47 protein-coding genes (1 of these 47 cut by a window edge) are annotated in these 48,732 nt (G+C 72.0%); 20 read left to right on the top strand and 27 right to left on the bottom strand.

Going from position 1 to position 48,732, the window contains the following annotated elements; translation table 11 throughout:
- Positions 1 to 905 precede the first annotated feature (905 nt).
- The 3 genes from AC5L30_RS23830 to groES all read right to left on the bottom strand — a co-directional run bounded on the left by AC5L30_RS23830 (position 906) and on the right by groES (position 4,876).
- Positions 906 to 2,495 (bottom strand): molybdopterin-dependent oxidoreductase, encoded by a 1,590-nt coding sequence (locus tag AC5L30_RS23830; RefSeq protein ID WP_494869870.1) that lies wholly within the window; start codon positions 2,493 to 2,495, stop codon positions 906 to 908.
- A gap of 355 nt (positions 2,496 to 2,850) precedes the next feature.
- Positions 2,851 to 4,491, bottom strand: a complete 1,641-nt coding sequence (groL, locus tag AC5L30_RS23825; RefSeq protein ID WP_494869865.1) for a chaperonin GroEL — start codon at positions 4,489 to 4,491, stop codon at positions 2,851 to 2,853.
- A 70-nt stretch (positions 4,492 to 4,561) separates the two neighbouring features.
- Positions 4,562 to 4,876: a co-chaperone GroES gene (gene groES / locus AC5L30_RS23820; RefSeq protein WP_030330046.1), complete on the bottom strand. Its 315-nt coding sequence runs from the start codon at positions 4,874 to 4,876 to the stop codon at positions 4,562 to 4,564.
- A 259-nt stretch (positions 4,877 to 5,135) separates the two neighbouring features.
- On the opposite strand from groES, the gene AC5L30_RS23815 reads away from it, so the two are divergent.
- The 8 genes from AC5L30_RS23815 to AC5L30_RS23780 all read left to right on the top strand — a co-directional run bounded on the left by AC5L30_RS23815 (position 5,136) and on the right by AC5L30_RS23780 (position 12,680).
- Positions 5,136 to 6,332, top strand: a complete 1,197-nt coding sequence (locus AC5L30_RS23815) for a THUMP-like domain-containing protein (protein ID WP_494869864.1) — start codon at positions 5,136 to 5,138, stop codon at positions 6,330 to 6,332.
- A 25-nt stretch (positions 6,333 to 6,357) separates the two neighbouring features.
- Complete coding sequence (ybaK, locus tag AC5L30_RS23810; RefSeq protein WP_494869863.1) at positions 6,358 to 6,837, top strand: Cys-tRNA(Pro) deacylase; 480 nt, start codon at positions 6,358 to 6,360, stop codon at positions 6,835 to 6,837.
- Between the two features lie 179 nt (positions 6,838 to 7,016).
- On the top strand, positions 7,017 to 8,102 hold the full coding sequence (locus AC5L30_RS23805) for a sugar ABC transporter substrate-binding protein (RefSeq protein WP_494869862.1): 1,086 nt from the start codon (positions 7,017 to 7,019) through the stop codon (positions 8,100 to 8,102).
- A 114-nt stretch (positions 8,103 to 8,216) separates the two neighbouring features.
- The gene (locus AC5L30_RS23800; protein WP_196919761.1) at positions 8,217 to 9,035 is read left to right on the top strand and encodes an ATP-binding cassette domain-containing protein; all 819 of its coding nucleotides are present in this window, start codon (positions 8,217 to 8,219) and stop codon (positions 9,033 to 9,035) included.
- Positions 9,032 to 10,294 (top strand): sugar ABC transporter permease, encoded by a 1,263-nt coding sequence (locus tag AC5L30_RS23795; protein ID WP_494869861.1) that lies wholly within the window; start codon positions 9,032 to 9,034, stop codon positions 10,292 to 10,294. The genes AC5L30_RS23800 and AC5L30_RS23795 overlap by 4 nt, the downstream gene beginning before the upstream one ends.
- 22 nt (positions 10,295 to 10,316) lie before the next feature.
- Positions 10,317 to 11,498 (top strand): ROK family protein, encoded by a 1,182-nt coding sequence (locus tag AC5L30_RS23790; RefSeq protein WP_430497987.1) that lies wholly within the window; start codon positions 10,317 to 10,319, stop codon positions 11,496 to 11,498.
- A gap of 19 nt (positions 11,499 to 11,517) precedes the next feature.
- The gene (locus AC5L30_RS23785; RefSeq protein WP_494869860.1) at positions 11,518 to 11,814 is read left to right on the top strand and encodes a DUF1707 SHOCT-like domain-containing protein; all 297 of its coding nucleotides are present in this window, start codon (positions 11,518 to 11,520) and stop codon (positions 11,812 to 11,814) included.
- Between the two features lie 125 nt (positions 11,815 to 11,939).
- Entirely contained in the window at positions 11,940 to 12,680 is a 741-nt protein-coding gene (locus AC5L30_RS23780; protein ID WP_494869859.1) for a DUF4142 domain-containing protein, read from the top strand.
- Between the two features lie 33 nt (positions 12,681 to 12,713).
- On the opposite strand, the gene AC5L30_RS23775 is transcribed toward AC5L30_RS23780, so the two are convergent.
- From AC5L30_RS23775 to tsaB, 4 genes are read right to left on the bottom strand one after another with little or no spacing between them, the layout of a single operon-like run.
- Positions 12,714 to 12,968, bottom strand: coding sequence for a hypothetical protein (locus AC5L30_RS23775; protein WP_053660576.1), 255 nt, complete (start codon positions 12,966 to 12,968; stop codon positions 12,714 to 12,716).
- Positions 12,969 to 12,982: 14 nt separating this feature from the next.
- The gene (tsaD, locus tag AC5L30_RS23770; RefSeq protein ID WP_030330026.1) at positions 12,983 to 14,029 is read right to left on the bottom strand and encodes a tRNA (adenosine(37)-N6)-threonylcarbamoyltransferase complex transferase subunit TsaD; all 1,047 of its coding nucleotides are present in this window, start codon (positions 14,027 to 14,029) and stop codon (positions 12,983 to 12,985) included.
- A complete protein-coding gene (gene rimI / locus AC5L30_RS23765; RefSeq protein ID WP_494869858.1) occupies positions 14,022 to 14,504 on the bottom strand; it encodes a ribosomal protein S18-alanine N-acetyltransferase in 483 nt (160 codons plus the stop codon). The genes tsaD and rimI overlap by 8 nt, the downstream gene beginning before the upstream one ends.
- A complete protein-coding gene (gene tsaB, locus AC5L30_RS23760; protein WP_494869857.1) occupies positions 14,501 to 15,178 on the bottom strand; it encodes a tRNA (adenosine(37)-N6)-threonylcarbamoyltransferase complex dimerization subunit type 1 TsaB in 678 nt (225 codons plus the stop codon). The genes rimI and tsaB overlap by 4 nt, the downstream gene beginning before the upstream one ends.
- 340 nt (positions 15,179 to 15,518) lie before the next feature.
- Between tsaB and AC5L30_RS23755 the strand changes: the two genes are divergently transcribed.
- Positions 15,519 to 16,223, top strand: coding sequence for a helix-turn-helix domain-containing protein (locus AC5L30_RS23755; RefSeq protein ID WP_494869856.1), 705 nt, complete (start codon positions 15,519 to 15,521; stop codon positions 16,221 to 16,223).
- An 80-nt stretch (positions 16,224 to 16,303) separates the two neighbouring features.
- Here the strand turns inward: AC5L30_RS23755 and ung are convergent, their stop codons facing one another.
- From ung to AC5L30_RS23725, 6 genes are all read right to left on the bottom strand, one after another.
- Positions 16,304 to 17,005, bottom strand: coding sequence for a uracil-DNA glycosylase (gene ung, locus AC5L30_RS23750; RefSeq protein WP_494869855.1), 702 nt, complete (start codon positions 17,003 to 17,005; stop codon positions 16,304 to 16,306).
- A gap of 65 nt (positions 17,006 to 17,070) precedes the next feature.
- The gene (gene tsaE / locus AC5L30_RS23745; protein ID WP_494869854.1) at positions 17,071 to 17,553 is read right to left on the bottom strand and encodes a tRNA (adenosine(37)-N6)-threonylcarbamoyltransferase complex ATPase subunit type 1 TsaE; all 483 of its coding nucleotides are present in this window, start codon (positions 17,551 to 17,553) and stop codon (positions 17,071 to 17,073) included.
- On the bottom strand, positions 17,550 to 18,653 hold the full coding sequence (locus tag AC5L30_RS23740) for an alpha/beta fold hydrolase (RefSeq protein WP_494869853.1): 1,104 nt from the start codon (positions 18,651 to 18,653) through the stop codon (positions 17,550 to 17,552). Before AC5L30_RS23740 ends, tsaE begins: the two co-directional genes overlap by 4 nt.
- Positions 18,650 to 19,768: an alanine racemase gene (gene alr / locus AC5L30_RS23735; protein WP_494869852.1), complete on the bottom strand. Its 1,119-nt coding sequence runs from the start codon at positions 19,766 to 19,768 to the stop codon at positions 18,650 to 18,652. The genes AC5L30_RS23740 and alr overlap by 4 nt, the downstream gene beginning before the upstream one ends.
- Positions 19,769 to 19,858: 90 nt before the next feature.
- Entirely contained in the window at positions 19,859 to 21,328 is a 1,470-nt protein-coding gene (locus AC5L30_RS23730; protein ID WP_494869851.1) for an NAD(P)H-hydrate dehydratase, read from the bottom strand.
- Positions 21,329 to 21,383: 55 nt separating this feature from the next.
- Positions 21,384 to 21,752, bottom strand: coding sequence for a holo-ACP synthase (locus AC5L30_RS23725; protein WP_494869850.1), 369 nt, complete (start codon positions 21,750 to 21,752; stop codon positions 21,384 to 21,386).
- 174 nt (positions 21,753 to 21,926) lie between these two features.
- Between AC5L30_RS23725 and AC5L30_RS23720 the strand changes: the two genes are divergently transcribed.
- Together AC5L30_RS23720 and AC5L30_RS23715 are read left to right on the top strand one after the other, a co-directional pair.
- Positions 21,927 to 22,223, top strand: coding sequence for a hypothetical protein (locus AC5L30_RS23720; protein WP_494869849.1), 297 nt, complete (start codon positions 21,927 to 21,929; stop codon positions 22,221 to 22,223).
- A complete protein-coding gene (locus AC5L30_RS23715; RefSeq protein WP_494869848.1) occupies positions 22,220 to 23,827 on the top strand; it encodes an alpha/beta hydrolase in 1,608 nt (535 codons plus the stop codon). Before AC5L30_RS23720 ends, AC5L30_RS23715 begins: the two co-directional genes overlap by 4 nt.
- Positions 23,828 to 23,842: 15 nt before the next feature.
- Here AC5L30_RS23715 and glmS read toward each other — a convergent pair whose 3' ends face one another.
- A complete protein-coding gene (glmS, locus tag AC5L30_RS23710; RefSeq protein WP_494869847.1) occupies positions 23,843 to 25,756 on the bottom strand; it encodes a glutamine--fructose-6-phosphate transaminase (isomerizing) in 1,914 nt (637 codons plus the stop codon).
- A gap of 242 nt (positions 25,757 to 25,998) precedes the next feature.
- Here glmS and AC5L30_RS23705 point away from each other — a divergent pair, with 242 nt between their 5' ends.
- Positions 25,999 to 27,195 carry a pyridoxal phosphate-dependent aminotransferase gene (locus tag AC5L30_RS23705; protein WP_494869846.1) on the top strand — a complete coding sequence of 399 codons (1,197 nt, stop codon included), beginning with the start codon at positions 25,999 to 26,001 and terminating at the stop codon, positions 27,193 to 27,195.
- 71 nt (positions 27,196 to 27,266) lie between these two features.
- Here the strand turns inward: AC5L30_RS23705 and glmM are convergent, their stop codons facing one another.
- The 9 genes from glmM to AC5L30_RS23660 form a co-directional block, all read right to left on the bottom strand.
- Complete coding sequence (gene glmM, locus AC5L30_RS23700; RefSeq protein WP_494869845.1) at positions 27,267 to 28,622, bottom strand: phosphoglucosamine mutase; 1,356 nt, start codon at positions 28,620 to 28,622, stop codon at positions 27,267 to 27,269.
- A 117-nt stretch (positions 28,623 to 28,739) separates the two neighbouring features.
- On the bottom strand, positions 28,740 to 29,213 hold the full coding sequence (gene rpsI, locus AC5L30_RS23695) for a 30S ribosomal protein S9 (RefSeq protein WP_112626216.1): 474 nt from the start codon (positions 29,211 to 29,213) through the stop codon (positions 28,740 to 28,742).
- Positions 29,214 to 29,233: 20 nt separating this feature from the next.
- Positions 29,234 to 29,677: a 50S ribosomal protein L13 gene (gene rplM, locus AC5L30_RS23690; RefSeq protein ID WP_053653864.1), complete on the bottom strand. Its 444-nt coding sequence runs from the start codon at positions 29,675 to 29,677 to the stop codon at positions 29,234 to 29,236.
- Positions 29,678 to 29,886: 209 nt separating this feature from the next.
- Complete coding sequence (locus AC5L30_RS23685) at positions 29,887 to 31,269, bottom strand: nitrate/nitrite transporter (RefSeq protein WP_494869844.1); 1,383 nt, start codon at positions 31,267 to 31,269, stop codon at positions 29,887 to 29,889.
- Between the two features lie 160 nt (positions 31,270 to 31,429).
- The gene (locus tag AC5L30_RS23680; RefSeq protein ID WP_357357058.1) at positions 31,430 to 31,723 is read right to left on the bottom strand and encodes a type II toxin-antitoxin system PemK/MazF family toxin; all 294 of its coding nucleotides are present in this window, start codon (positions 31,721 to 31,723) and stop codon (positions 31,430 to 31,432) included.
- Positions 31,713 to 31,970, bottom strand: a complete 258-nt coding sequence (locus tag AC5L30_RS23675) for a DUF6364 family protein (protein WP_091403518.1) — start codon at positions 31,968 to 31,970, stop codon at positions 31,713 to 31,715. Before AC5L30_RS23675 ends, AC5L30_RS23680 begins: the two co-directional genes overlap by 11 nt.
- Positions 31,971 to 32,060: 90 nt before the next feature.
- Positions 32,061 to 32,756, bottom strand: coding sequence for a class I SAM-dependent methyltransferase (locus AC5L30_RS23670; protein WP_494869843.1), 696 nt, complete (start codon positions 32,754 to 32,756; stop codon positions 32,061 to 32,063).
- Positions 32,757 to 33,024: 268 nt separating this feature from the next.
- A complete protein-coding gene (locus tag AC5L30_RS23665; RefSeq protein WP_494869842.1) occupies positions 33,025 to 33,222 on the bottom strand; it encodes a DUF397 domain-containing protein in 198 nt (65 codons plus the stop codon).
- Positions 33,213 to 33,980 (bottom strand): helix-turn-helix domain-containing protein, encoded by a 768-nt coding sequence (locus AC5L30_RS23660; RefSeq protein WP_494869841.1) that lies wholly within the window; start codon positions 33,978 to 33,980, stop codon positions 33,213 to 33,215. The genes AC5L30_RS23665 and AC5L30_RS23660 overlap by 10 nt, the downstream gene beginning before the upstream one ends.
- A 266-nt stretch (positions 33,981 to 34,246) precedes the next feature.
- On the opposite strand from AC5L30_RS23660, the gene AC5L30_RS23655 reads away from it, so the two are divergent.
- The 7 genes from AC5L30_RS23655 to AC5L30_RS23625 all read left to right on the top strand — a co-directional run bounded on the left by AC5L30_RS23655 (position 34,247) and on the right by AC5L30_RS23625 (position 42,627).
- Positions 34,247 to 34,576 (top strand): hypothetical protein, encoded by a 330-nt coding sequence (locus tag AC5L30_RS23655; protein ID WP_494869840.1) that lies wholly within the window; start codon positions 34,247 to 34,249, stop codon positions 34,574 to 34,576.
- A gap of 149 nt (positions 34,577 to 34,725) precedes the next feature.
- Positions 34,726 to 34,848 (top strand): hypothetical protein, encoded by a 123-nt coding sequence (locus AC5L30_RS23650; RefSeq protein ID WP_494869839.1) that lies wholly within the window; start codon positions 34,726 to 34,728, stop codon positions 34,846 to 34,848.
- 202 nt (positions 34,849 to 35,050) lie between these two features.
- Positions 35,051 to 37,225: a molybdopterin oxidoreductase family protein gene (locus AC5L30_RS23645; RefSeq protein WP_494869838.1), complete on the top strand. Its 2,175-nt coding sequence runs from the start codon at positions 35,051 to 35,053 to the stop codon at positions 37,223 to 37,225.
- Entirely contained in the window at positions 37,222 to 38,661 is a 1,440-nt protein-coding gene (locus AC5L30_RS23640) for an FAD-dependent oxidoreductase (protein ID WP_494869837.1), read from the top strand. The genes AC5L30_RS23645 and AC5L30_RS23640 overlap by 4 nt, the downstream gene beginning before the upstream one ends.
- Entirely contained in the window at positions 38,658 to 41,195 is a 2,538-nt protein-coding gene (gene nirB / locus AC5L30_RS23635) for a nitrite reductase large subunit NirB (RefSeq protein WP_494869836.1), read from the top strand. The genes AC5L30_RS23640 and nirB overlap by 4 nt, the downstream gene beginning before the upstream one ends.
- Positions 41,192 to 41,539 (top strand): nitrite reductase small subunit NirD, encoded by a 348-nt coding sequence (gene nirD / locus AC5L30_RS23630; RefSeq protein ID WP_494869835.1) that lies wholly within the window; start codon positions 41,192 to 41,194, stop codon positions 41,537 to 41,539. Before nirB ends, nirD begins: the two co-directional genes overlap by 4 nt.
- Positions 41,539 to 42,627 (top strand): uroporphyrinogen-III synthase, encoded by a 1,089-nt coding sequence (locus AC5L30_RS23625; RefSeq protein WP_494869834.1) that lies wholly within the window; start codon positions 41,539 to 41,541, stop codon positions 42,625 to 42,627. Before nirD ends, AC5L30_RS23625 begins: the two co-directional genes overlap by 1 nt.
- Positions 42,628 to 42,723: 96 nt before the next feature.
- On the opposite strand, the gene AC5L30_RS23620 is transcribed toward AC5L30_RS23625, so the two are convergent.
- The 4 genes from AC5L30_RS23620 to AC5L30_RS23605 all read right to left on the bottom strand — a co-directional run bounded on the left by AC5L30_RS23620 (position 42,724) and on the right by AC5L30_RS23605 (position 47,318).
- Complete coding sequence (locus tag AC5L30_RS23620) at positions 42,724 to 43,347, bottom strand: GTP-binding protein (RefSeq protein ID WP_030329978.1); 624 nt, start codon at positions 43,345 to 43,347, stop codon at positions 42,724 to 42,726.
- The gene (locus tag AC5L30_RS23615) at positions 43,328 to 43,693 is read right to left on the bottom strand and encodes a DUF742 domain-containing protein (RefSeq protein WP_007465174.1); all 366 of its coding nucleotides are present in this window, start codon (positions 43,691 to 43,693) and stop codon (positions 43,328 to 43,330) included. The genes AC5L30_RS23620 and AC5L30_RS23615 overlap by 20 nt, the downstream gene beginning before the upstream one ends.
- Before the next feature lie 89 nt (positions 43,694 to 43,782).
- Positions 43,783 to 44,190, bottom strand: a complete 408-nt coding sequence (locus AC5L30_RS23610) for a roadblock/LC7 domain-containing protein (protein ID WP_007465177.1) — start codon at positions 44,188 to 44,190, stop codon at positions 43,783 to 43,785.
- Entirely contained in the window at positions 44,187 to 47,318 is a 3,132-nt protein-coding gene (locus AC5L30_RS23605) for a sensor histidine kinase (RefSeq protein ID WP_494869833.1), read from the bottom strand. The genes AC5L30_RS23610 and AC5L30_RS23605 overlap by 4 nt, the downstream gene beginning before the upstream one ends.
- Before the next feature lie 444 nt (positions 47,319 to 47,762).
- Here AC5L30_RS23605 and AC5L30_RS23600 point away from each other — a divergent pair, with 444 nt between their 5' ends.
- Positions 47,763 to 48,732, top strand: partial view of an ABC transporter substrate-binding protein gene (locus tag AC5L30_RS23600; RefSeq protein WP_494869832.1) — the 5' portion only. The gene runs 209 nt beyond the window's last position; only the first 970 of its 1,179 coding nucleotides appear in the window; the start codon lies at positions 47,763 to 47,765; its stop codon lies beyond the right edge, outside the window.

Genomic DNA, 48,732 nt, shown 5'->3' with positions numbered 1-48,732 from the left:
CCCGACGCCTACGCCCAGTGGGAGCAGCAGGCCACCGACCTCGTCACCCAGCACTGGAACAGCTGACCCCCGCACCACCGCAGAACCACGCACGACCGCACGACCGCACGACCGCACGACCGCACGACACCGACCGCTGGCCGGCACCCCCAACCCGGGGTGCCGGCCAGCGGCCTCTTGCCGCCGTTGACCGCTGACCCTTGACCGCTGACCCTTGACCCTCGGCCGCTGACCCTTGGCCGCTGCCCCTTGGCTGCTGGCCACTGGGACGCTGGCCCTTGGCCGCTGGCCCCTGGCCGCTGCCGCTGGGGACGCCGCGCTGCGCGGGTCCGTGCGGGAGGCGGATCGCGCCATCTGGTCGGCGGCTGCCCGCAGATCTTGGACAGTTACCGTTCCGCGCGAACGGAAACTGTCCAAGATCTCGCGGCGCATGGCCGAAACGCCACCCGATGCGGAGTAGATGTCATGGTCGAGAGGCTACCCACGGCGCAACGACGGGACCCGGCGGCGCAACGGCCCGGCGCAACGGCCCGGCGGAGGCGGAATGGCGCCGACCGACCGCCCCCGCGAATCTTGGACACCTGTCCGGCGCGAACGGAAACTGTCCAAGATCTGCATGCACTGTCCGAGGCATCAGCGGTCAGCCAGGGGTCCGCCGGCCCGGCGGGACAGTCATGGGAACCCGCAGGCCAAGTCCAGGACACCGCCACCGACGCTCACGGCACGTCGCGGACCCAGCCCCCGCCAACCCACAGAAGGATCGCGGGGTACAGCCACCTACCCGCAGGGCACGTTGCGGACACAGCCCACCACCCCACTAAAGGGTCCAGGACACAGCCACGACCCGGAGGGCACATAGCGGACCCGTATCGCCAACGACCCGGGTGGCGATGCTGTGCCGTGGGTCAGCGGACGGTGACGGTGACCGTGTGCCAGCCGGTGGCGCCATCCGGGACGACGTCCTGCGTACGCTCGGTTTGGGTTTCACCGGTCGCGTCCGTCGCTCGGACCTGGAGCCGGTGTTCGCCTGGCGTGGCGTCCCAGCGCCAGGACCACTGCACCCAGGTGTCCACCGACACGGCCGGGGCCAGCTCGGCCTGCTGCCACTGGCCGTCGTCGACGCGTACCTCGACTCGGCGGATGCCACGGTGCTGCGCCCAGGCCACGCCGGCGATGGTCACCGGCCCGGCGGTCAGCTTGTTACGTCGTCGGGGCGTGTCGATCCGGGACTGGGTCTTGATCGGGCCCTGGGCGGACCAGCCGCGCGGCACCCAGTACGCGTCGAAGTCGGCGAACCGGGTCAGCTCCAGCTCGGTGACCCACTTGCAGGCCGACACGTAGCCGTAGAGGCCCGGCACCACCACCCGGGCCGGGAAGCCGTGCTCGACCGGCAGCGGCTCGCCGTTCATTCCGACGGCCAGCAGCGCGTCCCGTCCGTCGCGCAGCGCGGCGGTGGGGGTACCGCAGGTCCAGCCGTCGACCGATCGGCCGACGACCTGGTCGGCGTCGTCGTCCGGCTCGACCTCGTCGAGCAGTTCCCGCAGGGGTACGCCGAGCCAGCGGGCGTTGCCGATCAGGTCCCCACCCACCTCGTTGGAGACGCAGGCGAGCGTGATGTACCGCTCGACCAGCGGTCGGGCCAACAGATCCGCGTAGCTGTAGGTGCGCTCCTTGCCGACCCGCCCGTGGATCCGCAGCCGCCAGGTGTCCGGGTCTACCTGGGGCACCACCAGCGCGGTGTCGATCCGGTAGAACCCGAAGTTCGGGGTTACGTACGGCGCGAGTTGGGTCAGAGAGAGGTCCGCGCCTGCCGGCACGGCCGGTGCGGGGGCGACCGGCGCGGGCAGGCGGATCGCCTCGCGGGCTGCGGACACACCGCGCCGACCCGCCAGCCAGCGCCCGCCGAGACCGGCCACCACGGCCGTGCCGAGCAGCACTCCGCTCCCGGTGAGGAACCGTCGCCGCGAGTCCGGGTCCACTTCGGCAGGCCCGGCCGGTTCGACCGCCGCCGTCGGCCCGGCAGGAGTCACCGGAACCGGCCCCGCCGGCGACACCGGCACCGGCCCGCCGGGCGACACCGGGCCGGCCGGCGACACCGGCCTGCCGGAGGAAGGCACCGAGCCGCCGGGCGGAGACATCGAGCCGCCAGGCGAAGAAACCGGGCCGCCGGGCGAAGGCACCGGGCCGCCGGGCGACGGCACCGGGCCGCCGGGCGACGGCACCGGGCCGCCGGACGACGCTGAACCAGCGGTCGGCGTGGGTGGTGACCAGGGCCAGGGGTTCAGCTCGAACGGTCCGGCGATGAACAGCCAGAGCACCAGGGCGCCGAGACCGGCACCGATCAGGGATGGCAGCGCGTCGGCGAGGTCCGCGCCGGAACGGGTCAACGCGGAGGCCACGCCGATGACGCCGAACGCGGCGATGCCGGCCAGGCCGAGTGCCAGCCGGCGAACCGCCAGTACGCCGAAGAGCGCGGCGAAGCCGCCCAGCAACACGGCCGTGCCGACCAGCAGCGCGATCTTGTCGGCGGTCCCGAAGAGATCGATGGCGAGTTGCTTCAACGACTCGGGGACGGCGTCGACGATGACCCCGCCGACCGCGACCAGGGGCGCCGACCGGGGGCCGGTCAACACCGCGACCGGTTCGGCGATCCCGATCGCGACGGCGGCGGCGGTGATTCCGGCCAGCGCGGCGTACCGCCGTGACGTGGTGCTCATCGGCCCAGTGTGCGCGATCATCTCGCCCGGTCGCCAACAACGTCAGCGTTCGGTAATGACCTACCAGCCGACAAGACGAGCCGGGGCACACCGCCGTACGGCGGTGTGCCCCGGAACGGGTGTCGCTACCGGATCAGAAGCCCGGGCCGTGCTGGTGGCCGTGACCGTGGCCGTGCCCGCCGGCGGCGGCCGGCTCGGCCTGCTCCGGCTTCTCCACCACGAGGCTCTCCGTGGTGAGCAGCAGACCGGCGATCGAGGCGGCGTTGGTGACCGCGTTGCGGGTCACCTTCACCGGGTCGATGATGCCGGCCTTGACCAGGTCGACGTACTCGCCCTTGGCGGCGTCGAGGCCGTTGCCCCACTCGAGGTCGGCGACCTTCTGCGTCACGACGTAGCCGTCGTGACCGGCGTTCTGGGCGATCCAGCGCAGCGGCTCGACGAGCGCCTTGCGCACGACCGAGACGCCGACCTTCTCGTCACCGGTGAAGCCCAGGTCGTCGTCGAGCACCGACAGGATCTGCACCAGGGCGGCGCCGCCGCCGGGCACAGTGCCCTCCTCGACCGCAGCCTTGGTCGCCGCGATGGCGTCCTCGATGCGGTGCTTGCGCTCCTTCATCTCGACCTCGGTAGCCGCGCCAGCCTTGATGACGGCGATGCCACCGGAGAGCTTCGCCAGCCGCTCGGCCAGCTTCTCCCGGTCCCAGTCGGAGTCGGATGCCTCGATCTCCTTGCGGATCTGGGAGACCCGGTCGGCGACGTCGGCCTTCTGGCCGCCGCCGTCGACGATCGTGGTGTTCTCCTTGTCGACCACGACGCGCCGGGCGGTGCCGAGCACCTCCAGGCCGACCTGGTCGAGCTTGTAGCCCAGCTCCGGGGCGACCAGCTCGGCGCCCGTGGAGATCGCGATGTCCTGGAGCATCGCCTTGCGCCGGTCACCGAAGCCCGGGGCCTTGACCGCGCAGACCTTGAGGGTCTTGCGCAGCGAGTTGACCACCAGGGTGGAGAGCGCCTGGCCGTCCACGTCCTCGGCGATGATCAGCAGGGGCTTGCTGTTCTGCAGGACCTTCTCCAGCAGCGGCAGCAGCTCCTCGATCGCCGAGATCTTCTGGGTGGTGACCAGGACGTACGCGTCCTCAAGGACGGACTCCTGACCCTCCAGGTCGGTGACGAAGTTCGGCGAGATGAAGCCCTTGTCGAACTGGAGACCCTCGGTCACGTCCAGTTCGGTGGTGAGCATCGAGCCTTCCTCGACGGTGATGACACCGTCGCGGCCGACGCGCTCCATCGCCTCGGCGATCAGGTCGCCGATCGTGGAGTCCTGCGCGGAGATCGTCGCCACGTTCGCGATCGACTCCTTACTGGTGACCTCGGCGGCACGGCCGAGCAGCGCCTCGGAGACCTTGACGGCCGCCGCGTCGATGCCCCGCTTGAGGCCGGCCGGGTTGGTCCCGGCGGTCACGTTGCGCAGACCCTCGCGAACCATCGCCTGGGCCAGCACGGTCGCGGTGGTGGTCCCGTCGCCGGCGACGTCGTTGGTCTTGGTCGCCACCTCCTTGACCAGCTGCGCGCCAAGGTTCTCGTACGGGTTGGTGAGCTCGATCTCCTTGGCGATGGTCACACCATCGTTGGTGATCGTCGGCGCACCGAATTTCTTGTCCAGGACGACGTTGCGCCCGCGCGGGCCGAGGGTGACCTTGACCGCGTCCGCGAGGGCGTTGACACCGTGCTCCAGCAGGTGCCGGGCGTCGTCCGAGAAGCTCAGGATCTTCGCCATTAATGTCCCTTCGAAGCGCCATTGCCCCGGCCCGGCGAGCCGGACCGGGGCAGTGGCACTGATCGGTTGCTTACTTCTCGATGACCGCGAGGACGTCGCGGGCGGAGAGCACCAGGTACTCCTCGCCGGCGTACTTGACCTCGGTGCCGCCGTACTTCGAGTAGAGGACGGTGTCGCCGACCTGCACGTCAACCGGAACCCGGTTGCCGTTGTCGTCGACGCGCCCCGGGCCCACAGCGAGGACGGTGCCCTCCTGCGGCTTCTCCTTGGCGGTGTCGGGGATCACGATGCCCGACGCCGTGGTGGTCTCAGCCTCGTTCGCCTGGACCACGATGCGGTCCTCGAGCGGCTTGATCGCAACCTTGGTCGCGGTAGTCACGGGCATACCCTCCTGGGGTACTGGTTTCGTTGCTGGCCAGCGGGGCTGACCAGCGTCAATCTGCCTCATGCCACCGGGCGGTGCCGTCGTCGCGGGTGCCGGTCCGCCTGGCGTGCGCACCCGGGTCGCGAGACCCGGAAGCTGGCACCCTCAGGGTGAGAGTGCTAATCGCAGGTTATTCCGTGGCTAGCACTCCGTCAAGGAGAGTGCCAGCGCGTCGCGCCCCGCCAGCCAGGATTTTCGGGTCGGCCGGGACAATGGCCGGGTGGATCTCGATCAGCTGGCGGCGCTGCGTACCCCTGAGGGGTCGGCCGCCCTCACGGCGGCGGCCGGGCTGGCCGGCGGTGATCCACTGGCCGCGGCGTCGGCGCTGCGCGCGGCCGGGGTGCCGCCGACGTTGGCCGCGGCGGCACTCACCCAGGCCGAGCTGCGCCACCGTGCGGTCGGCAAGTTCGGCCCGGCCGCCGCTGGGATGTTCCTCACCCGTCCCGGCCTGGAGCAGGCCACCCGCCGGGTGGTCGCCGACCGTCGGGCCGCCCGGTTGTACGCGGCCGGCGTGCGCACCCTGGCCGACCTCGGGTGCGGGCTCGGGGCCGACGCGTTGGCCGCCGCCCGGGCCGGCATCCGGGTGTACGGGGTGGAGGCCGACCCGGTGACCGCCGCGATGGCCGCCGCCAACGCCACGGCGGCCGGGCTGGCCGAGCTGTTCACGGTCGAGTGCGGCGACGCGACCGGGTTCGACGTGTCCCGGGTCGACGGGGTCTTCTGCGATCCGGCCCGCCGCACCAGCGGCACCGGGCGGCGGATCTTCGACCCGCGCGCGTACTCGCCACCGTGGGACTTCGTCACCGGGCTGGCCGAGCGGGTGCCGCGCACCGTGGTGAAGGTGGCGCCGGGCCTGGACCACGCGCTCATTCCGGCCGGCGCGGAGGCCGAGTGGGTCGGCGTGGACGGCGACCTGGTCGAGGCCGCGCTCTGGTGCGGCGAACTGGCGGAGGTGCCCCGCCGAGCCACCCTCTACCGCCAGCGGGGTGCCGAGGCCCACCGCCACCAGCTCACCGGCTCGGGTGCCGCCGAGGCGCCGGTCGGGCCGCCGCGCCGATACCTGTACGACCCGGACCCGGCGGTGGTCCGCGCGCACCTCGTCGCCGAACTGGCCACCGAACTGGACGCCACCCTGGGCGATCCGAGCATCGCCTACCTCTACGCCGACCAGCCGATCCGCACCCCGTACGCGCGCTGTCTGGAGATCACCGACGTGCTGCCGTTCTCGCTCAAGCGGCTGCGGGCGCTGCTGCGCGACCGTCGGGTGGGCCGCGTGGAGATTCTCAAGCGGGGTTCGGCGCTCACCCCGGAGCAGCTCCGGCGGGACCTGCGGCTGGCCGGGGACGAGGCGGCGAGTCTGGTGCTCACCCGGGTCGACGGCGCACCGACGGTGCTGATCGGCCGGCCTGTCGACTAGCCCCGTCTCGACTAGCCTCGTCGCTGTGGCGGGACAGGGCACGCCGGCAACGGCACTGGTGGTCAAGCGCGGGATCGCGCATCGCACCCATCCGTACCGGGTGTCGCCGGACGCCCCGAACTACGGCGCATTGGTGGCGGTGGCGCTCGGTGTGGCACCGGAGCGCGTGTTCAAGTCGCTGGTGACCGAGGTCGACGGCGCGCTCACCGTGGCGGTCGTCCCGGTCACCGGCGAGTTGGATCTCAAGGCGCTCGCGGCGGCGGTCGGCGGCAAGCGGGCGGCGTTGGCCGACCGGGCGGTCGCCGAGCGGGCCACCGGCTACGTGCGCGGTGGGATCAGCCCGCTCGGGCAGCGTCGACGGTTGCCCACCGTGCTGGACGAATCCGCGCTGGATCTCCCGACGATCTACGTCTCGGCTGGTCGGCGCGGTCTGCAACTCGAACTGGCCGCAGCGGATCTGGTGGCGCTGACCGACGCCCGCACCGCGCCGTTGCAGACCCACTGACGACCTTCGTTACGTCGACTCCCCCGTGGGATACCCGGGGAGTAACAGTCGCGTTGCTGAATTGTTATCGCTCCCAACAAACTATGCACCTGCGCGGTCTTGTGGAGCCGGTGTGACGCGAAATACGTTGCCGGACACAACAAAACAACACCTCCCCCACCTCCGAAAGGACCCTGCACATGCGTAAGGGGATCCTCACCATCGCCGCCGTGGGCCTGCTCACGACCGGCGGCTTGACCGCCTGTGGCGACGACTCCGGCGACAAGGCCGGCTCCGACAAGACCCCCAAGATCGGCGTGATCCTGCCGGACAGCAAGTCCTCGGCCCGCTGGGAGACCGCGGACCGTCGGTTCCTGGAGGAGGCGTTCAAGGCCGCCGGCGTCCAGTACGACATCCAGAACGCGCAGAACGACAAGACCGCCTTCCAGACCATCGCCGACCAGATGATCACCGGTGGCGTCACCGCCCTGATGATCGTCAACCTGGACTCCGGCACCGGCAAGGCAGTGCTCGACAAGGCCAAGTCGCAGGGTGTGGCCACCATCGACTACGACCGGCTCACCCTGGGCGGTTCCGCCCAGTACTACGTCAGCTTCGACAACGAGACCGTCGGCAAGCTCCAGGGCGAGGGTCTGTCGAAGTGCCTGACCGAGAAGGGCGCCAAGAACCCCGTCGTGGCGTACCTGAACGGCTCCCCCACCGACAACAACGCCACCCTCTTCAAGGCCGGCTACGACTCGGTGCTCAAGCCGAAGTTCGACGCCAAGGAATACGTCAAGGGCCCCGAGGACGCGGTGCCGGCGTGGGACAACGCGCAGGCCGCGACGATCTTCGAACAGCAGCTCACCAAGGCCAACGGCAAGATCGACGGCGTGCTGGCAGCCAACGACGGCCTCGGCAACGCGGCGATCTCGATCCTGAAGAAGAACAAGCTCAACGGCAAGGTGCCGGTGACCGGGCAGGACGCCAGCACCGAGGGCCTGCAGAACATCCTCGCCGGTGACCAGTGCATGACCGTCTACAAGGCGGTCCGGGAAGAGGCCAAGGCCGCCTCCGACCTGGCCATCGCGCTCGCCAAGGGTGAGCAGAAGGACACCGGCCAGACGGTGAAGGACGGTGACCGCGAGGTCCCCTCGGTGCTGCTCACCCCGAAGGCCATCTACAAGGAGAACGTCAAGGACGTCATCGCCGACGGCTACGTGACCAAGGAAGAGGTCTGCACCGCGGCGTACACCAAGTTCTGCGCCGAAGCCGGCATCAGCTGACCGACGCCGCAGTACCCGCCGGGACGACCATCGCCGCCCGGCACGGGAGAGCCCTCCCGTGCCGGGCGGCGCCTGCCGGACGGGCCCCGACCCTCCCTTAAGAAGGAGACCCCCGTGTCCGCGACCCCCCTGCTGGAACTCCGCGGGATCGACAAGAGCTTCGGTCCCGTCCAGGTGCTCCGCGACGTCGCCCTGACCGTCCACCCGGGCGAAGTGACCGCACTGGTCGGCGACAACGGCGCCGGCAAGTCGACCCTGGTGAAGTGCATCAGCGGTATCCACCCCACCGACGCCGGAGAGTTCCTGTTCAACGGTGAACCGGTGCACATCGGCAGCCCCCGCGACGCCGCCACGCTCGGCATCGAGGTCGTCTACCAGGACCTCGCGCTCTGCGACAACCTGGACATCGTGCAGAACATGTTCCTCGGCCGGGAGAAGCGCAGCGGCATCGTCCTGGACGAGCCGACCATGGAACAGCTCGCCGCCGAAACCCTGGCGGGGCTCTCCATCCGCACCGTCACCTCACTACGCCAGCACGTGTCCAGCCTCTCCGGCGGGCAGCGCCAGACCGTGGCCATCGCCAAGGCGGTGCTCTGGAACAGCAAGCTGGTCATCCTGGACGAGCCGACCGCGGCGCTCGGCGTGGCACAGACCGCCCAGGTGCTCGAACTGGTCCGCCGCCTCGCCGACAACGGCCTGGCCGTGGTGCTCATCTCGCACAACATGAACGACGTCTTCGCCGTCTCCGACCGGATCGCCGCGCTGTACCTCGGCCAGATGGTCGCCCAGGTGAAGACCACCGACATCACCCACGCCCAGGTGGTCGAGCTGATCACCGCCGGGCGCTCGGGCGGGCTCGGCCTCGCCACCGACCCGGGCAGCAACGGCGACGGCCCGCAGCCGGCCGACTCGATCTCAGGAGGCGTCCGATGACCACCACCGCCGTGCGGAAGGACGGCCCCGCGGCCGTCACACCCCCGCCGACCGTCGGAGGCCACGTCCGCAACTACCTGAGTCGGGTACGCGGTGGCGACGTCGGCGCGCTACCAGCCGTGCTCGGCCTGATCGTGCTCTGCACCGTCTTCGCGATCATGCGGCCGTCGTCGTTCCTGTCGGCCGGCAACTTCGCCAACCTCTTCACCCAGGGCGCGGCGGTCACGCTGATCGCGATGGGCCTGGTCTTCGTGCTGCTGCTCGGCGAGATCGACCTCTCCGCCGGCTTCGCCAGCGGCGTCTGCGCGGCCGTGCTGGCCAATGTGGTCACCGTGCTCGGCTACCCCTGGTGGGTCGCCGTGCTCGCCGCGGTCGCCACCGGTGTGGTCATCGGCACCACGCTCGGCATGCTCGTCGCGAAGATCGGCATCCCGTCCTTTGTGGTCACCCTCGCCGGTTTCCTCGCCTTCCAGGGCGTCGTGTTGCTGCTCGTCAAGGAGGGCACCAACATCTCCGTCCGCGACGACGTGCTGGTCGCCATCGCCAACCGCAACCTCGCCCCCACGCTGGGCTGGGCACTGACCGCCATCGCGGTCGTCAGCTACGCGGCGGTGCAACTGCTGCGCCACCGCACCCGGGTGGCTCGCGGTCTGATCACCGACCCGCTCGCGGTGGTGGCGCTGCGGATCGGCGGGCTCGCCGTCATCCTCGGCACCGCCGTGTACGTGCTCAACCTGGAGCGCAGCCGCAACGTCCTGATCAGCTCACTCAAGGGTGTGCCGATCGTTGTCCCGATCATCGCGGTGCTGCTGATCATCTGGACCTTCGTGCTCCAACGCACCAGCTACGGCCGGCACATCTACGCCGTGGGCGGCAACCGGGAAGCGGCCCGCCGAGCCGGCATCGAGGTCGACCGAATCCGCATCTCGGTCTTCGTGATCTGCTCCTCGATGGCCGCCATCGGTGGCATCGTGGCGGCCAGCCGGGCCAACTCGGTCGACCCGAACACCGGGGGCAGTAACGTACTGCTCTACGCGGTCGGCGCAGCGGTGATCGGCGGCACCAGCCTCTTCGGTGGCAAGGGCCGCGTCCTCGACGCCGTACTCGGCGGCGCGGTGGTCGCGGTCATCGAAAACGGAATGGGCCTGATGGGGTACAGCGCGGGAGTCAAGTACGTGGTCACCGGCGTCGTGCTGCTGCTCGCCGCCAGCGTCGACGCGCTCTCCCGCCGCCGCGCGGCAGCCACCGGCACCCGCTGACCGCGCGGGAGGTAGCACCAGCATGCGCCCAGGACCAAGCCAGGATGACGTCCGACGGCAGAACCTCGGGGCCCTGCTGCGGCACGTGCACGTCCACGGAGCGACCACGCGTGCCGAACTGACCACCACGTTGGGTCTCAACCGCAGCACCATCGGCGCGCTCACCGCCGACCTGTCCGCAGTGGGGCTGGTCAGCGAAGGGGCACCGAAGGAGACCGGCCGGGCCGGACGACCGTCACTGGTCGTCCGGCCCGAGTCGGCCCGGGTCTACGCGTACGCGTACTCAGTGGAGGTGGACCGGCTACGCGCGGCCCGGATCGGGCTGGGTGGCGCGGTCCTGGACCGTCGGGATCTGGACCGGCCGCGCGGCCTGCTGGCCGCGGAGGCCGCGCCGCTGCTGGCCGGCGCGGTCAAGGAGATGCAGCAGCTGGTGCCGGCGGACGCGATCTGCGTCGGTGCCGGCGTCGCGGTCTGCGGCATGGTCCGCCGGGACGACGGCCTGGTCCGGCTCGGCCCCACCACCGGTTGGGTGGATGAGCCGATCGGCGCGGCCCTCGCCGACGAGTTGGGCATCGACGTACCGATCACGGTGGGCAACGTGGCCGACGTCGCCGCGTTCGCCGAACACGCACGAGGTGTGGCGGCGGGTTGCGACAACGTCCTCTACCTGTACGGCGACGTCGGCGTGGGTGCCGGCATCATCGCCGGCGGGCGCCGGTTGACCGGGCACGGTGGGTACGGCGGCGAGGTCGGCCACATGAAGGTGGTCCGCGACGGCAGGCCCTGTGAGTGCGGCTCCCGGGGCTGTTGGGAGACCGAGATCGGCGAGCACGGTCTCCTGCGCGCCGCCGGACGCTCCGACGCCCGGGGCCGCGACGCGCTGTTGGAGGTCTTCGACGCGGCCGACCGGGGGGACGCCCGGGCCCAGACGGCGGTCCGCCAGGCCGGCGACTGGCTCGGCTTCGGGGTGGCCAACCTGGTGAACGTCTTCAACCCGGAGATGGTCATCTTCGGCGGGACCATGCGTGACCTCTACCTCGCGGCGGCGGCCCAGATCCGCAGCCGGCTCAACTCCAACGCGCTCGGCGCCTGCCTGGAGCACGTGCGACTGCGCACGCCGAAACTGGGTGCGGACGCGCCCCTGATCGGTGCCGCCGAGCTGGCCTTCGAACGGCTCCTCGCCGACCCCCTCGACGTGGGCTGATCCGCGTACGCTGTCCGGCGTGGATGTCGAGCTGCGCGCCTCCGACGACGACCGCAACCGGGTGGTCGCCGCGCTGCACCAGCACACCGCGGCGGGCCGGTTGACGCTCGACGAGTTCTCCGATCGGGCCGGTGCGGTGTGGACGGCGCGCACCCTCGGTGACCTGGCCGCGCTGACCCGCGACTTACCGGCCCTGCCCAATCCGGCCGTCGACGCCGGCCCGGTCGGGCGCGGGCGTCAGGAGTTGCTGATGGTCTTCGCCGCCGCGGCGCTCACCCTGCTGCTGCTCGGCGGCCTGCTCGCCGTCACCCGCTGATCCGGGTCGCTCCGCGATGAACTGATCGCGCGATCAGTCCGTACCAGTGGGCGGACGGGCAACCGGCACGGTACGGCTGCCCGGTCCAGACGCGTTCCGGTCCGGACCGAGGAGGCACCACAGACATGGCACCGCTCAGATCCGCCCATCGCCGACTGGGCACCCGGACCCACCGAGCGGCGATGCTGCTCATCGCGGTCATCGCGGGGGTCGGTGTCCTGCCCGGCGTGGCCGTCGCCGCGCCCGCCGGTGGCCAGCAGCTCAACGCCGCCGACATGACACTGCTCAACGGGGTGCGGTTGGCCGGGCTGTGGGAGATGCCAGCCGGCCAGATGGCCGCCGAGAAGGGACAGTCGGCGAAGGTCCGGGAGATCGGCGCCGGCATCGCCAGCGAGCACCAGAAGCTCGACCAGCTCGTGGTCGACGCGGCCAACAAGTTGGGCGCGACGATCCCCAGCGAGCCGACCGCCGAGCAGAAGGGCTGGCTGGCCGAGATGCAGAAGGCCTCCGGCGCTCGGTTCGACCAGATCTTCGTCACCCGGCTCCGGGTCGCCCACGGCAAGATCTTCCCGGTGATCGGCGCGGTCCGCGCCAGCACCCGGGACGCCACCGTCCGCAAGCTCTGCGACGACTCCAACGGCTTCGTGATGCACCACATGCAGATGCTGGAGAGCACCGGCCTGGTTCGCTGGCCGGAGCTGCCGCCGGCCGCGCTGCCCGCCCCGGGTGAGGACGGGCTCTTGGCCGCCGCCTCCGCCAACTCCGGCCCGCAGGTCGGAGTCAGCAGCACCGTCGTCTGGCTGGTCTTCCTCGCCGCGCTGGGCACCGGCGGAATCGCCACCTACCGGATGTTGCGCCGCAGCTGACCAGTCAGCTCATGGCCTGGATGGTGGCTCGCGTCAGCGGTCTACCTGGGTGAAGTCCCAGGAGTGCGGGGCGCGGGCCACCAGCAGGGCTGGCGGGTCCGGCAGCGGGCGGGGGTTGCTGCGCCACTTGGAGATGACCACCACGCGGTGGTCGGTGGAGGAGAAGACCTCGCTGGAGACGTGCAGCGGGTCGTGCTCCAACTCGGGCAGGGCGGTGTCGCACACCCAGGTGATCAGATCGGCGACTCCGTACGCCTCGGCGCGCGCCTCCCACATCCGCACGATCATGTCCGCCGCTCCCGTCACACGCTGACCGTGGTCAACGGCAGAGCCGAATCGGCTGGCAGGTCCAGTCGGCTCGGAGCGACCCCGGCGGCGACCAGGTGCGAACCGAGCGCGGCCACCATCGCGCCGTTGTCGGTGCAGAGCTTCGGCCGGGGCACCCGGACCTGGATGCCGTACTTCTCGGCCCGCTGCTCGGCCATCGCCCGCAGCCGCGAGTTCGCCGCCACTCCGCCGCCGATGACCAGGGTCTCGATGCCCTGCGCGCGACAGGCGGCGAGGGCCTTGCTGGTCAGGACGTCACAGACCGCCTCCTGGAAGGACGCGGCCACGTCGGCCACCGGCACCGGCTCGCCGGCACGCTGACGGGCCTCGACCCACCGGGCCACCGCCGTCTTCAGGCCCGAGAACGAGAAGTCGTACCGGTGGGCGGCGAGATCCTTCGCGGCGGTCAGACCGCGGGGGAAGGCGATCGAGGCGGCATCGCCGGCCCGCGCCTCCCGGTCGATGGGCGGACCGCCCGGGAACGGCAACCCGAGCAGCCGGGCGACCTTGTCGAACGCCTCCCCGGCCGCGTCGTCGATGGTGGCGCCCAGCGGGGTGACACCCCGGGCCAGGTCGTCCACGAGCAGCAGGGACGAGTGGCCGCCGGACACCAGGAGCGCGATGGCGGGTTCGGGCAGCGGGCCGTGCTCAAGGGTGTCCACCGCGACGTGGGCGGCGAGGTGGTTGACGCCGTAGACGGGTTTCTCGGCGGCGAGCGCGTACCCCTTGGCGGCAGCGACGCCGACCAGCAGCGCGCCGGCCAGCCCGGGCCCGGAGGTGACCGCGATCGCGTCGATGTCGGCCAGCGTGACGCCGGCCTCGGTCAGTGCCCGGTCCATGGTCGGCACGATGGCCTCCAGGTGTGCCCGGCTGGCCACCTCCGGCACCACACCCCCGAACCGGGCGTGTTCCTCGACGCTTGAGGCGAGCGCGTCGGCCAGCAGGGTGTGCCCCCGCACGATGCCGACGCCGGTCTCGTCGCAGGAGGTCTCGATGCCCAGGATCAGTGGTTCGTCAGCCATGGTCGTGTGGTCCGTTCCCGGTCGGCTCGGCGTCGCGCCGCATGACCAGCGCGTCGGTGTTGCTCGGTTGGTAGTAGCCGCGCCGCACCCCGATCGGCTCGAACCCGTACGTCGCGTAGAGGCGCTGGGCTGCGGCGTTGTCCACGGCGACCTCCAGCAGGGTGCTGCGGGCGTCGCGCCGGACCGCCTCGGCGAGCAACTCCTCCAGCAGGGCGCGGCCGACGCCGCGCCGCTGGGCGTCCCGGCGAACGGCGATGTTCTGCACCCACACCTCGTCCGGCGGTACGCCGGCGAGCCCGGCGTAGCCGAGCACCGAACCGTCCGCGTCGACGGCGACCCGGTAGTGGTGCCCGTTGGCGAGTTCGCTCCAGAACATGGCGGACGACCATTTTTCAGCGCCGAAGAGGTCCGCCTCGATCGGCAGCACGTCGTCGATGTGCCACCAGCGGAACGGTTCGAGTCGTACCGCCGTCATGGCAGGACCGGTTTGCGGCCGGTCGCCGCGACCGCGTCGGGACGGCGCAGGTAGAGCGGGGTGAGCCGCTCGCTGGGCGCGCCTGCCCGGATCCGTTCGGCGGCGAGCAGCGCCAGCACGGTCGCGTCCGGGTAGCGCGGCTCGACCCGAACGGGCAGGTCCAGGACCTCGGCGTAGCGGTGCGCCCCGTCACCGACCGCGATCGTGGCGCCCAGTTCGCGGGCACGCGCGGCGGCGACCGCCGGCGCGGACACCTCGGGCCCGACGATCCGCTGGCCGGCATCGTCGTAGACGGCCCAGTAGAGCTCCTTGCGCCGGGCATCGCTGGCGGCCAGGACCGGCGCGCCGGACGCCGCCGGGTAGCCGATGGCGTCCAGCGAACAGACGCCGTACGTGGGGATGCCGAGCACCTGACCCATGGTCGCGGCGGTGACCAGACCGACCCGCAGCCCGGTGAACGGCCCCGGGCCGAGCCCGGCGACGATGGCGGCCAGGTCACGCGGGCGCGCGTCAGCGTCGGCGAGGACCGCATCCACCTGGGGGGCGAGCAGCTCACCGTGCGCGCGGGCGTCGACCGTGCACCGGTGCGCCCGCGACGCCACGCCGTCTGCCGAGACCTCCACCAGCGCCGCGGTGACCGCGGGGGTCGAGCTGTCCACCACGAGTACGAGCACGGTAAGCCAGCCTAGCCGCCCCGCCCCGCGCCCCGGTCACGCCCCGCCCCCGCCGCCACCCACGGTCACGCCCGAGCCAGCGGGCGGGCCGAGCCGGCGGGCGGCCCGAGCCAGCGGGCGGGCGGGCGGGCGGGCCAAGCGGGAGCGACGGGCCACATCCCCCAGTGAGCGGTATACCTGTGAGTCATAAATATGACTCACAGGTATACCGCTCATCAGGGAACGGCCCTGGTCGCCGGTGGCACGTCAGCCGCCGGCCTGTGGAGCGGGGCGACGGCCATCCAGTCGTGAATCCGCCTCAGCGGTTTCGGTCACGGCCGGCGTGATCCACCATCCCGGGATGCCAACTACGCGTCTTGCCGGCCTACTCGGCACTGCCATCCGTGAGCAACGGCAGTCGCGCGAGCTGAGCCAATCTGAGCTGGCCGAGTTGGCCGAAGTCAGCCAGGCGACGGTCGCCCGGATCGAAGGCGGCGACCGAGCGCCCAGCATCGACGTACTGGAGCGGTTGCTTGCCGCGATGGACGTGCAGTTGGTCATCGGGGTTGAGCCGTTGGACGCGCACCTCGACGCCCGGATCGACGACCTGGCCGCCCGGCCGATCGCCGAGCGGATCGACGAGCTTGGCCTGGATGAGCTGCTGAACCGGCTCAGCGACTTCCCGCAGGTGATCACCGGAAGCACCGCAGCGCTGTTGCAGGGAGCGCCGGTGCCGGTCGACGCGCTGGAGATCGCCCTGCGCTGGCAGGACTCCAAACCGTTGACCCGCTGGCTGGAGACGAACTACGGCCAGCGGTGGAACGCCCGCTGGGGTGAGTTCGGCGGGGTGTGGTTGGAGCCCGAGGAGCCGGGCGAACACCGGTGGTCGACCCGGTACGGGGAGATCAGAGCCACCATGTGCGACGAACTGCCCGAGACAATCGAGGTGCGCCACGGTGAGCGGAGTTACCAGGTGGTGCCGCTTGTCGAACTGGAGCTGAGCGAGCCACGCGCCGCCGAACTGTTACGCCGCTACCGGGACCGGCACCTGGCAAGCGACAGCTGAGCCAACTGCCGACTGAACCAGCCGCCGGCAGTGGTCAGCCCAGTGCCAGCTCAGCCGGCACTGGGCTCCCAAGTGTTAGCTCAGCCGGCGGTGCGCTCCCAGTCGATGGTCGGCAGGCCGGCGTCGGCCAGTGCCTTGTTGGCCGCGCTGAACGGGCGGCTGCCGAGGAAGCCGCGCGGGTTCATCGGGCTGGGGTGACCGGCCTCCAGCACCACGTGCTGCGGGTTGGTGACCAGCGCGGCCTTCTTACGGGCGTAGCCACCCCAGAGCAGGAAAACCACCCGGTCCGGTGCCGCGTCCAGTGCCCGGATGGTCGCGTCGGTGAACTCTTCCCAGCCGGCGTTGGCGTGCGAACCCGGAGTGGCCTGCCGGACGGTCAGCACCGCGTTGAGCAGCAGCACCCCCTGGGCGGCCCAACCGTCGAGGTTGCCGCTGCGCGGCTTGGGGACGCCCACGTCCTCGCCCAGCTCCTTGAAGACGTTGCGCAACGACGGCGGCACCGTCACACCATCACGAACGCTGAAACTCAACCCGTGCGCCTGCCCGGCCCGGTGGTAAGGATCCTGGCCGAGGATGAGCACCCGGGTGCCCTGCGGCGGGCAGAGCCGGTATGCCGAGAACAGATCCGCCAGCGGCGGGAAGACGGTCTGCGTCGCGTACTCCCGGGCGACGAACTCGCCCAACGCGGCGGTGCGGGCCGGGTCGAGGTGCGGGGTGAGCACGGCACGCCACTGCTCCGGCAGCAGGGCCAGCAGATCCAGGGCGGGAGCGTCGTCGGGCATCAGGAACCTCTCACAGCGCGGGTCGGTCCCCCGCACTCTAGGCATCGGGTACGACACCCGCCGACCTAGCCCAGGTCGGCGAGCCGCCGGGCCCAGTCGCCGCCGATCGGGTCCAACTCGACGATGCGGGTGTCGTCGTCGCGGCGGTCGATGCGAACCCGCAGGTGCGCGTCCACCAACTGCTCCACCAGGCCCTCGCCCCACTCCACCACGGTCACCGAGTCGTCCACCGACGCATCGAGGTCCAGGTCGTCGATCTCGGCGCGCGGGTCGGTGGCGTCACCCAACCGGTACGCGTCGGCGTGCACCAGTGCCACCCGGCCCCCCCGGGCCGGATCGGGACGGTGCACCCGGGCGATCACGAAGGTCGGCGAGGTGATGTCGCCGAGGACACCGAGCCCGGCGCCGATGCCCTGGGTGAGCGCGGTCTTGCCCGCGCCCAACGGGCCGGTCAACAGCACCAGGTCGCCAGCGTGCAGCAGCCCGGCCAGCCGCCGGCCGAAGTCCCGAGTGTCCTCGACGGTCGGCAGCTTGACGACGTGACTCACCGTTCCTCCACGTTCTGCAATGACTCCAGGAACCGCGCCAGCGCGGCGTTGACCTCGTCCGCGTGCTCCAACATCACCACATGACCGCTGTCCTTGATTTTCACGAACTCGGCGTGCGGCAACCGGCGGACGATCTCCTCGGAGTGGGTCACCGGAGTGATCATGTCCTTGTCACCGACCACCACCAGCACCGGAGTCGCCGCCAGCGCCGCCAGCGCCGGGAAGCGCGAGTGGGTGGCCAGGGTCCGCAGGTAGCGGGTCACCGTGTCGGCCGAGGTCCGGGAGTTCATCGTCTCCACGTAGGACACCAGCGACGGGCTGGGCTTGCGGGTGCCGAAGCCGTACTTGCGGGTCAACAGCCAGGCCACGTTCGACGTGGACTTGCGGGCCTTGTCGATCACCGGCCCGCCGTACCGGGTGGCGTTGCTGACCATGTATAGCACCGGGCCACCGACCCGGCCGAGCAGCGCGGGCGCGACCAGCTTGGTCTCCGCGATGAGCCCGCCCGACGTGGCCATCAGAACGGTGCCCACCACCCGGTCACCGAACAGCTCCGGGAACAGCTCGGCGAACGCCATGATGGTCATGCCGCCCATCGAGTGGCCGACCAGCACCAGCGGCCCTTCCGGGGCGGTTCGGTCGATCACCTGGCGCAACGTCCGGCCGAGCACCGCGAGGTCGTACTCCCCGGTCTCCAGCCGGCCGGACCGGCCGTGACCGGGCTGGTCGTACGCCACGATCCGGTAGTCACCGCGGGCGGCGAGCATCTGACGTTGGAAGTGGAACGTCCCCATGTCCAGGCAGAAGCCGTGCACCAGCACCACCGTCGGACGCCCCGGGACCGGCCGGGTCGGCTCGACCACCTCGACGTGGATGTCCGTGCCGTCCGGCAACTCCAGGCGGAACGCCTCGTCGTACCGCTGCTGGTCGAACGTCTCGTGCGCGTAGCGGTCGGCCGGGTCGGCCTTGAGCCGGCGGACCAGGGTGCGTTCGGTCGCGACCCCAGCCGCCAGACCCGCCGCGGCCACCCCCACCGCCGCGCCGACGATCCCCGCGACCCGGCCCGCGGCCGTCCGTGGGCGCGGAATCCGGTAGTTCATGGCCGCTCGCCGTCATAGACCCGGGGCACCCGCGTGCCGCCGAACCGGGTGACGATCTCGTAGTTGATCGTGCCGACCGCCTCGGCCCAGTCGTCCGCGGTCGGCTCGCCGTCGACGCCGCTGCCGAAGAGCGTCGCCACGTCGCCGTCGGCCACCGGATCGTCGCCGCAGTCGAGCACGAACTGGTCCATGCAGACCCGTCCCGAGATCGTCCGGCGTACGCCGCCGAGCTGCACCGGCCCGGTGTTGGACGCGTGCCGGGGGACCCCGTCGGCGTACCCGAGCGGCACCACGGCCAGGTTCGCGTCGGCTTCCGTCGTGTAGGCGTGCCCGTAGGAGATACCGGTGCCGGCCGGCACCCGCTTGGTGAGCATCACCCGGGCGCGGGCGGTCATCGCCGGCCGCAACCCGTACGTCTCGCCGGCCACCGGGGAGAGCCCGTAGATGGCCAGGCCGGGGCGGACCAGGTCGAAGTGGGTGTCCGGGCGGGTGAGGGTGGCGGCCGAGTTGGCGAGGTGCCGCCAGCGCGGTCGCAGCCCGGCCCGCTCGACCATGGCCAGCCCCTCGTGGAAGACGGCCAGTTGACGGTCGGTGGTGGGGTGGCCGGGCGAGTCCGCGTACACGAAGTGGCTCCACACGCCGACCACCTCGACCAGGCCGTCGGCCTGCGCCTTCGCGGCGGCGTCCAGCAGCGCGGGCCAGTCGGCGACGGTCGCGCCGCCCCGGGACAGCCCCGTATCGATCTTGAGGTGCAGGCGGGCGGGACGCTCGGCGAGGCGACTCGCCTCGATCATCTCGTCCAGTTGCGCCAGGCTGGCCGCGCCCAGGTCCACCCCGGCGGTGACCCCCTCGTGCAGCGGCAACCCGGGTGCGAGCAGCCAGGCCAGCACCGGCACGGTCACCCCGGCCCGCCGCAGGGTGAGCGCCTCGTCGAGGGTGCACACGCCGAGCCAGTCGGCGCCGGCGTCGAGCGCCGCGCGGGCGGCCGGGAGCATGCCGTGGCCGTACCCGTCGGCCTTCACCACCGCCATCAACTCGGCGGTGGTGCCAGAGCGGAGCCTGCTCACGTTCTCGCGGATGGCGTCAAGATCGACGCGTACCTCGGCCTGCCACATGTGCCCAGCCTACTTTCCGCCGTGATCACCGCGGGCGGCGACGCACGCGCCGACGCGCCGATCCGGTCACCGCACCCGGAACCGACCCGTTCAGCCCAGCCGGGCCAGCACCGGACGCAACGCGGTCGCCACGTCGGGCGCGGTCACCGGCCCGCTCCGGGCCGCCTCCCGCCCGGCCAGCCCGTGCAGGTACGCGGCCGAGGCCGCCGCCCGATCGGCGGGCACCCCGGCCGCCAGCAGCGAGCCGAGCAGCCCGGCCAACACGTCGCCGGTGCCACCGGTGGCCAGCGCCGGGGTGCCGGTCGGGTTGACGTACGCCCGACCGTCCGGCGTGCCGATCACCGTGCGGTCGCCCTTGAGCAGCACCACCGCGTTCATCCAGGCGGCCAGCCGCAGCGCGGCGCCGACCCGGTCCGCACCCGGCTCCTCCCCGCAGAGACGGGTGAACTCCCGGTCGTGCGGGGTGACCACGATGGGCGCGTCCCGACCCCGCAGCCGGTCGGCGAGCGAGCCGTCCACCAGCAGGGTCAGGGCGTCGGCGTCGAGCACCACCGGCACCGGGGCGGCCAGTACGGCACGCAGCTCGGCCGCCGCGTCGGCACCGGTACCCAGCCCGGAGCCGCAGACCCACGCCTGCACCCGGCCCGCGTCGGCGACCCGTCCACTGGCGATCACCGAGGGGTGCTGGTGCAGCACCTCGGCGCGGGCGCTGCCGGCGTAGCGGACCAGCCCGGTCGGCCCGGCCAGGGCCCCGCCCACGGAGAGCACCGCCGCGCCGGGGTAGGTCGCCGAGCCGGTCGCCACCCCCACCACACCCCGGGTGTACTTCTCCGACGCCGGGCCCAGCTCGGGCCACCAGTCGACCAGGTCGGACCACTCGGTGACCCGCAGCGCCGGGGTGCCGCGCAGCCACGGCCGTAGCCCGATGTCGACCAGTTCGACCTGCCCGGCCAGCGCGGCGGCCGGCCCCACCACCAGGGCGGGCTTCAGCGCGCCGAAGGCCACCGTCACGTCGGCGCGAACCGCGGTGGGCCGGCCGGACGCGGACAACGGCACGTGGCCGGTGTCGACCGCGACTCCGCTGGGCACGTCGACCGCCAGCACGGTGGCCCGTTCCCCGTCGCGTCCGCGCAGTTCGCCGAGGCGCTGGACCACCTCGTCGGCGTTCGCCCGTAGCCCGCCGGTGCCGCCGATCCCGACGATGCCGTCGAGGACCAGATCGACCGGGCCGGCCGGATCCGGCACCAGCCGGCCACCGGCGGCCCGCAGCGCGGCCAGGCCGGCGGCGTGCGCCCGCCCGGGGGTGAGCAGCAGGGCGGACACCTGGACACCCCGGCGAGCCAACCGCTCCCCCGCGTACAGCGCGTCGCCGCCGTTGTCACCGGAGCCGACCAGCAGCAGCACCCGGCCCCCGTAGACCCCGCCCCGCTCGGCGAGCAGGAGCGCGGCGCGGCGGGCCAGGCCGGCGGCGGCCCGCTGCATCAGCGTCCCCTCCGGCAGCGTGCCCATCAACCCCGCCTCGGCCGCCCGTACGTCGGCCACCCGCCACACCGCTCTCATGCCACCGTGTCCCATCCCGTTCGCGGGCGGGCCTGATCGGCCCTCCCGGCCGACGTCATCGTTCCGCGACCACCATTGCCGACGCGATCCCGCCGTCGTGCGACAACGAGAGATGCCAGTGGTTGACCCCACGGGCGTCGGCCACCGCCGCGACCGTGCCGGAGACGGCCAGCCAGGGGCGGCCATCCGGGTCGGGCACGATCTCGCAGTCGTGCCAGCTCAGCCCGGCCGGAGCGCCGAGCGCCTTGGCCACCGCCTCCTTGGCGGCGAACCGGGCGGCGAGCGACTCGGGCGAGCGCGGGTTGCCGGAGCGGGTGTGCCGCTCGGCCTCGGTGAAGAGCCGGTCGGCGAGCAGCGGCGTCCGGGCCAGGGCCCGGGCGAACCGGTCGACCAGCACGACGTCGATGCCGACAGCGACGATCACCACATCACCCTACCGGCGGCCGAGGCCGCAGATTAGCCGTCGGGCTCGCGCTGGGCAACGCCTGTGGACACCCCGGGGTACGCCGCGACGCCGGCTGTCCACAGGGCACCGCGCGACCTCCGGTACGCGCCTACCGTCAGCGCGTCGATGCCGATCGTCCACGGGGGTGTGGTCATGACCGACGAGCCGTTCGCCGTCCGGCCGGAGGAGTTACGGGCGGTGGCCGTCCTGCTCGACGACGAGGCGCGCCGGTTGGCGTTGGGCCTCGCGGGGATGCCCGGGCTGGTGGTGGCGGCGCCCGAGTGGCGAGCTGGCGCGGCGCTGGCCGGGTTGGAGGCGGCCGGGCACGCCTGGTTCGGCCGACTGGGTGCCCGGGTCGCGGCGGCCTCCGGCGCGGTCCGGGCGGCTGCGGAGGCGTACGAGACGGTGGACGACCGGGCCGCCAACCGGTTCGCCGCCCTGCCCCGGTGAGTGGCGTCGGCTACCGCCAGTTGTGGGCTGTCGATCCGGACGGGTGGCGGGCCGCCGGGGCGGCGTGGGCGGGCTTGACCGGGCCGGTCGACCGGCGCGGCGGCGGGCTGCGCGCGGCCGGTGGGCGGTTGCGCGGTGGCTGGTCGGGTGCGGCCGCCACGGCGGCGGACACTCGGCTCGCCGTTCTTCGCGACGAACTGGCCTCGATCGCACCCGCGCTGATCGAGGTCGACCAGGTGCTGGCCGAGTTGGCCGGTCGGCTGACGGTGGCGAAGGCGCGGCTCTCCCAGGCGGTCGCCCAGGCCGAGGCGGCCGGCCTGCTGGTGGACCGCTCGGGCAGAGTGCGGGTCGACCCCGCCCGGGTTCGGCCCACCGACCGGGCCGGCGTGGCAGCGGCCGGGTTGGCTGCGGCCGCGGTGGCCGCGACTCTGCGGGCCGCGCTCGACGGGGCGGCCGCCGCGGACCGGGTCGCCGCCGATCGGTTGGATGAGCTGGCGAGGGCCGCCGGGGCCGGCTGGGCGTCCCCGCCGCCGCCGGGCCGACCAACCCTCGGTGCCGCGCCCGCGCTGGTCAACGCCTGGTGGTGCGGGTTGACCCCGGCGCAGCGACGGTGGCTGATCGGGCGCGAGCCAACCCTGGTCGGCCGGTTGGACGGGGTGCCGGTGGCCGCCCGCGACCAGGCCAACCGGTTACTGCTCGACGTCTGGCGTGCGGAGTTGCTGGCCGAGCGGCGACGGTTGCTGTCCCGGGTGCCGCCGGGGCCGCTCGCGTCGATCCGGCTGCGCGGGGTGGCCGGACGGTTGGCCGGCCTGGACGCGCTGGCCGGGCGGCTGACGGCCGACGGGGCGCCCCGGGCGTACCTGCTCGGGTTGGATCCGGCCGGTGAGGGCCGGGCGGTGGTGGCGCTCGGCGACCCGGACCACGCCGACCGGGTGCTGACCTACGTGCCGGGAATGACCGCCGGCCTGGACGACGCCTCCAGCGAGTTGGGCAGAGCGGCCCGGGTGCTGGACCGGTGCGCCGCGCTCGCCCCGGGTGAGCGCAGCGCGGCGGTGCTCTGGTTGGACTACGACGCTCCGGATCTGCTGACCGAGGCCGCCTCGGCGGGCCAGGCCCGGGACGCCGGCCCGGCGTTGCACCGCTTCCAGGAGGGGCTGCGCGCCAGCCACGACGGGCCGCCGGCCCGGCAGACGGTGCTCGGGCACAGCTACGGGTCGCTGGTGGTGGGGGTGGCCGCCCGGGAGCACGGGCTCGCCGCGGACGCGCTGGTCTTCGTCGGTTCGCCCGGTGTCGGCGCGTCGCACGCCGCCGAGTTGGGCGTGCCGCCCGGGGAGGTCTGGGCGAGCAGCGCCCCCGACGACGTGATCCGGGCGGCCCAGCCACCGGACGAGCTGGCCCGGCGGGCCCTGCTGCGTACGGCTCCGCTGGCCGCCGTGCTGGGCTGGCCCGGTCAGACCGGGCACGAGCTGTGGTTCGGGCACGACCCGTCAGATCCCGGGTTCGGCGGTCGGGTCTTCGGCAGTGGGCGAGGCGGGCACACCGGTTACTGGGACCCGGGCAATCCTGCGCTGGACGGGATGGCCCGGGTCGTGCTGGGCCGCTGAGGCTTGGGGCGTGCCCTACTCGACGGTGACCGACTTGGCCAGGTTGCGGGGCTGGTCCACGTCGTGCCCCCGGGCGGCGGCGATCTCGGCGGCGAGCACCTGCAACGGCACCGTGGTGACGAGCGGGGCCAGCAGGGTGGGCGTACGCGGCACGTAGATCAGGTGGTCGGCGTACCGGACGACCGCCTCGTCACCCTCCTCGGCGATGACGATGGTCCGCGCGCCACGAGCCCGGACCTCCTGGATGTTGGAGACGACCTTGTCGTGCAGCATGCCCCGGCCCACCGGTGAGGGCACCACGCAGATCACCGGGGTGCCCTTGTCGATCAGGGCGATCGGGCCGTGCTTCAGCTCACCGGCGGCGAAGCCCTCGGCGTGCATGTACGCCAGCTCCTTGAGCTTCAGCGCGCCCTCCAGGGCCACCGGGTAGCCGACATGCCGGCCGATGAACAGCACGGTCGGCTCGGACTTCAGCTCGCGGGCCAGCTCGCGGACGGGCTCGATCCGGGACAGCAGCTCACGCAGCTTGCCCGGAATCTCCTGCAACTGCGCCACCACCGCGCCCACCTCGTCGGCGAACTTGATCCCGCGCACCTGGGCCAGGTGCAGGCCGATCAGGTAGCAGGCGACGACCTGGGTGAGGAACGCCTTGGTGGAGGCGACGGCGATCTCCGGCCCGCCGTGGGTGTAGAGCACGGCGTCGGACTCGCGGGGGATGGTCGAGCCGTTGGTGTTGCAGATCGCCAGCACCCGGGCCTTCTGCTCCTTGGCGTGGCGCAGCGCCATCAGGGTGTCCATCGTCTCGCCGGACTGCGAGATGACCACGATCAGCGTGGACCGGTCGAGCACCGGGTCGCGGTAGCGGAACTCGCTGGCCAGCTCCACCTCGCACGGGATCCGGGTCCAGTGCTCGATGGCGTACTTGGCGACCATGCCGGCGTGGTACGCGGTGCCGCAGGCCACGATGAAGATCTTGTCGACGTCGCGCAGATCCTGGTCGCTGAGGCGGACCTCGTCGAGGGCGATCTCACCGCTCTCGGTGAGCCGGCCCAGCAGCGTGTCGGCGATGGCCTGCGGCTGCTCCTCGATCTCCTTGAGCATGAACCAGTCGTAGCCGCCCTTTTCCGCGGCCGAGGAGTCCCAGTCGATGTGGAAGTCCTTGCCGGCGGCGGGCTGGCCCTCGAAGTCGGTGATCTCGATGCTGTCACCGGTGATCAGCACGATCTGGTCCTGGCCCAGCTCGACCGCTTCCCGGGTGTGCTCGATGAACGCGGCCACGTCGCTGGCCAGGTAGTTTTCCCCGTCGCCCCGGCCGACCACCAGCGGCGAGTTGCGCCGGGCCCCGACGACCGCACCGGGCACGGCGGCGTCCACCGCGAGCAGGGTGAACGCGCCCTCCAGTCGCTGGCAGACCACGCGCATGCCGGCGGCGAGCAGTTGCGGGCTGTCCGGTTGGCCGGCCGCGCGCAGGTCGGCCAGCGCGGCGGCGAGCAGGTGCGCGGCGCACTCGGTGTCGGTGTCGCTGGTGAACTGGACGCCGTCGGCCTCCAGCTCGGCGCGGAGCTTGGCGAAGTTCTCGATGATGCCGTTGTGGATCACGGCGACCCGCCCGTCGGGGGCGACGTGTGGGTGGGCGTTGCGGTCGGTCGGGCCGCCGTGGGTGGCCCACCGGGTGTGCCCGATGCCGGTGGTGCCGTCACCGATGCCGATCGGGCTGGCCGCGCAGGAGGCCGGGTCGTCGGCAGCCCGCTCGGACAGCACCTTCTCCAGGTTGGCCAGCTTGCCGGCCTTCTTCTCGGTCAGCAGCTGGTCGTCGCAGACGATCGCGACGCCCGCCGAGTCGTAGCCGCGGTATTCCAGCCGCCGCAGCCCGTCGAGGACGATGCCGAGTGCGGGGCGCGCGCCCGCGTATCCCACGATTCCACACATGACCCGAAGCCTAACCCAGTTTCACTCATGATGGGTGCTCGAAAGTCGGGTTATCAATCACGGTATCTGAGCGATCGGTGACTGAGGGGTCACAACCGGGACGATCGACACGGGATCGCTGACATCGCGGAATCGCAGCGCCGTCGATACCGCGATGTCAACGAGACCGAGTCGACCAAGCGCGGCCGAGCCAGGCCGAGCAGGGCTGGGTCCGAGCCGGGTGTGGCCGTAGGCTGGCGCAGGTGACGACGAGCACCGATGTCGACCCGCTGGTGGCCCGGATGCGGCCGTTCGGCACGACGATCTTCGCCGAGATGTCCGCTCTCGCCGTACGCACCGGCGCGGTCAACCTCGGGCAGGGTTTTCCCGACACCGACGGCCCGCCGGAGATGCTGGCCGCCGCCGCCGAGGCGCTGCGCGGCGGGCAGAACCAGTACCCACCCGGCCCGGGGATCCCCGCCCTGCGCGCGGCCGTCGCGGCGCATCAGCGGCGGTTCCACGACCTGGCGTACGACCCGGATGGCGAGATCGTGATCACGGCGGGCGCGACCGAGGCGGTGGCGGCGAGCATCCTCGCTCTCTGCGAACCGGGTGACGAGGTGGTCTGCTTCGAGCCGTACTACGACTCGTACGCCGCTTCGATCGCGTTGGCCGGCGCGGTCCGCCGGCCGGTGACGTTGCGTCCCGCGGCCAACGGCCGGTACGCCTTCGACCCGGCGGCGCTGCGCGCGGCGTTCGGCCCGCGCACCCGGCTGGTGCTGCTGAACTCACCGCACAATCCAACCGGGAAGGTCTTCACCCCGGCCGAGTTGGCGCAGGTCGCCGAGCTGTGTCAGGAGTTCGGCGCGTACGCGGTCACCGACGAGGTGTACGAGCACCTGGTCTTCACGGACGCGGCGAGCCCGCACGTGCCGCTGGCGGCCCTGCCGGGGATGCGGGAGCGGACGCTGCGCATCTCGTCGGCCGGCAAGACGTTCTCCTGCACGGGGTGGAAGGTCGGCTGGGCGAGCGGCCCGGCGGCCCTGGTCTCGGCGGTGCTCCGGGTGAAGCAGTTCCTCACCTTCGTCAACGCCGCGCCGCTGCAACCGGCGGTCGCCGTGGCGCTGGCCCTGCCGGACGACTACTACACCGGCTTCCGGGACAGTCTCCAGCAGCGGCGTGACCAGCTCGTCGGTGGTCTCACCGACGCCGGGTTCGAGGTGCTCGACTCGGAGGGGACGTACTTCGTCACCGCCGACATCACCGCCCTCGGCGGCCGGGACGGGGTGGAGTTCTGCCGCTCGCTGCCGGAGCGGTGCGGCGTGGTGGCGGTGCCCACCCAGGTCTTCTACGACAACACCGACGCGGGCCGGCGGCTGGTCCGGTTCGCCTTCTGCAAGCGCCCCGAGGTGCTGACCGAGGCGGTCACCCGGCTACGCGCTCTCCACCCGAGCGGCTGACTTCGACCCGGCACTCCCGGGGGCTGTGGAGCTGATGCCGTAAACGGTTCAGCTCCACAGCGTCCAATGTCCTATCCGACCGGGCTGGCGGTGCGGACCAGCTCGGCGATCCGCTCGGCGACCTCGCGGGCGGTCGCCTCGGTGGCCGCCTCGACCATCACCCGGACCAGCGGCTCGGTGCCCGACGGGCGCAGCAGCACCCGGCCGGTCTCCCCCAGCTCCGCCTCGGCCCGCTCGACCTCGGCGCGTACGGCTGGCGCGGCGGCGCCGACGGTCCGGTCGCCGACCGGCACGTTGATCAGCACCTGGGGCAGCTTGGTGACCACCGAGGCCAGCTCGGCGAGGGACTGGCCGGTGGCCGCCATCCGGGCCATCAGGTGCAGGCCGGTGAGCACCCCGTCGCCGGTGGTGGCGTGCGCGGGCATGACGATGTGGCCGCTCTGCTCACCGCCGAGCGCCAGCCCGGAGGCGCGCAGCTCCTCCAGCACGTACCGGTCGCCGACCTTGGTCTCGATCAGGCGGATGCCCTGCGCGGACATCGCGAGCCGCAGCCCGAGGTTGCTCATCACGGTGGCCACCAGGGTGTCCTGGGTGAGCGTGCCGGCGTCCCGCATGGCCAGCGCGAGGATCGCCATGACCTGGTCGCCGTCCACCTCGTCGCCGTCGGCGGTGACCGCCAGGCAGCGGTCGGCGTCGCCGTCGTGGGCGATGCCCAGGTGGGCGCCGTGCTCGACCACGGCGGCGCGCAGCGCCTCGATGTGGTTGGAGCCACAGTCGTCGTTGATGTTCAGCCCGTCGGGCTCCGCGTGGATGGCGATGACCTCCGCGCCGGCCTCCCGGTAGGCGACGGGGGCGACCTCGGCGGCGGCGCCGTTGGCGCAGTCGACCACGACCTTGATCCCCTCGAGCCGGTGCGGAACGGTGCCCACCAGGTGCTGGACGTAGTGGTCGGCGCCGTCGAGCAGGTCGTGCACGCGGCCGACGCCGGCGCCGATCGGCCGGTCCCAGGCGGTGGTGGCGTTCGTCTCGACGGCCGCTTCGATCTGCATCTCGATCTCGTCGGGCAACTTGTGCCCGCCGGCGGCGAAGAGCTTGATGCCGTTGTCCGGCATCGGGTTGTGTGACGCGGAGAGCATCACACCCAGGTCGGCCTTGGCCTCGGCGGTGAGGAACGCCACCGCGGGGGTGGGCAGCACGCCGACCCGCACCACGTTGGCGCCGGCGCTGGTCAGCCCGGCGACCACGGCGGCCTCCAGCATCTCGCCGCTGGCGCGGGTGTCCCGGCCGACGACGGCCAGCGGCGGATGGCTGCGGTCCGTCTCGGCGAGTGTGTGCGCGGCGGCCACGGCGAGCGCCAGCGCCAACTCCGGGGTGAGATCGGCGTTTGCCCGCCCGCGTACGCCGTCCGTGCCGAACAACCGACCCATACCCGCCAACCTCCGAATGAGCACTGCCTGTGAGGAGAAAGCGGAACGGCCGACCCGCCTCCCCAGCGAGGGGAGGCGGACCGGCCGTCCGTCAGAAGTACAACGCGCTGGAAAAGATCAGCGCTTCGAGTACTGGGGAGCCTTACGGGCCTTCTTGAGGCCGTACTTCTTGCTCTCCTTGACCCGGGCGTCACGGGTGAGGAAGCCGGCCTTCTTCAGGGCCGGGCGGTCGTCCGGCTCGTTGATGATCAGCGCACGGGCGATGCCCAGCCGGAGCGCACCGGCCTGGCCGGTGGTGCCGCCGCCACGCAGGTTGGCGATGACGTCGAACTGCTCGAGCTTCTCGGCGGTGACCAGCGGGTCCTTGATGAGCTGCTGGTGCACCTTGCTCGGGAAGTACGCCTCGAGGTCCTGGCCGTTGCAGGTGATCTTGCCGGTGCCCGGGACGATACGGACCCGGACGATGGCCTCCTTGCGGCGGCCCACGGTCTGGATCGGCCGGTCACCACGAGGCGCGCGGGCGACAGGCGCCGGCGCCTCGGTGGCCTCAGGGGCTTCCGGGGCGACCTCGGTCTCGATGATGTCGGTCATGCTGCTTCCTTCGCCCGCGCTCACTGCGCGATCTGCTTGATCTCGAACGGCACCGGCTGCTGCGCGAGGTGCGGGTGCTCGGCACCGGCGTAGACCTTCAGCTTCTTGATCAGCTGACGGCCGAGCTTGTTGTGCGGGAGCATCCCCTTCACGGCCAGCTCGATGGCCCGCTCGGGACGCTTGGTCAGCAGCTCGTCGTAGCCGATCTGCTTCAGACCACCCGGGTAACCGGAGTGGCGGTAAGCGACCTTGGTCTGGCGCTTGTTGCCGGTCAGCGCAACCTTGCCCGCGTTCACGATGACGACAAAGTCGCCCGTGTCGACGTGCGGCGCGAAAGTCGGCTTGTGCTTACCACGCAGCAACGTGGCGGCGTGGGTGGCCAGGCGGCCCAGCACGACATCAGAGGCGTCGATGACGTGCCACTGACGCTCGATCTCACCCGGCTTCGGGCTGTACGTACGCACAGGTCTACCTTGTCTCGTCGTCGGTCTGGGGTCGCGCGCCGAGGTGACCAGATCTAGCAGGCCGGACCAGCGCGCACGAACGACCAAGCGTACCTGATGGGGCACGCCTCTGGATGTCGTACAACAGCAGGCAACGATACCCGGCGCCCCGTCCGCAGGTCAAAACGGGGGTGCGATCCCGCGCGGCGACGCGCCGAGGGTGGCTCAGCTCACACGTTGGCGAGTCGACCGGCCCGCGCACGGCGGTAGACGACCCAGGTGACCGCGAAACACAACGCGTACCAGCCGATGAAGGCCAGGTAGGCGGCGTCGGCGTTGCCCGAGCTGAGGAACGACTGGCGGAACGCGATGTTGACCAGCACCCCACCGAAGGCGCCGATCGCACCCGCGATGCCGATCAACGCGCCGGTCATCCGCCGCGCCCACCGGGCGGCGGCCTCCGGATCACGCTGACCCGTGGCCACCGCGTCCGCCGCCCGGGCCCGGAAGATCGCCGGGATCATCTTGTAGGTGGAGCCGTTGCCGATGCCGGAGAAGACGAAGAGGGCGAGGAACCCGGCCAGGTAGAGCCCGAACGAGCGCTCCCGGGCCGCGTACAGCACGGTGCTCGCACCGGCCGCCATCGCCACGAAGTTCCAGAAGGTCACCCGGGCGCCGCCCAACCGGTCGGCGAGGTGCCCGCCCAGCGGCCGGATCAACGAGCCGACCAGCGGGCCCAGGAAGGTCAGCCAGGCGGCGTCGACGGGGGTGGGGAACCGCTCGGCGAACTGGAGCTGGAGCACCTGCCCGAAGGCGAAGCCGAAGCCGATGAACGAGCCGAAGGTGCCGATGTAGAGCAGCGACATCACCCAGGTGTGCGGGTCGCGGGCCGCCTCCCGCAACGCGCCCGGCTCGTTGCGCGCCCCGGGCACGGTGTCCAACCACCGGGCCGCCGCCAGCGCGGCCAGCACGATCAGCGGCAGGTAGACCGCCGGCACCAACCGGGGGTACGCGGCGCCCGCGGTGGCGAGGACCGCGAGGCCGACCAGCTGCACAGCGGGTACGCCCAGGTTGCCGCCACCGGCGTTGAGCCCGAGCGCCCGCCCCTTGAGCCGCTGGGGGTAGAACAGGTTGATGTTCGCCATCGAGGAGGCGAAGTTGCCGCCACCGACCCCGGTGAGGCAGGCGAGCACCATCAGGGTGGAGTAGGACACCCCGGGTTCCAGCAGCACCGTCATCGGGACCGCGGGCACCAGCAACAGCAGTGCGCTGATGATCGTCCAGCGTCGTCCGCCGAAGCGGGCCACCGCCAGCGTGTACGGCAGCCGCAGCACCGCGCCCAGCGCGGCCGGCACGGCGGTGAGCAGGAACTTCCCGGCCGGATCGATGCCGTACGCGGGGCCGAGGAAGAGCACGGTGACCGACCAGAGACTCCACACCGAGAAGCCGACGTGCTCCGCGAAGATCGAGACCCAGAGGTTGCGCCGGGCGATCGGCGCGCCGGTGGCCTGCCAGAAGTCCGGGTCCTCGGGGCGCCAGTCGTGCAGCGGTTGCCGGCGACCGGTGACGGCAGGCGGCTCGGTGGTGACTGCGGTGCTGGTGAGCGTGCTCACGGCGGCTCCTCTTCGTCGATGCGACGAGGAGAGACGCTAGGAACGCCCGGTTACCTGGCAGTGCCCGTCCCGGGTCGGGCCGGAAACGGGAATCGCACCACGGGCCGGCGGCGATGGTGAGCACGCCACCCGGGCTGCGCGGTCAGGGCCGCCTTCGCGGTCAGAGCTGCTGGAGGATGCGCAGCGCGCGACCGACCCGGAGCATCGTGTCGGTGTCGGCGACGTCCACGCACTCGGTGAACCACTTCTTCATGGGCGAGGAGATCCGGTCGGGCATCACCACGTACCGGCCCATCGACACGGCGAGTGGCGAATCCCGCAGGAGCGACTCCTCGACCACCTCGACCACGATCACGATGGGCACGCCGGTGGAGTTGTAGACGTCCGAGCTGATGACGAGGCCGAGGCGTTCCCGGGCGCCCTCGATGCGCCAGATCTCACCCCTACGCAGCACGCGGCCGTCCGCCGGAGAACAGGTCGTTGACCATGCCCACCTCGCGGGCGTCGGCGAGGGCGGCGGACTCCAGATCAAGGCTGGCGCGGCCCACGGCGGCGGCGTGCGCGGTGAAGACCTCGCGCAACGCCTTCTCCCGGGCGGCCTGGTCCATCCACGCGGAGAGCGACAGCCCCTCGCGCTTGGCGAAACGCCGCGCCTCCTCGATCGTCTCGTCCGTGAACGAGAGAGTCACCTTGGCAGTCATGCCGAGCAGATTACCCAGCGGTGTGACCAACAGTCATCCCCGCCGCTCACGGCTCGCCCCCGGGCGGCGAAACGCACATTCCGCCGGGGCTTACCCGGCCCGACCGCCGAACACCGCGAAGCGCCACTCCTTGAAGTAGCAGTCGACGTCGACCAGGCCCGCCTCGGCGAGCCACCGGCACTGGTCGGCCACGGTCGCCGGCCGGTCGTGGCGCATCCGCTCCCGGGACGCCGCGATCTCGTCGGGGGACGCGCCCAGCTCGGTGATCCGCGCCAGCCACACCTCGTCGTAGCGCCGGTCCAGCTCCGGGGTCGGGCCGGCGACCTGCTCGGCGTTGACGAACACCCCGCCCGGCGCCAGCGCGGTGGCGGCCCGGTGGTAGAGCGCGCGCTTGCCGGCGTCGTCCAGGTGGTGGATCGCCAGCGCACTGACCACCGCGTCGTACCGGCCGGGCGGCAGGTCGTCGGCCAGGTCGGCGTGGACCGTTCGGTGTGGCACGGACCGCGCGTCCAACTGGTCGGTGGCGCGGGCGAGCATCGCCGGCGCTCCGTCCACCAGGGTCAGCCGGACTCCGGGCACCGCCGCGGCCAGCAGCAGCGAGAGCAGGCCGGTGCCCGCGCCCAGATCCAACACCTCCGGGGTACGCCCGGCGGCCAGCGCGGCGCGCAACGGCGGCGCGGCCACCTGGACGGCGGTGCCGTAGAAGGCGTCGAAGCACGGCACCAGCCGCCTGCGCGCCTCGTCGTAGGTGCCGGCCACCGCGTCGAAGACGTCCGTCACGCTCATCGCGGGCTCCCAAACTTTGAGACGTTTTTCCCACATTATAAGCCGATGAACGGCGCTGATGGCGTCAGCGATTCAGCTCCAAAGGGTCCGGCTCGCACCTGCCATCGCACGCGAACAGCGAATTCCGCTCGGCGGCCGTCGCGAACGGTCCGTGCGGTCAACCTGGCCACGCTTGCGCTGCCCGGCGAGTGGTTGATCCCGGACACACGAAAGGCCCCCGGCGCTCTCCTTGGGTCTTAGGAGCCGGGGGCCTGCTGCGCCATGCTGGTCAGGCCGGGTCGTGCGCCTTCGCCATACCGACGAACGCCCGCCAGGCCGCTGATCCGAAGACCAACGCTGCCCCTGCCGGGTCCTTCGAGTCCCGCACGCCAACGATGCCAGGCAGGTTGTCCGCAACCTCGACGCAATCGCCGCCATTACCGCTGCTGCGGGTGCTCTTACGCCAGTGCGCGCCGGTCAGTTCCATGTCTTCGCCATCTCCGTAAGTAGATCGACGGATTGCCAGTGGGACAGCGCTTCGCCGCGCACGTTCTCCCACGCGGCCAGTATCGCCGCTATGTCCTCGGCACCGGTAACGACTTGTCCCTGAAGCTGATTGTCGAGGTAGCCGGCAATTCGATGCTCGGGCCCCACTGCGATCACGAAGGGACCGTTCAGGCCAGCGTACGCGCCGACGGTTGAGGGGACGATGTGCACGCGGACGTGCGGAGCCCCGCACGCGGTGATGAGCGCCTGCACCTGCTCACGCATGGTGGCTCGTCCGCCGACTGGCCGCCGCAGCACGGCTTCGTCAACAACGGCGATGAAGTGTGGCGGGTCGTCACGGGTCAGGATGCTTTGCCGGGCCAGCCGTGAGGCTAGGTGCCGCTCGACGTCGCTGCGGGCGATGACGTCGGCTCCGGCGAGCACGGCGCGAGCGTATGCCTCGGTCTGAAGCAGGCCGGGGAGGACGGTCGACTGAAACGACCGCAGCGAGATCGCCTCGCGCTCGATCTCTTGCCAAGGTCGGAACCAAATTGGCTCACGGCGTCTCGAAGTGTCCGGCCAGATGTCCCCTATGGGCCGTCGGAGCGCGCTCGCCGCCGCCTCCCGGTGTCGGGGGTGGGGAATGTGGTCGTGATTCAGCCACCGCGCGACCGTCTTGCGATCGACGCCGACCATCCCTGCCAGGGATTCGATCGAGTGCCCCGTCTCGGCTAGCGCGGCGCGTAGCGCATCGTTCACGATCTCCCCCATTGGATGCGCGGAATGTCTTGCGACCATATCGCTACGGGCTGTTCTTGTCCCATCACCATCCGCAAGGTGGGATCAGACGGCGCGGCCGGTAGGTACCACACGGAACCTGGCGGACGCGCTCGTGCCGGGGCCACCTTCGACCCGCCCAGATCTTGGACAGTTTCCGTTACGTCAGAACGGAAACTGTCCAAGATCTCCCGGGCGAGCCTTGACGGGCCGGCCCCTTCCCAAAGTGACGACGAGGGGAGAGCACCGTGCCGGACAAGCCGCCCGATCGGAAGCCCAAGCCGGAGCCCAAACCGCAGGAGCCGCGCACCGGTGACGTCTTGCACCTGACCCGCGCCACGAGTGTGCAGTTCCTGCGCCCGATCTTCGTTCGCGTGATTCGCGTTCTGGACTGGCCGACGTACGACGGGTGGCTGTGGATTGACGGTTACGAGTTGGCCACGAGTGGCGATGCGGTCGCGCGCCGGTCCCTGTTCGTTATGCCCGCCGGCCTGATCTGGCCGAACCCTCCCGCTCCGGCGGCCCGGCGCCCAACCACCCGCACGCCCGTCAAGCGCGGTGCGGTGAGGGTCGGATGACCCGCCGCCCTCGCCCGCACCAGCCGATGCGCCCGGCGTGGCGGTGCCGTAACTGCGCCGCGCCGTGGCCGTGTACGCCGGCTCAGCTTCACCTCGCGACCGAGTTCTACGGCCATTCGATAGCCCTGGCGTTCTACCTGGCAGCGAACATGCAAGACGCCGTTGACGACCTGTACGCCCTGGGCGTTCGCCCTGACCCGCAGGCACTCCACGCCCGGTTCCTGGGCTGGTTGTCCCTCACCCGCCGACCACACCGCGCCGACCTGCGCTGACCGGCTCGGCGAGGTGAAGTGCCGCTTCGGAGCTGATGTCACCAACGAATCAACCGCCGATGTCGTCAGCGATTCAGCTCCACAGGCTCCGACTCGCACCCTCCAACACGCTCGCTGCCCCGGTGCGGTGTGAGCCCCACTTGACAGGACCGAAACAGAAGGGACCCGGACCGGAAACCGCCCGGCGGCACGCTTTCCCGACATGACAGACGGTGCGCGGTCGGCAACTCCCCCGGGGCAGACGCCTCGGGAGGTAGCGACGCACTGCCCGTACTGCGCCCTGCAGTGCGGGATGACGCTGCGCGCGGACGACGCCGGGGTGACGGTCCACCCGCGCCAGTTCCCCACCAACCGGGGCGGGCTCTGCCAGAAGGGTTGGACCGCCGCCGAACTGCTCGACCACCCGGAGCGGCTGACCACCCCGCTGGTACGCGACCCGGCCACCGGCGCGCTGCAACCGGCAAGCTGGGACACCGCGCTGGACCGGGTGGTCGCCGGCATCCGCGCCGTGCAGGACGACGCCGGCCGGGACGCGGTCGCCGTCTTCGGCGGTGGTGGCCTGACCAACGAGAAGGCGTACGCGTTGGGGAAGTTCGCCCGGATCGGGCTGCGCACCCGGCACATCGACTACAACGGACGGTTCTGCATGTCCTCGGCGGCAGCCGCCGGGATGCGCGCCTTCGGCATCGACCGCGGGCTACCGTTCCCTCTGGCCGACCTGGGTCGGGCCGACACCCTGCTGCTGGTCGGGGCGAACCCGGCGGAGACCATGCCGCCGCTGGTGCGCTGGCTCACCGAGCAGCGCCACAACGGTGGTCAACTGATCGTCGTCGACCCCCGGGTCACCGCCACCGCCCGCCAGGCCGACCTGCACCTGCAACCGCTGCCCGGCACCGACCTCGCGGTGGCCAACGCGCTGCTGCACATCGCCCTCACCGAGGGTTGGGTCGACCGGGCCTACGTGGCTGACCGCACCACCGGGTTCGACGCGGTCCGCCGCGGCGTCGCCGCCTGGTGGCCGGCCCGCGCGGAACAGCTCTCCGGGGTGCCGGTGGCCGACCTGGAGGCGACCGCCCGCGCGCTCGGCACCGGCGGTCGCGTGATCATCCTGACGGCGCGCGGCGCCGAGCAGCACGCCAAGGGGGTGGACACCGTCACCGCGTACGTCAATCTCGCCCTCGCCCTCGGCCTGCCCGGCCGTGATGGTTCGGGGTACGGCTGCCTCACCGGCCAGGGCAACGGCCAGGGCGGCCGGGAGCACGGGCAGAAGGCCGACCAGCTCCCCGGCTACCGGCGGATCGACGACCCGGCGGCGCGGGAGCACGTGGCCGGGGTCTGGGGCGTGCCGGCCGACGAGCTGCCCGGCCCGGGAGTGCCCGCCTACCAACTGCTCGACTCGCTCGGCACTGCGGGTGGCCCGCGCGCGTTGTTGGTGTTCGGGTCGAACCCGGTGGTCTCGGCACCCCGGGCGGCCCGGATCGAGGGCCGGCTGCGCGACCTCGACCTGCTGGTCGTCGCCGACCTCCTGCTCTCCGAGACGGCCGCGCTGGCGGACGTGGTGCTGCCCACCGCGCAGTGGGCCGAGGAGGACGGCACCATGACCAACCTGGAGGGTCGGGTGCTGCGTCGACGCGCGCTACGCCCGCCCCCGCCGGGCGTCCGGACCGACCTCGCCATCATCTCCGACCTGGCGGCGCGGCTGGCCGACGCCGAATCGGCGAACGCCGACCCAGCCGACGTCAACCCGGCCAGCGTGCGACCGGCCGCCGTCGCGGCGGCCCGGTTCCCGGCCGATCCGGCTGCCGTCTTCGCCGAGCTGCGCCGCGCCTCCGCCGGTGGGGCCGCCGACTACGCCGGCATCAGCTGGGGCCGGATCGACGCCGACGACGGGGTCTACTGGCCCTGCCCGACCGAGGACGGGCCGGACACGCCGCGACTCTTCGCGGACCGGTTCGCCACCCCGGACGGCCGGGCCCGCTTCCACCCCGTCGACCATCGGCCGGCCGCCGAGGAGGTCTGCGCCACGTACCCGCTGCACTTCACCACCGGCCGGGTGCTGGCCCAGTACCAGTCGGGCACCCAGACCCGACGGGTGGCCGCGCTGCGGCGCGCCGCCCCGGAGTCGTTCGTCGAACTGCACCCCGACCTGGCCACCCGGCTGGGCATCGACGACGGCGATCCGGTGAAGGTCACCTCGCGCCGAGGCGAGTTCCGCGCCCCGGCCCGGCTCAGCGCCGGGATCCGACCCGACACCGTGTTCGCCCCGTTCCACTACGCGGGGGCGGGACGCGCCAACTCGGTGACCAACGACGCGGTGGACCCGATCTCCGGGATGCCCGAGTTCAAGATCTGCGCGGTCCGGGTGGAGAAGGCATGACCGCCCGGGTGGTCATCGTCGGCAACGGGATGGCGGGCGCGCGCCTCGCCGGTGAGCTGCACGCCCGGGAGGGAGACCGCAAGGTCACCGTGCTCGGGGCCGAACCGCACCGCGCGTACAACCGGATCATGCTCTCCACCCTGCTCGCCGGCCGGATCGACGAACCGGACGTGGAGCTGACCGAGGCCGCCGGGCACGGCGTCGACCTGCGCAGCGGCGTACCGGTGACCGCCGTCGACCGGTCCGCCCGGGAGGTCCGCACCGACGACGGCGAACGAATCGGATACGACCACCTGGTGCTGGCCACCGGCGCCCGTGCGGTGGTGCCGCCACTGCCCGGCCTCGACCCGGCGAACCTGCCGGAGCGGGTGGTCCCCTTCCGGACCCTGGACGACTGCCGACGGATCCTCGCCGCCGCGGACGGCGCCCGCAGCGCGCTGGTGCTCGGCGGCGGGCTGCTCGGCCTGGAGGCCGCCCGAGGGCTGGCCGCCCGAGGACTGGCCACCACCGTGGTGCACCCGAGAGAGCACCTGATGGAACGGCAACTGGACCCGGCGGCCGGCGCCGTGCTCGCGGGCACGCTCGCCGACTTCGGCGTCACCGTCCAACTGGGGGTGTCGGCGACCGGCGTGGCGGCGGACGACAGCGGTGTCCGCCTCGACCTGGCCGACGGCCGGTCGCTCCGCGCCGACCTGCTGGTGCTCTCCTGCGGCGTACGCCCCGACACCGCCCTCGCCCAGGCCGCCGGCCTGACCGTGCGGCGCGGCGTGGTGGTGGACGACCGGCTCCGCACCAACGACCGGTCCATCTCGGCGATCGGCGACTGCGCCGAGCACGACGGCGCGCTCACCGGGCTGGTCGCGCCCGCCTGGGCCCAGGCGCAGGTGCTCGCGGACGTGCTGACCGGGACGGACCCACTGGCCCGGTACCGGCCCCGGCCGGTGGTGACCCGGTTGAAGGCCGCCGGGATCGACCTCGCCTCGATGGGTGACGCGGCCGGTGGCGGGCCGGACGAGGAGCTGACCTTCGCCGACCCGACCCGGGGCACGTACGCCCGGTTGCGGATCCGGGACGAGCGGCTGGTCGGCGCGATCCTGCTCGGCGACAACCCGGCGGTCGGCACGGTGATCCAACTCTTCGACCGTGGTCAGCCGGTGCCGAGTGACCGGCGGGCGCTGCTGCTCGGCCGGGCACTCGGCGCGGTCGGTGCGACCCCGGCCGCCTCACCGGCGCTGATGCCGGACGCGGCCACGGTCTGCCAGTGCAACACGGTGAGCAAGGGCGCACTCGTCAGAAGCTGGCGCTCCGGCGCCCGGACGGTCGATGCGGTGGTGGCCGCGACCCGGGCCGGCACCGGATGCGGCGGATGCCGGGACGCGGTGAGCGGCATCGTCGACTGGCTGAGCCAGGCGGAATCGGTGGAGGTGACGCGATGAGCGGCGGCGAACTGGTCGTCATCGGCAACGGCATGGTCGGGCAGCGTTTCGTGGACGCGCTGCGCGCCCGTGACCCACAGGGCAGCTGGCGGGTGACCGTGCTGGCCGAGGAGGGGCGCCCGGCGTACGACCGGGTGCGGCTCTCGGCGTACTTCGACGGGGTGAGTGAGAGCGAACTCAACCTGCACACCCCGCACGACGGGGTGCGGCTGCGACTCGGCGAGCCGGCCACCGGCGTCGACCGGGACCGACAGGTGGTGACCACCGCCGTCGGCGAATACCGCTACGACGCGTTGGTGCTGGCCACCGGGTCGTACGCGTTCGTGCCGCCGGTGGCCGGCACGGAACTGCCCGGGGTCTTCGTCTACCGGACCCTGGACGACCTGGCGGCGATCCGGGCGTACGCGCAGGGCCGACGGGCCGGCGCGGTGATCGGTGGCGGGCTGCTCGGCCTGGAGGCCGCGAACGCCCTACGGCTGCTCGGCCTGAGCACCGACGTGGTCGAGTTCGCGCCGCGGTTGATGCCGGTGCAGGTGGACCAGGCCGGCGGCGCGATGCTCCGCCGCTACGTCGACGAGTTGGGCGTACGGACGCATCTCGGGCTGGCGACCACCGCGATCCGTCCCGGCCCGGACGGCGGCGTCGCGGCCCTGGAACTCTCCGACGGCACCGCCATCGACGCCGATCTGGTGGTGGTGGCCGCCGGCATCCGGCCCCGGGACCAGTTGGCCCGGGACGCCGGGCTGCCGCTGGGCCCGCGCGGCGGGGTGCTGGTCGACGCGACCTGTCGTACCGCCGACGAGCGGATCTGGGCCGTCGGAGAGTGCGCGGCGGTCGACGGCACCTGCCACGGTCTGGTCGCGCCGGGGTACGCGACGGCCGAGGTGGTGGCCGATCGGCTGGTCGGCGGCGCGGCGACCTTCCCGGGCGCGGACACCGCCACCAAACTCAAGCTGCTCGGCGTTGACGTGGCCTCGTTCGGTGACGCCCACGGCGCGACCGAGGGCTGCCTGGACGTCACGTTCACCGACCCGGCCACCCGGGTCTACGCGAAGCTGGTCCTCTCCGACGACGCGCACACCCTGCTCGGCGGGGTGCTGGTCGGTGACGCCAGCGCGTACCCGACGCTGCGCGCCAGTGTGGGCGGCCCGCTGCCGGCCGCGCCGCTGGCGCTGCTCGCCCCCGACGGCGGCGGCGCGGACGCCGGGGCGCTGCCCGCCACCGCGCAGGTCTGCTCCTGCAACGCGGTGACCCGGGGCGACGTGGACGCCGCCATCGCCGACGGCTGCGCGGACGTGCCGGCGTTGAAGGCGTGCACCCGGGCCGGCACCAGCTGCGGTTCCTGCGTGCCGATGCTGAAGCAGCTCTTGGACGCGGCCGGGGTGGCGCAGTCCAGTGCGCTCTGCGAACACTTCGACGTCAGCCGGCGGGAACTGTTCGAGATCGTCCGCGTCCGCGGCATCCGCACCTTCTCCCGGCTGGTCGCCGAACACGGTCAGGGTCGCGGCTGTGACATCTGCAAGCCGGTGGTGGCGTCGATCCTCGCCTCGCTGGGCACCGGGCACGTGCTCGACGGCGAGCAGGCGTCGTTGCAGGACACCAACGACCACTTCCTGGCCAACCTGCAACGCGACGGCAGCTACTCGGTGGTGCCCCGGATCCCCGGCGGCGAGATCACCCCGGAGAAGCTGATCGTGATCGGCGAGGTCGCCCGGGACTTCCAGCTCTACACGAAGATCACCGGTGGGCAGCGGATCGACCTGTTCGGAGCCCGGGTGGAGCAGCTGCCACAGATCTGGCGGCGGCTGGTGGACGCCGGCTTCGAGTCCGGGCACGCGTACGGCAAGGCGCTGCGCACGGTGAAGTCGTGCGTGGGCGAAACCTGGTGCCGGTACGGGGTGCAGGACTCGGTGGGGCTGGCCGTCGCACTGGAGCTGCGCTATCGCGGGCTGCGTGCGCCGCACAAGCTCAAGTCGGCGGTCTCCGGTTGCGCCCGGGAATGCGCGGAGGCGCGCAGCAAGGACTTCGGCATCATCGCCACCGAGACCGGCTGGAACCTCTACGTCGGCGGCAACGGCGGCTTCCGGCCCCGGCACGCCGACCTGTTCGCCACCGACCTGTCCACGGACGCGCTGATCACGCTGATCGACAGGTTCCTGATCTACTACATCCGCACCGCCGACCGGCTGCAACGCACCGCCGGCTGGATCGAGGCGATGGACGGCGGCCTGGACCACCTGCGCTCGGTGATCGTGGACGACTCGCTCGGGCTCTGCGCCGACCTCGACGCGGCGATGGCCCAGCACGTGTCGTCGTACTCCGACGAGTGGCGCGACGTCCTGGACGACCCGGATCGGCTGCGCCGCTACACCTCCTTCGTCAACGCCCCCGACGTACCGGACCCGTCGATCACCTTCACCCGGGAACGCGGCCAGCCGGTGCCCGTACGCGACCAGTCCCCGACCGGATCCGAGCCGACCAACGGTCACCGTCGGCAACCGGTCACCCTCGGCCTACCGGAGGTACGGCGATGACTCAGACCCTCACCCTGACCTGGACCACCGTCTGCCTCCTCGACCGGTTGGAACCGGACCGGGGCGTCGCCGCCCTGGTTGACGGGGTGCAGATCGCCCTCTTCCGGACCGCCGACGGGCTGTTCGCGATCGACAACCGCGATCCGATCTCCGGGGCGTACGTGCTGTCCCGGGGCATCGTCGGCAGCCGGGGCGGAGTGCCGACGGTCGCCTCACCGCTGCACAAGCAGGTGTACGACCTGCGCAGCGGGCACTGCCTCGACCTGCCCGGGGTGGCCGTGGCCCGACACGACGCGCGTTGCCGCAACGGGCTGGTCGAGGTGCGGCTGCGACAGGAGGGTTGATGCGGGAAGAACTGGCGGGCTTCACCATCGGGGTGACCGCCGACCGGCGGCGCGACGAGTTGGCCGCGCTGCTCGAACGCCGCGGCGCCCGGGTGGTGCTCGCCCCGGCCTTGCGGATCGTGCCGTTGTCCGACGACACCGAGCTGCGCGAGGCGACCCGTGCCTGCCTCGACCAGCCGCCGGACATCCTGATGGCCAACACCGGCATCGGCATGCGCGGCTGGCTGGAGGCGGCCGAGGGCTGGGGGCTGGCCGAGCCGCTGCGCTCCGTGCTGGCCAGCTCGTACGTGGTGGCGCGCGGCCCGAAGGCACGCGGCGCGATCCGGGCGGCCGGGCTGCACGACCAGTGGTCGCCCGCCTCGGAGAGCTGTGACGAGGTGGTCGACCACCTGCGCCGCCGTGGCGTGGCCGGCCAGGTCATCGCCATGCAGCTGCACGGCGAGCGGCAGCCCGAGTGCACGCTCGCGCTGGAGGCGGCGGGCGCCACCGTCATCGAGGTGCCGGTCTACCGCTGGGCACCGCCGACCGACCCGGCGCCGTTGCACCGGTTGATTGACCTGATCACCGGTCGGCTGGTGGACGCGGTGACGTTCACCTCGGCGCCGGCGGCCGAGGCGTTGCTGCGGGCCGCCGGGGACCGCACCGACGCAGTGCTTTCCGCGATGCGCAGTGATGTGCTGGCCAGCTGCGTCGGCGCGGTGACCGCCGAGCCGCTGCTGCGGCGCGGGGTGCCGGTGAGCGCGCCGGGTCGGGCCCGGTTGGGCGCGCTGGTACGGACCATCGTCGACGAACTGCCCCGCCGGACCGTGACGTTCAAGGCCGGTGGGCACCTGCTCACGCTGCGCGGGCACGCCGCGGTGATCGACGGCGAGCTGCGGCCGCTGGCGCCCGCACCGATGGCGGTGCTGCGGGCGCTGGCCCAGTCACCGGGCCGGGTGCTGTCCCGCACGGCGTTGCTGCGGACGCTTCCCCGGGGCGCCGACGAGCACGCCGTGGAGATGGCCGTGGCCCGCCTACGGGCCGGCTTACGCGCGCCCCGCGTGGTGCAGACCGTGGTGAAGCGCGGTTACCGGCTGCGGGTCGACTAGGGCGTGTGTCGAAGTCCTCGGTCGAGCCGAGGGCTTCGACACACGCCCTGAACGCGTCACGGCCGGCCGTCGCGTGCCGGCCGTGACGCGAGGAGTTCAGCCGACCGGCGTGGGGAAGCCCCGCCCGTGCTCCGACTGGAGCCGGAGCATGGCGTGCTCGACCACCGTCACCAGCACCTGCTTGACCGAGTCCCGCTGCCGGGCGTCGGTCATCACCAGCGGCACCTGCGGCGAGATGGCCAGCGCCTCGCGGACCTCTTCCGCCTCGTACTGCGGTGCGCCGTCGAACTTGTTCAGCGCCACCACGTACGGCAGGTTGCGGTTCTCGAAGTAGTCCAGCGGGGCGAACGCGTCGGTGATCCGGCGGGTGTCCACCAGCACGGCGGCACCCACCGCCCCCCGGATGATCTCGTCCCACATGAACCAGAACCGGGTCTGACCCGGTGTACCGAAGAGGTACAGGATCAGGTCCTGGGCCATGGTGATCCGGCCGAAGTCCATGGCGACCGTGGTGGTCTCCTTGCCCGGCACCTTGGACGGGTCGTCGATGCCGACACCCGCCGCGGTCATCAACGCCTCGGTGGTCAGCGGTGTGATCTCGGAGATCGCCCCGACCAGTGTCGTCTTACCGACGCCGAAGCCGCCCGCGACGACGATCTTCGCGGATACGATTCCCCGGCCCGGCCGCCCCCCTGCGGGGTCATAGCCTGCGAAGTCCACTTAGCACCCTTCCAAGCAGTTCCATCCGCTCCTCGAACCCCTCGGCGGGAGCAGCAGTGTGTAACGTCAGCAGGCTCTCGGCCACCATGTCGGCGACCAACACCCGGGCGACGCCCAGCGGCATCCGGGTGTACGCGGCGATCTCCGCCAGCGATTGTGCTCGGCCCTCACAGACCGTGGCGATGCGGTGCTTGTCATGCCCGGCGAAGCGGGACTCGGCGACCTGGGTGGGAGAGGCGGTGAGGACGGCCTCAAGGGCGATGTCCTGCCGGGGTTCGGTACGACCACGGGTGACCGCGTACGGACGCACCAGCGCGCCGCGCGGGTCAGCGCGTCGTTGGTCCATCCCCGATCACCTCCTCGTCCCCTGCGGAGCCGGACTGTGCCGCCTCCCGTCCCTGGTCCGGCGCTCGGAATGAGCGCCGCCTTCCGGTGCTAAGAGCGCACCGCGTCACGCGGCAGCGGCACCAGCGCGGCACCCACCCGCTCGACCAGCAGCGCCATCTCGTAACCCACCTGGCCCACGTCGCAGCTGCGCGCGGCCAGCACGGCCATCGAAGAGCCGTCGCTGATCGACATCAGGAAGAGGTACCCGCTGTCCATCTCGATGACTGTCTGCAACACCCCGCCCGCACTGAACATCCGGGCCGCGCCCTCGGTCAGGCTCACCACACCGGAGGTGATCGCGGCGAGCTGGTCCGCCCGGTCCCCCGGCAGATCCCGGGAGGACGCGAGCAACAGCCCGTCGGCGGACACCGCCACCACGTGGGCGATGCCCGCCACGCTGTCGGCGAAGTTGGTGAGCAGCCAACCCATGTCCTGCATGGCAGCTGGCCTGTTCATCGGCTCTCCTTGGTCGAGGTGCTGTTCAGGTCCGTTCCGGCCGTCCGACCGCGCTGCACACCACGGTGGTAGGCCGACAGCAGACCACGTACTTCGTCCGGGGTCCGCCGGCTGCGGTCCCGGCCGCTCTTCGGTTCGATGCCACCGGGCACGAGCTGTGCCTGCGGCACCCGCTTGGGCAACCCGGAGCGGGTGGTCCCGGCGGGGGCTGGCTCGGCGGCCCGGCTGGCCCGGGACCAGCCCTCGTCCGCCGCCGTACGCCAGGCATTCGGGTCGGCGGCGGGCGCGGCCGGAACCGTCCGGCCAGCCGGCGGCGGGTTGTACGACGGTGGCGCCGGCGGCCGTGTTCCGAACCCGTCCATGGTGGTGCCGAGGCCCTCGGCGCCCGGGGTGCTCGTCCCGTCGGTGCCGGAGCTGCCCGGGGTGCGGGTCGGCAGTTTCGGTCGGGCCGCCGGCGCGGGGGGCACGGGCGCGGCGCTCGTGCCCGCACGCAGGCCGGCCTCGGCCGGAGCGGCGGTGGTGGGCGCGGGCGGCTCGTCGAAGTTGGGCCGGGTGAAGATCGCGGTGGCGTCGTCGCCGTGCGACCGGAACCAGACCGCCTCCATCTCCCGGAAGATCGGAGCCTCGGCGGGGAAGTCGGGCCGGGTGCTGACCGGTGCGGCGGGCACCGACGGCGCGGCCGGCGGTGCCACCGCGCCCGGCCCGGCGACCGGCCCGACCGGGAGGCCCGGGACGCCGCGTCCATCGGCGGCCTCCGTGGCATCCGCGGTGGAGCCACGCCGAGGCAGCGGGTCGACGGTCGGGTAGGCCACGGTCGGGCTGCCCAGCGAGGCGCCCGCGCCGTTGCTGTAGGCCGGCCGGGCCGGCGGGAGCGGGGCGGCGTGGGCCGGAGCGGCGGGGGCGGCGGGTGCGGGTGGCATGGTCGAGCGCGGACCGGTGTAGCCACCCGCCTGTACGGCCGGGGTGGTGTCCCGCGAGTCCAGCGGCGACTGCCACTGGGCGGGAGCCGGCGTGCTGGTCCGCCACTGGTCGGGCAGCGTCGCCGCCGACGTGGCGGCACCGGCGAACTGCTCGGCGTGACCGACCGGGCTGAGCGGGTTCTGCTCCACGGCCATCGGCTGACGCGGCCGGGTGAGCACCTGCTCGCGGCCCCGGTTGGCGGGCAGCATCACGGTAGCGGCGGGCAGCGTCACCTGGGCGACGGTGCCGCCCTCGACGTTGCGGCGCAGCTCGACCCGGATGCCGTAGCGGGAGGCGAGCCGACTCACCACAGCCAGACCCATCAGCCGGAACGCGGCGACGTCAACGCTTGGCGGGGCGGCCAACCGCCGGTTGAGCGAGTCGAGTTGCTCGTCGGTGAGGCCGAGCCCACGGTCCTCGATCTGGATCAGGACGTAGTCGCGGATCCGGCGACCGTCGGCGACCACAGTGGTGTTCGGCGGCGAGAACCGGGTGGCGTTGTCGAGGAGTTCGGCGACGAGGCGTACCACGTCGTTGACCGCGTGCGCGGCCACCGAGATGTCGGTGTCCACCGTGCCGAACTCGATGCGGTTGTACAGCTCCACCTCGGACTGGGCGGCGCGCAGGACATCCACCACCAACGCGTTGTCGTGACGCGGTGCGGCGGAGTCGGCGCCGGCCAGGACGAGCAGGTTCTCGTCGTTGCGGCGCATTCGGGTGGCCAGGTGGTCCAGTTCGAAGAGCTGCGCGAGCCGCTTCGGGTCCTCCTCGCCGCGCTCGATCGCGTCCAGCTCGCCGATCATCCGGTCGACCAGGGTCTGACTGCGGCGGGCCAGGTTGAGGAACATCGCCGAGACGCTGGTACGCAGTGCCGCCTGCTCGGCGGCGACCCGTACCGCCTCCCGGTGGACGACGTTGAAGGCCAGCGCCACCTGACCGACCTCGTCGCGGGTGTTGAGCTGGATGGGGTCGCGGACCTGGCGGACGATCTCGTCCACCCCGCCATCACCCACGCTGCCCATGTTCTGCAGCCGCTGCACCGCGTCGGGCAGGTCGTGGTTGGCCACCGAGAGGGCGCCCTCACGCAGCCGGCGCAGCGAGTGGTTGAGCGAGCGGGCCAGCACCACGGCCAGCGACACGGCGATGATCAGGGTCAGCAGCACCAGGATCGACTCGACCACGGCCTGCCGGATGACGTCCGAGCGCGCCTGGTCGGCCTGCTGGAGCAGTCGGTCCTGCAGTTGGATCTCGGCCCAGCGCATCAGGTCGTTCACGGCGCCGATGGCCGCGGTGGCGTCCTGCGCGGTCACCAGCGGGCGCTGCCCAACCGAGCGGGTGATGTCGGTGGCCACCCGGTCGGCCAGGCCGACCGCGTCGCCGGAGACGGTGCTGTCGACCAGTGCGCGCTGCACCGGGTCGGCGGCCAGCGAGAAGGCGACCAGGGCCTCCTGCTGACCGGTCAACGTTGCCACGAAGGAGGAGAACTGCTCCGAGTCGAGCTGGCCGGCCGTCAGCGCGGTGAAGGCGACGGCCTCTTCCTCGGCGACGGAAGCCTTGGCGCGGGCGAAGGCGGAGACCGCGCGGCGGCTGTCCGCCAGGCTCTCGTCGCCAGGCAGCTGGGCCAGGCCGTCGCCGTACGAGACCAGGTCGGTGAGGATGACTCCGTAGCGGAGCACCGCCTCGGCGACCGCCATCTGCCGGCGGTCCAGCACCTCCTGACGGGTGCCGTCCAGGGTGGCCAGGTGGTCGTCGATGGCGGCCAGCCGGTCCCGCAGGGCGGCTGGCACGTCGCCGATCCGGCCCCGCTCGGCGCGGTACTCGTCCACCCGCTGCTGCGTCTGGCGGACCCGCAGGTTGTACGCGTCGGCCGGCTGCTGCGGAGCGGCGAGGTAGGCGGCCGCGGCCATCCGTTCGGCGTGGAGGTCCTGGGTGAGGGCGCTGACGTCGACGGAGAGGGCCGTCAGTGACCGGGCCCGGGTGGCGTCGAACGCGCCCTCACCGACGGAGATCAGGCGGACCGTGGCCAACGCGATCACCGCCGCCACCGGGACGACCAGAATCAGCGCCAGCTTGGACCGGATCCGGGCGTCACGCAGTCTCGGCATCCGTCGGCGCTCACGCCGACCGCTATCGCCGAGCGCGGGCAGGGTCGTCGGTCCGGTGCTCACGACATCGCCTCCGTCGTTTCTTCCCCGCCTGAGCCGCCGAGCCATGCCGTAAGCGGAGGGGACCACGCGCGGCACGGCCGCGATTTCATCAGAGATGATCGTGTTTGGGAAGCCGCAGTGAGGTAGGAAACGGTCGGACGGAGCGCATCCCGTGATCCGGGCAACTGATACCTTCATTTCCGCAAGCCCCTGAACAGGGCATGTAACTCCAGAGTGGTCACGCGTGTATGCAAAGTGAGCTTTTGCAAACATTGCGTTACCCCAGCATGTGGGATGGCCGTCCCGAAAATGCTGCCGGGGTCCGCGCTTGACCACAGCGCCGGCCATTGGCAAGGTTTTGCAGGCTTCGCGCACACCGTACGGCAGAGGAGATCCCGTCCTCCACTGAGGACGGATTAGCGGCGGTGACCGGGCAGCGCCCGCGCCCGCACCTGGAGGACTGAGTTGAGCCCCATCCGCTCCGCGACCATCGCGGCGCTCGCATCGGCCGTAGTGGCCACCACGCTCACCGGCTGCCAGTTTGGCGAGGCGGAGCAGGACACGAGTCCGATCGTGATCGCTGCCGATCTCGAACTCTCCGGCGCCGCAGCCACGGTTGGCCGGACATACCAGCGAGCCCTCAAACTCAAGGTCGATCAGTTGAACGCCTCCGGAGCACTGAACGGCCGGAAGATCGACCTGAGGGTGAAGGACAACCGTTCCGACTCGGCCGAGTCACTTCGCAACATCGTCGACTTCAGCAGCGATTCGAAGGTCAGCGCCATCATCATGGGCGGCTGCAACGAATGCGCGGTCGGAGCGGTCGGGACCATCAACGAGAAGCAGATTCCCACCATTGCGCTAGCCGCTTCCGGCGCGATCGCCGCGCCGGCCGCGGAACGGCGGTACGTGTTCAAGCTGGGCCCCAACGCCCCGGACAGCGCCGCCGCACTGACCACCGAACTGCGCCGCAACAACATCCGCAAGGTGGGGATGCTGGTCAGCGACGACGACTACGGCCAGGAAGGCGCGGCGGCGCTCAAGAACGAGCTGGACAAGGCCAAGATCACGCTCCGACAGCAGCGGATCAAGACCACCGACACCGACGTCAGCCAGCAGGTCCAGCAGCTCGCGTCGGGCAAGCCCGACGCGATGGTCTTCTGGACCCCGCCGGAGCAGGCGACACTTGCCGCCACCAGCGTCCAGCAGACCATCTTCCGTGGGTCGATCTACTTCGACGCGGGAGCGGCCGGGGACCTCTTCCTGGGCGCGGCGGCCAAGGCCACCGAGAAGGCCACGCTGATCTTCACGCAGACCATGGTGATCGACGACGTGATCGCGACCACGCCGGCCAAGGCGGCGCGGCGGCAGTGGTTCCAGGACTACACGGCGCGCTTTGGCGGCTACAACGGGTCCTCGTCCTTCGCCGCAGACG

Source organism: Micromonospora sp. BQ32, assembly GCF_059358895.1.
The sequence above is the reverse complement of the archived record's forward strand: the minus strand, read 5'-3'. Positions and strand labels throughout refer to the sequence as shown.

Excerpts from the sequence above, each read along its gene's own strand:
- AC5L30_RS23670 (WP_494869843.1), bottom strand. The coding sequence starts at position 32,756 with ATGAGCGTGACGGACGTCTTCGACGCGGTGGCCGGCACCTACGACGAG.
- rimI (WP_494869858.1), bottom strand. The coding sequence starts at position 14,504 with ATGACGGCGGTACGACTCGAACCGTTCCGCTGGTGGCACATCGACGAC.
- AC5L30_RS23740 (WP_494869853.1), bottom strand. The coding sequence starts at position 18,653 with ATGAACTACCGGATTCCGCGCCCACGGACGGCCGCGGGCCGGGTCGCG.
- glmM (WP_494869845.1), bottom strand. The coding sequence starts at position 28,622 with ATGGGTCGGTTGTTCGGCACGGACGGCGTACGCGGGCGGGCAAACGCC.
- nirB (WP_494869836.1), top strand. The coding sequence starts at position 38,658 with ATGAGCGGCGGCGAACTGGTCGTCATCGGCAACGGCATGGTCGGGCAG.
- AC5L30_RS23625 (WP_494869834.1), top strand. The coding sequence starts at position 41,539 with ATGCGGGAAGAACTGGCGGGCTTCACCATCGGGGTGACCGCCGACCGG.
- alr (WP_494869852.1), bottom strand. The coding sequence starts at position 19,768 with ATGTGGCAGGCCGAGGTACGCGTCGATCTTGACGCCATCCGCGAGAAC.
- AC5L30_RS23665 (WP_494869842.1), bottom strand. The coding sequence starts at position 33,222 with ATGGAACTGACCGGCGCGCACTGGCGTAAGAGCACCCGCAGCAGCGGT.
- AC5L30_RS23730 (WP_494869851.1), bottom strand. The coding sequence starts at position 21,328 with ATGAGAGCGGTGTGGCGGGTGGCCGACGTACGGGCGGCCGAGGCGGGG.
- AC5L30_RS23790 (WP_430497987.1), top strand. The coding sequence starts at position 10,317 with ATGCGCCCAGGACCAAGCCAGGATGACGTCCGACGGCAGAACCTCGGG.
- AC5L30_RS23780 (WP_494869859.1), top strand. The coding sequence starts at position 11,940 with ATGGCACCGCTCAGATCCGCCCATCGCCGACTGGGCACCCGGACCCAC.
- AC5L30_RS23795 (WP_494869861.1), top strand. The coding sequence starts at position 9,032 with ATGACCACCACCGCCGTGCGGAAGGACGGCCCCGCGGCCGTCACACCC.
- AC5L30_RS23755 (WP_494869856.1), top strand. The coding sequence starts at position 15,519 with ATGCCAACTACGCGTCTTGCCGGCCTACTCGGCACTGCCATCCGTGAG.
- AC5L30_RS23610 (WP_007465177.1), bottom strand. The coding sequence starts at position 44,190 with ATGAACAGGCCAGCTGCCATGCAGGACATGGGTTGGCTGCTCACCAAC.
- groL (WP_494869865.1), bottom strand. The coding sequence starts at position 4,491 with ATGGCGAAGATCCTGAGCTTCTCGGACGACGCCCGGCACCTGCTGGAG.
- rpsI (WP_112626216.1), bottom strand. The coding sequence starts at position 29,213 with ATGACCGACATCATCGAGACCGAGGTCGCCCCGGAAGCCCCTGAGGCC.
- AC5L30_RS23645 (WP_494869838.1), top strand. The coding sequence starts at position 35,051 with ATGACAGACGGTGCGCGGTCGGCAACTCCCCCGGGGCAGACGCCTCGG.
- AC5L30_RS23720 (WP_494869849.1), top strand. The coding sequence starts at position 21,927 with ATGACCGACGAGCCGTTCGCCGTCCGGCCGGAGGAGTTACGGGCGGTG.
- AC5L30_RS23650 (WP_494869839.1), top strand. The coding sequence starts at position 34,726 with ATGCAAGACGCCGTTGACGACCTGTACGCCCTGGGCGTTCGCCCTGAC.
- AC5L30_RS23805 (WP_494869862.1), top strand. The coding sequence starts at position 7,017 with ATGCGTAAGGGGATCCTCACCATCGCCGCCGTGGGCCTGCTCACGACC.
- tsaD (WP_030330026.1), bottom strand. The coding sequence starts at position 14,029 with ATGGCTGACGAACCACTGATCCTGGGCATCGAGACCTCCTGCGACGAG.
- nirD (WP_494869835.1), top strand. The coding sequence starts at position 41,192 with ATGACTCAGACCCTCACCCTGACCTGGACCACCGTCTGCCTCCTCGAC.
- AC5L30_RS23675 (WP_091403518.1), bottom strand. The coding sequence starts at position 31,970 with ATGACTGCCAAGGTGACTCTCTCGTTCACGGACGAGACGATCGAGGAG.
- glmS (WP_494869847.1), bottom strand. The coding sequence starts at position 25,756 with ATGTGTGGAATCGTGGGATACGCGGGCGCGCGCCCCGCACTCGGCATC.
- AC5L30_RS23640 (WP_494869837.1), top strand. The coding sequence starts at position 37,222 with ATGACCGCCCGGGTGGTCATCGTCGGCAACGGGATGGCGGGCGCGCGC.
- AC5L30_RS23615 (WP_007465174.1), bottom strand. The coding sequence starts at position 43,693 with ATGGACCAACGACGCGCTGACCCGCGCGGCGCGCTGGTGCGTCCGTAC.
- AC5L30_RS23775 (WP_053660576.1), bottom strand. The coding sequence starts at position 12,968 with ATGATCGTGCGGATGTGGGAGGCGCGCGCCGAGGCGTACGGAGTCGCC.
- ung (WP_494869855.1), bottom strand. The coding sequence starts at position 17,005 with ATGCCCGACGACGCTCCCGCCCTGGATCTGCTGGCCCTGCTGCCGGAG.
- groES (WP_030330046.1), bottom strand. The coding sequence starts at position 4,876 with ATGCCCGTGACTACCGCGACCAAGGTTGCGATCAAGCCGCTCGAGGAC.